Genomic DNA, 57,671 nt, shown 5'->3' on the forward strand with positions numbered 1-57,671 from the left:
ACAAATTTTGAAGCGTAAAAATACAATTTATTATGGTTTATGAAAATGTTATTTGTTAACAATCTCTCAAAGTTTACAGTTATCAGTTTGCAGTTAACAGTTTGCAGTTAACAGTTTGGATTGTCTAAAAAAGAAAAAGGACGAAATTTTCGCCCTTTTTCTATAAACTGTTGACCGTAAACGGGCAACTATTATTTATTCCCTTTCGATTTGATCATCATTTCCAGCATATCCCATAATTCGGTAGGAACGGCTTCCAGCAAGTTGAACTGACCGGCACCCTGTAACCATTCACCGCCATCAATAGTAACTACTTCACCGTTGATATAAGCTGAGAAATCGGATACCAAATACGCGGCTAAATTCGCCAATTCCTGATGGTCGCCCACACGTTTTAACGGTACTTTTTTGGCTAAGTCGAATTTCTCTTTCAGGTCACCCGGCAATAAGCGGTCCCATGCGCCTTTTGTCGGGAAAGGTCCCGGTGCGATGGCATTCATGCGAATCCCGTATTTTGCCCATTCCACAGCCAAACTGCGTGTCATGGCCAAAACTCCGGCTTTCGCTGTGGCTGAAGGAACTACATAAGCGGAACCGGTCCAGGCATACGTAGTTACAATATTTAAAACATTGGTGTTTTGTTGCTTGGCAGCAATCCAGTGTTTGCCGAAAGCCAGCGTACAGTTTTTCGATCCTTTCAATACGATATCAATGATGGTGTCCCAAGCATTAGCCGATAAACGCTCGGTAGGTGAGATGAAGTTTCCGGCAGCGTTGTTTAATAAGACATCGACTTTCCCGTAAGCTTTTAAAACCTCGGCCAACATGGCTTCGACTTGATCGTAATGACGCACATCACATTGTATCGCCAAACATTTTCCACCGGTTTCGGTTTCCAGTTCTTTGGCTGTGGTTTGCAGTTTTTCCAGGTCTCGGGAAGTGATGGCCACTTTAGCGCCCAATTCCATAAAATATTTGGTCATCGCTTTCCCCAAGCCGCTTCCGCCGCCGGTTACCACGATTACTTTATCTTCGAGTGCGTTATCGCGGAGCATTTTTGCTGAAAAATTCATATTTGTAAAGTGTTTTTGATGGTTTTTAGAATCGTAAAGATAATTAAATTTTATATGCACGCATAATAGATAAATTAATTTTTGAGCAGGTAATCTTCCAATCGGTCAAAAGTACCTGTGAAACCGATTTCCATATTTTCGTGGTTTTCACCGAAAGTATTCACTTCCGCTTCGGAGGCATTGTAGGGTGAAATATGAAGCTGTATCGTGGTATTTCCGTTGGTTTCTTCGAAAGTCAGCTTATTGTACATTTCCAACGGCCAGGTTTCGCTGAAAGGCGCCCGAATGGTGTTCGCGTTTTCATCCGTAAAAGAATTCAGAAACACGATTTTGGTATTGGGTTCGATTGTTTTATACACAAATTTCCCCCACATTTTCAAATCGTCCGGCGATTGAATGCAGTAATGAAAAACGTCTTCCGGATGGAATTCCAAGTGCTCGACTAGTAACGAAAAACCTTTCGGACCCCACCATTGTTCCAGTCGTTCGGCTTCCGACCAGGCTTTAAAAACCAGATTTTTCGGCGCTTTAAAAGTTCGGGTGATAATGAGTTCCTGCTCTCTGAAAATGTTGTGTTGCGACATAGTGTTTTTTTGATGTTCTTAAAGGTAAGAAAAAAACATCAGGAAACGAATACTCAGAAAGTGCCGCTTGTCGAAAATTAAATACTATTCAACTTCTCCGCGGCCGCAATCAACGTTTCCTCTGTCTTGGCGAAGCAAAATCGCAGCATGTGCCTGTCGGTGGCATCGTTGTAAAATACCGAAATCGGAATCGCCGCCACCCCGTGTTTGGTAATCAGTTCCTTGGCAAAATCCACATCATTCTGTGTACTGATTTTATTGTAATTCACTACCTGAAAATACGTTCCGTCGCAAGGCAGTAATTCGAAGCGACTGTTTTGAATCAGACTTTGGAACAAATCCCGTTTCTGTCGGTACATTCTCGAAACGGCGTTAAAATCCACTACGTCCAAATACTCGGATATGGCGTGTTGTGAAAAACTGTTGACACTGAACACCAAAAACTGATGCACTTTTTTCATTTCCGCCATCAGCTTTTCCGGTGCGATGAGATAACCGACTTTCCAACCGGTAACGTGCAGTGATTTTCCGAAAGACGAAGCGATAATCGTTCTGTCAACCAACTTCGGACGCGTATGGAACGAAATGTGTGGGTGCGAAAATGAGATATATTCATAGACTTCATCTCCTAAAATCAGCACCTGCGGATGTTTTTCCAAGAGCAGTTCCAACGCTTCAAATTCGGCATCGGTCCAGATTCTTCCCGTCGGGTTGTGCGGATTGTTGATGACCATCATTTTGGTTTTTGAAGACAACGCCGCTTCAATACGGTTAAAGTTGGGCGAAAAATCGTCATTCAGCGAAATGCGCACCGGAACACCGCTTGCCACCAAAACCGAAGGCTCGTAACTGTCATAACTCGGATCCAGAATAAGCACCTCGTCGCCTTTATTCACAAACGTATTGATTGCCGTAAAAACGCCCTGAGTTGCTCCGGCCGTAACCAGTATTTCAGTTGCGGTATTTACTTTTCGCTGATACTGTTTTAAGGTCAACCCCGCAATTTTCTCCAACAACGAAGGCAATCCCGCCATCGGGGTATATTGGTGAATGTTCTCGCGAAGCAGGCGTTCCGAAATCTGTAAGAGGCGCTCATCCACAGGAAAATTCGGAAATCCCTGTGAGAGGTTAATCGCACCATATTCGTTGGCCAATTGCGACATCACGGAAAAAATACTGGTGGTTATATGGGGTAGTTTCGACATGCTTGTGTTTTTAAGGAGCGTAAATTTACGGATTTTTTTGGAGCACCACTTCTGGCGTTTTTTTAGCGTCGGTTCCTGCTGTCCGCTGTATCTGTCATTGCGAAGGAAGCAATCTAAAAAGAGATTGCCGCGCCCGTTAGCAATGACAGGATGCCGCTCCCATCAGGGCTGGAAGATAACTTTAGGAATTCTTTTGAATTTTATTTTGCTGATATTGAATGAAATATAGGATGGAAAGTCGTATTATTTTGTAACTTTAAGTAAGGGAATTTTTAAAAAGGAACGCCATGAAAATGTTAGTTACGATAATTTTACCGATTGAACCTTTCAATTCAATGGTACGAAACGGGAAAGCGGGAGATATTCTCATGCGCGTCATGGAAGATATCAAACCGGAAAGTATTTATTTCACCGATATCGAAGGATGTCGTGCCGCCATTATGATTGTAGAAGTTACCGATCCGTCTTCGATTCCGTCCATTGCAGAGCCCTGGTTTTTAAATTTTGAAGCCAGTTGTGAATTCAAGATGCTGATGGCTCCCGAAGATATAATGAAAGCGGATTTGGCCAAACTCGCTGCAAAATGGTATGATGTGCATTTGCTTTAGTTAAAAAAGCAGCATTAGTTTTCTTAAGAAAAATCAGAAAAGAATACGTGAATAATCATTAAATAAAAACAGTCAGTTATGAATCCAAATAAAGCACTGTGGGAAAAGGGAGATTTTACGCAACTGGCAGCAACTATGCGGGAAAGCGGAAAGAAATTGGTTAGTCAAATCGGTGTCAGCAGCGGAATGGATATTTTAGATTTGGGTTGTGGTGATGGAACCACTGCGATTCCGGCAGCACAATTGGGGGCGAATGTTTTGGGAGTGGATATTGCTTCAAACCTTGTGGCAGCTGGAAATAGTAGAGCTAAAGCGGCAGGACTTCCCAATTGCAAGTTTCAGGAGGGTGATGCCTGTGATTTACAGGATCTTAAAGAGAACAGCTTCGATCTCTCGTTAAGTGTGTTTGGCGCTATGTTTGCTCCCAAGCCTTTCGATGTCGCAAAAGAAATGGTAAGGGTAACCCGATTTGGTGGTAAAATAATCATGGGTAACTGGATACCGGGTGATCCCACTTTGGTAGCGCAAATTCTGAAAATCTGTTCTGCTTATACGCCGCCGCCGCCGGAAGGATTCATAAGTCCGATGTTATGGGGCGTGGAAGATCATGTTGTGGAACGATTTGGTGCTGCGGGTATTCCAAAAGAGAACATCTCCTTTACCCGAGATACCTTTTTATTCGAAGCGGCGTTTTCACCTTTACACTTTTTGGATAAATTCAGAAACTTCTACGGTCCGACCATGAATGCATACGAAGCAGCGGAAAAGGAACGTAAAAGCAATGCTTTGCAAGAAGAGTTGGAAATCCTTTTTAATGCCCAGAACCAAAGTCCGGATAAAAATAAAACGGAAATTCCGGCAACGTTTCTTAAGGTGACAGTTCAGTGTTGATTTTGAGTGGGTAGACAGATTTTTTGAAAAAAAACACCCGACAGAAAAAATCTCATCGGGTGTAGTATGTTTAGTCTTCCAGTAAAACCTTCAAAATCGTAATGGCCGCTTCGCTGATTTTAGTTCCGGGACCAAAAACCGCAACCGCTCCCGCATCAAACAAGTATTGATAATCCTGTGCCGGAATCACCCCGCCCACAATCACCATGATGTCTTCACGACCGTATTTTTTCAGTTCTTCAATTACCTGTGGAACCAATGTTTTGTGTCCTGCGGCAAGAGAGGAAACGCCTAAAATATGCACGTCGTTTTCCACCGCTTGTTTGGCTGCTTCGGCCGGAGTTTGGAAAAGCGGACCAATATCTACGTCAAATCCAACATCGGCATAACCGGTTGCGACTACTTTTGCGCCACGGTCATGTCCGTCCTGACCCATTTTTGCAATCATGATACGCGGACGACGGCCTTCTTTTTTGGCAAATTCGTCGGCCAATTGTTTTGCTTTTTCGAAACTTTCGTCGTTTTTAATTTCTTTGCTGTACACGCCGCTAAATGATCTGATTTGTGCTTTATATCTTCCGAAAACGGCTTCCAATGCATCACTGATTTCCCCTAAAGTGGCTCTGTGTCGTGCAGCATCTACCGCTAAATCCAATAAGTTACCTTCTTCACCTTTTGCACACGCGGTTAGTTTTGCCAAACATTCCTGTACTTTTTGGGTGTTTCGGGTTGCCTTTATGTGTTCCAGACGCTCAATCTGTTCTTTACGAACGGTTTGGTTGTCTACTTCCAATATGTGTAACGGGTCTTCTTTTTCCAGACGGAATTTGTTCACCCCTACAATAATATCCTGTCCGCTGTCAATACGCGCTTGTTTACGCGCTGCCGCTTCTTCAATTCTAAGTTTCGGGATTCCTTCTTCAATGGCTTTGGTCATACCGCCCAACGATTCCACTTCTTCGATTAACGCCCAGGCTTTATCCGCAATTTCTTTGGTTAAGCTTTCCACGTAATAACTTCCCGCCCAAGGATCTACGGTTTTACAGATTTTGGTTTCTTCCTGTAAAAAGATTTGGGTGTTACGGGCAATACGCGCGGAGAAATCAGTAGGTAAGGCAATCGCCTCGTCCAACGCGTTGGTGTGTAAGGATTGTGTGCCTCCGAAAGCCGCTGCAGCCGCTTCAATGGCGGTACGCGCCACGTTATTGAACGGATCCTGCTCGGTTAAACTCCACCCGGAAGTCTGACAGTGTGTTCTCAATGCCAATGATTTTTCGTCTTTCGGTTCGAATTGTTTCAGGAGTTTTGCCCAAAGCATACGACCGGCGCGCATTTTGGCAATTTCCATAAAATGATTCATTCCAATCGCCCAGAAAAACGATAAGCGCGGAGCAAATTCGTCGATTTTCATTCCGGCAGCCAATCCGGTTCGGATGTATTCCAATCCGTCGGCTAAAGTATAGGCCAATTCAATATCGGCGGTAGCTCCGGCTTCCTGCATGTGATACCCCGAGATGGAAATCGAGTTGAATTTCGGCATTTTTTTACTGGTGTAGTCAAAAATGTCGGCGATGATTTTCATCGATGGTGTAGGAGGGTAGATGTAGGTGTTACGCACCATGAACTCCTTTAAGATATCGTTTTGAATTGTGCCCGAAAGTAATTTGGCATCAACACCTTGTTCTTCGGCAGCTACGATATAGAACGCCATAATGGGCAATACCGCACCGTTCATGGTCATGGAAACCGACATTTCGCCTAACGGAATCTGGTCGAATAATATTTTCATATCTTCTACCGAGTCGATGGCTACTCCGGCTTTTCCAACGTCTCCCACAACACGTTCATGATCGGAGTCGTACCCGCGGTGAGTTGCCAAATCAAAGGCTACAGATAGTCCTTTTTGTCCGGCAGCTAAGTTACGACGATAGAAGGCGTTACTTTCGGTTGCGGTCGAGAATCCGGCGTATTGGCGCACGGTCCAAGGTCGGCGCACGTACATGGTGGCGTACGGTCCGCGTAAATTCGGCGCAAAACCCGCCCCGAAACCTAAATGTTCCAAGCCTTCCAAATCTGCTTCGGAATAGGTTGGTTTTACTTCGATGCCTTCAGCGGTTAGGAAGTTTTGCTCTTGTGACTGTGAACTTTTAACTTCAGAAGTTTCTAATTTGATATGTTGAATGTCTTTTCTCATTTGTTTCCGCTAAAGCGCAAAGATTAAAGTTTCTATTTTTTGAAAGGTTTTAATATTATTTCAATCAGAATATAATAAGGTAAATAATAACAGGTTATACTTATTACAAGGCTGGATAATGAAAGCAATATTTTTCTCCAATTTTTATATGTAATGCCGATGATAAAATATATAATTCCAAAAACAGCAAATCCAAAAGATAATACCCAAGAAATGAGGAATAAAATCTCCATTTGTAATTATTTCTCTGTTTCCAAACGTTCCTGTTCCAATTTCTCGGCCAATCGTTTTTCAATAATCGGAACAATCAATGTTTTTCGCGGATTGGTTTTTACAAACGGGAACAATTCCAGATCGTGGTGCATGCGGTCGTCTTTGTTCGGGTATTTGTTGGTACCCAATAAGATTTCCTTGCCGTTGTCGAACAATTCCTGTTCTTTTTCGGCGCTTTCCTTAATTTTTCGTTGGATGTTTCCTCCGATTAATTGTGTGATGAAACCGCCGTTTGCTTCAATATCTTTGAATAACAATAACGCTTTTTCGGCCAATTGTTCGGTTACCACTTCAATATAATAAGCACCATCTGCCGGATTGTTTACCTTGTCGAAATAACTCTCGTGTTTTAAAACCAACAATTGGTTACGCGAAATTCGGTCGCCAAACTCGTTGTCCTTATGATAGATGGCATCGTAAGCTAAATTTGAAACGGCATCGGCACCACCTAAAATGGCACTCATGCACTCGGTTGTCGTACGAAGCATATTTACGTTGTAATCGTATAAGGTTTTGTTGCGTTTGGTTGGCGTTGCAAGGATATGACAACTGATTTTGTCGCTGTATTCTTTTGCTAAGGTGTTGAATAATAAGCGCAAGGCTCTCAATTTGGCAATTTCAAAGAAATAATTCGTTCCTACAGCAACCTGAATCGTAACTTGTTGGTTGAAATTGGTAATACGGTTGAAATATTCGTTGGCATGGGCTAAAGTGTACGCCAATTGCTGTACCATGTTGGCACCCGCGTTTTGATACAAAGCCGCGTTGATACTTAAAAACTGAATGTTGGTACAACTTTTTGCCAGATGGTTTAAGGTGGCAAAATCGCCTTCCACGTTGGAAAACAGGTTGCCGTCTTTGGCAAATTGTCCGATCGGATCCACCAAAACGTGAATAACAGCCGAATGGTTGGAGGCAATTTCGTCAATCTTTTTTATGAACTCTTCCGATAGGAAATGCATCGAAATGTATATCGGAGTAGTGGCAAGCGGAAGGGAAGTCAGTAATTTAGTGATGTCAACCGATTCGTTTTCCAATGTGAATCGGATACTTTCTGCTCCTCGTGATAAAGTTTCCAACGCTCTTGCAATGGATTTGTCTAAATCGTGTACAAAAATATCCTGTACGATTTTAAAATTAGTCGCTTCGGTATTGGCCGGAAATGATTTCTTATCCTCATCAGCATGGTAAAACGGACGGACTTTAATGCCTTCCGGACTTTCCCAAACCAAGGTTTCGTTGTAATCGGCACCTTTCAGTTCGTATTGAATCTGGTTTTTCCATTGTTTGGAGGAAACGTCTTCAAATTCAGTAAACAGCTTCTCGCTCATAATGTGTTTTTTGAGTTATTCCGCGCCTTCATCAGGAGCTTCACCTTCAAATTCTATAATGTAAATGTCTTCGTTGTCGCGTTTCATGTAGTATTTCTCGCGAGCATATTTTTCTACCTGTCCCGGATTTTTCAGTTTTTTGATGTTCTCGTTATCTTTTCTGATTTCGTCCTGATAGTATTTTTTATTGTCTTCGAGTTCGTCGATTTCTTTATTCAGAACCCGGTGTTCCAAATAGGAGTAATTGTCCAGAAAAAGCATCCACACGGTAAAAAAAAGCAACACCAATACGTATCGGCTTCCGAAGATTTTCAGAAACGGGTATCGGGTTACTAAATTTTGAAATGCTTTTCTCATCAGCTATAAATGTACTGAAAAATTTATGAAATACGTTGGTTGATTACCGCACGAACCACGTCAATGGCTACCGTGTTGTATTTGTCGTTCGGGATGATGATGTCGGCAAACCCTTTGGTTGGTTCGATGAATTGCTGGTGCATTGGTTTTAAGGTATTCTGATAACGGTTCAGAACTTCTTCCATATCACGGCCACGTTCGGCAATATCACGTTTTAAACGACGGATTAAACGTTCGTCGGAATCCGCATGCACGAAAATCTTAACGTCAAACATATCGCGTAATTCGGGATTGGCAAGGATAAGAATACCTTCCACAATCATTACTTTTCTCGGGTGGGTAACGATGGTGTCGTCCGTTCGGTTGTGTGTAACAAAAGAATAAACCGGTTGTTCGATGGTTTTTCCTTCTTTTAATTCTTTCAGATGGGTTACCAGTAATTCGAAGTCAATTGCTCTCGGATGGTCGAAATTAATCAGCGCACGTTCGTCGAAACTTAAATTGTGAGTGGCTTTGTAGTAAGAGTCCTGAGAAATGATTCCCACTTCGGTTTCCGGCAGTTCATTCATGATTTGATGCACTACAGTTGTTTTTCCGCTTCCTGTGCCACCGGCAATTCCTATAATCAGCATAAAATGTTGTGTTAATTTGTATTGGCAAAAATAGGAATTTATCAATTGAAAAAACGATAATCGGGAAGGAAAGCAAACAAAAAATCCCTTCCGAAACGGAAAGGATTTGAATGCTTTGAATTTAATAGTTTAAACTTTACAACATCCGTCCAGTTTTTCATAACCTTCAGGACTCGCTTTGACGTCATCGGCATCATAGCCCAAACTGCTAATGGCGTTTTTAATTGCGGTAAGATCTGTTTTTTTGGAATTGAAAATCACTTCGATAGTCATTGCTTCCGCATTCAGAGTGACCATTTGTATGCCTTTTTCGCGAAGCAGTGTTTTTTCAAATAATTGTCCGCAGGTTTCGCACTCCTTACAATGATCGCAGGTAATGGTGGTTTTGATTACCGCTTTTTGCGTTTTCTTTTCCTGTGCGAAGGATGTAGTGGAAGCTGATAATAATAAAAAAAGTACCGTTATGAATTTGAAAATTGGTTTCATGATTTTAAATTGATTGGTTTCAAAAATAGTAAAATTATGGACTCACGGAGAAAAGGCAGTAATTTTTAAAATAATATTTTGGGCGTTCCCACAAGGGTCGGGCTTTCCGTTACAATCTTTTTTGAAGCAAAAAGAGCTTCAAAAAAGGATTTCCACTACAATCCCTAACGCAAGTGTTGTTGTTGTTGTTGTTGTTGTTGTTGTTGTTGTTGTTGTTGTTGTTGTTGTTGTTGACTTTGGCTATTATTAGATTGCAGGATTACTCTGTGATTCTTTTTTGGGTTTGATGTTTAAATTTTCTGCGAAACTTTGGTTTTTTCTCTTGAATGAATTTAAAAGAAATATTTAAGTAATTCATGGCAGGATTACTCTGTGATTCTTTTTTGGGTTTGATGCTAAACAAATCCTTTTAAAGTTTCTGCGAAACTTTCGGTCTTTTTTGTTTTCAATAAAATATCAAGCGAGCTTGAATTTTCCTGAAAACAAAAAAATCCCTTCAGCAAAACTGAAAGGATTTGTTTGTCGGGGTGGCAGGATTCGAACCTGCGACCTCCTGGTCCCAAACCAGGCGCGATGACCGGGCTACGCTACACCCCGTGTAATTGTGGGTGCAAATATAGGACTAAAATTCTATTTCCAAAATATTTTTACAGATAAATCTAATTTATTTTTGAATAGTTAATTCTGATATCTTTTTTGAGAAACTTTTTTAATTAAAACTTACATTTGTGAACTTGAAAATAAAAAATACAATACGATTATGTCTGATACGATAGAAAGAATTAAATGCCTTATTATAGGTTCTGGTCCAGCAGGTTATACTGCTGCAATTTATGCAGCCAGAGCGAATATGTATCCGGTTTTATACCAAGGAACGCAGCCGGGTGGTCAATTAACCACAACTAATGAAGTAGAAAATTTTCCGGGGTATCCCGACGGCGTAACCGGACCTGAAATGATGGTTCAGTTGCAGGAACAGGCAAAACGCTTCGGAACCGACATACGTGACGGTTGGGCAACCAAAGTCGATTTTTCGGGAGAGGTTCATAAAGTATGGATCAACGATACCAAAGAAATTCACTGTGATACCGTTATTATTTCAACCGGAGCTTCTGCAAAATATTTGGGATTGCCTTCAGAACAACATTATTTGAAACTGGGAGGCGGAGTTTCTGCCTGTGCGGTTTGCGACGGGTTTTTCTACAGAAATCAGGAGGTAGTGATTGTTGGCGCGGGAGACAGTGCCTGTGAAGAAGCGCATTATCTGTCCAAATTGTGTAAAAAAGTAACGATGTTGGTGCGTAGCGAAAAATTCCGTGCTTCCCGAATTATGGAAGACCGTGTCCGTAAAACCGAAAACATTGAAATTTTGTTACATACTGAAACCGAAGAAGTTTTAGGGGACGGGCAAGTGGTAACCGGCGTATTGGCGAAAAACAAAGCGACCGGAGAAATTACAGAAATTCCGGCTACCGGATTTTTCGTGGCTATCGGTCACAAACCGAATACTGATATTTTCAAAGACTATCTTACGTTGGATGAAACGGGTTATATCATTAACGAACCGGGTACTTCCAAAACAAATGTTCCGGGAGTGTTTGTGGGTGGTGATGCTGCCGATCATGTGTACCGTCAGGCGGTAACTGCCGCAGGAACCGGTTGTATGGCGGCTTTGGATGCGGAACGTTATTTGGCGGCAAGAGAATAATTAAAAAAGACAATATGGGATTAATTAAAGTGTTTTCGGGGAGTGAGATTTTAGCATTGGCATTACAGGCTAAAATTGAGGAAGCAGGAGTGGAGACACTTTTGAAAAATAATATCCAATCGGCAAAACTGGCTGGATTTGGAACTTCGGGTTCGGCAGTGGAACTGTTTATTCAGGAAACGGATTTTCATAAGGCAAATCCTGTCATTGAGGAATTCCGGATGAGTATTTAAATTCTAAAAACTGTATAAAAAAAGCTTCAACATTGTTGAAGCTTTTTTGTTTACTTTTTATAACGGTTGTATTTTTTCAGAATCGTCTGTAAAGCATCATGCGGTAACCCAAATATTTTGTTGTTGTTAATGCCTTCCATGTCTTCGGCAGCGACCAAGGTATTGATGATTGCTTCCTCTGTAGCCTGTACCGTAGCTTTGAAGATCGGATTCAAATGTTCTTTCGGAATCACATTCCAGGTTTGCATTGTTTCTTTTTCATTATTCACCGGTTCGGCAGTCGAGAGCGCTAAAAAGATTTCACCCGAACCGTCACTGGTAAATGTTCCGGTTCTGGCAATGCCATGTGTAACCCTTTTGGCTATCAATTTAAGTTGGCTGGGTAATAGCGGTGCGTCGGTAGCCACAATAACAATGGCGGAACCGTCTTTTCGTTTCGGATCGTTGAAAATGGGTTTGTAGTCTTTGATTTCTTTTCCGACAGGCACTCCGGAAATCATCAGCTCGTTTCTGCCTCCAAAATTCGCCTGAATGAATACGCCTAATGTATAGGTTTTTCCATCAATCGTAAAGGTTCGTGATGCTGTTCCGCTTCCGCCCTTGAAATGATAAAGCGCCATTCCGGTGCCACCTCCAACATTCCCTTCCTGTACCTGACCGGTTTTGGCATTGTCTAAAGCATCCCAAACGTGTTCTTTTTTAACGTGAAAACCGTTAATGTCGTTCAGTAAGCCGTCCCAGGTTTCTGCTGCAATCGGCAGTCCGAAGGAGAAATCGATGAAATCGCCCTCCGAAAATTTCTTATAGCTCCATTCTCCGATAGCATCCCTCACGGTACCTACGCTGTTGGTGTTTGTAATTCCAATCGGACCATAACCTAATCCATAATCCTCAATATTAGCCAGTCCGGTCATTTCACCATCTCCGTTTAGGCTGTACCAGGCGGCGGGGTAGTTTTTGGCTGTTTTTCCCTTTGGAAGAATTACCGTAACACCCGTGCGTACCGGACCTTTTCCGGGTTCCAGTTTTCCGTTACCTTCAATAATGGTTTTATATCCCACTTCAATTCCGGGCACATCCGTAATAGCGTTGTATTTTCCGGGTGTTCCTTCAAACGGAACCCCTAAATCTCTGGCTCGTGGTTTTGTTTGGGCTGCCACTGTGATTACGGCAAATAATACAGCTGTTGTTATGATATTTTTTCTCATTTCTTAATTGTTTGATATGTCAAACAATATTATTGAAAATTCTGAAATGAAATTGCTAAAAGTTTGTTAATATTAAATCGGAAATCTTGTTTGGGAAAGTAACCCAAATCAAAAAAGCTCCAACATTACGTTGAAGCTTTTTAGTAGTTGTGTAAAGGACGGGGCTAGTTTTTCACGATTTTAAAAGTGCTTTGTTTTTTATCGGATTCCACCGAAATAAAGTAAATACCGGTTTTCAAACCTGAAAAGTCCAATTGCACTTCATTGTTATTGTAATTTCTCTCAAGAACCATCTGTCCTAATTGATTAAAAGCTGTCACCTTATTGATAATTTGATTGTTTTTGATGTTCAAAATATCGGTTACCGGATTTGGACTTAAAAGGAAGTCTTGCGAATTGAAACTGTTAGCGCTTAAATTTGGGCTTACATTCACTGTAACATAAATTGGAGCTCCGGTGCAACCATTTACATTAGGTGTTATAATGTAATCAACGGTTCCTGATTGGGTAGTATTCATCAGTGAAATCTGTTGATTAATAATGTTTCCAACCCCGGAAGTTGCTCCCACTGCATTTGATTGAAATACCGTCCAAGTAAATGTTGTGCCTGATACATTGCTTGTAAGTACAATATTGGTTGTGTCTCCTGAATTTATGGTATCGCCAGGGGGACTCGGTGTTACTATTGGTGATGGATTGACATTTATTGTAACCGTTGTAGGGGTTCCTACACAACCATTTGCCGTAGGGGTAATGTTGTATACTACTTGTCCAGTGTAATTCCCAATTGCAGTTAGTACATGATTAATGGAATTTCCAGAACCTGCGGACGCACCTATCACTCCTGCCTGAACAACGTTCCATTGAAAAGTTGTGCCGGGAATATTACTGGTTAGTGTAATATTTGTCGATTCTCCGGAACATATTGAAGGGGAACCTGATGAAACAGACATGGTAGGATTCGGCATTACAGTAATTACTGCAGATCCTGAAGTTGGGCTTGAACAGCCTGTAGCCGATGAAGTACTTTCCAAGTTATAAACGGTATTTGATGTTAAGGGAGGGGTAGATAATGTTGCAAACCCTGAAGAATTTAATACAATGTTCTGGATTGCTCCACCATTTATAGTATAGGAAACGGTTGCATTTGCTGTTCCTGTGAAAGAAATCATTGCGGTATTACCGGAGCAAATGGTTTGATTCGATCCTATAGTTGCTGTTGGAGAAGGTAATACTATAATAGTTCCGGAGTAATTTGCTGGAGGAAAGCAGTTTCCTCCGGTAGTATAAATGGTATAATTATATGCTCCCGGAACCGTTGGAACACCAAAAATAGTTATAGTGTTTGACGACCATGCTGAAGTTACACCCGGTGGCAGCCCCGTGGCTGAGGCTCCTGTTGCATAAGTAGTTGCTGCGGTAATGTTTATTATGGGCTGGTTTAGGCAAACCGTCTGATTCATAAAAGCCGAAGTTGGCGTAATTTGGTCATCGCCAAGTATTGTTACTGCTGCGGTTGCCATGAAATCTGGGCAGCTACCACCTGATGGAATTGTGTAAGTAACAGTATAAGATCCCGGAGTACTCAAACTAGGGGTTATCGCTCCGGTCATAGGGTCAAGTGCCAAACCAACGGGTACACTGCTGAAAACGCCACCTGTATAAGCATCAGTACCTGTTAAAGAAACATTTTGAGGTGTGCCTGTATTTGTACAAAATGGAGAACCACTATAACTTATTGTAGCCGTTGGGCAAGCAACGATTTTATCATCGTTTATTTTGGAAGTATTTGAAAAAAGTAATCCAAAGGATAAAACAAATAAAAGAGTAAAGATTTTCTTCATGAACTGAATTTTATATTTCAGTGCGAAAATAATCTTTTTATTACAATTTTAAGGTAATTAAATTGTTACATTTTTATGCTTCGTTATGCTTCCGCCAATTCTTTGACTTTGTTTAAGGCTATAGGAAATTTTTCATTGAAATAATCCTGATAGTCAGCGACAATATCCATTTCAACTGTAAGGGTTGTGACTCCGTTTGCTTCTTTTAAAGTGTAATTCTCAGTGGAACCCGACCAGCTTTCGGTTGTCGCATCCAAGGGCAATTCGACTCCGTTTTTGATATTACCGATGTGTTTGAAATTCATGATTTCATTATCCACACGTTTATCGATGGTGCTGTACATACCGTCATTGTTTTCGTTCAGAAAATGAATTCTACTGCCTTCCTTCCAATCGGAAACTGCTTTTGAACCTTCACTGAAAACCGAAGTCCACTTTTGGTAGGTGTCGTCATTCCAGAGGGTTTGCCAAACTTTTTCTTTCGGGGCATTGATACTGATGGAGAATTGCATTTTTTTCATGATTACTATTTTAGATAATCTAAAGTTACTGAATTATTCATTTCGGTAATCTAACATTCTAATTGTCCAATAATCTAATTAAACTATCTTTGCACCTTTAAAAATGGTTTGGACTCTTCTGATTTCTAACCTCTAAATTCTAAATTCAGAAATGATTACAGTAAACGATATCGCCGTAGAATTTGGCGGAACCACATTGTTCAGCGATGTGACTTTTGCCATTAATGAGAATGATAAAATTGCCCTTATGGGGAAAAACGGCGCAGGAAAGTCGACATTGTTAAAGATAGTTGCCGGAGAAAACAAACCAACGCGGGGTGGAATTTCGGCGCCGAGTGATGCTGTAATTGCCTATTTGCCACAGCATTTACTGACTTCCGATGATTGTACCGTTATAGAAGAAGCCTCCAAAGCATTCGCCGATGTGTTGAACATGAAGAAAGAAATCGACGAAATCAACGAGCAGTTAACCATCCGTACCGATTATGAAAGTGACGCATACATGAAACTGATTGAGCGTGTTTCCGAATTGAGTGAGAAATACTATTCGATTGAAGAGGTGAATTACGAAGCGGAAGTGGAAAAAGTACTAAAAGGGCTTGGTTTTGAAAGAGAAGATTTTACCCGTTCGACATCCGAGTTTTCCGGAGGTTGGAGAATGCGTATCGAATTGGCCAAAATCCTTTTAAAGAAACCCGATTTGATTTTGCTGGATGAGCCTACGAATCATATGGATATCGAAAGTATTCAGTGGTTGGAGGATTTCCTGATCAATTCGGCGAAAGCGGTAATGGTGATTTCCCACGATAAAACGTTTGTTGATAATATTACCAACAGAACCATTGAAGTTACGATGGGTAGAATTTACGATTACAAAGCCGTGTATTCCGAATATTTGGAATTGCGGAAAGACAGAAGAATTCATCAGCAGAAAGCGTACGACGAGCAACAGAAATTCATTGCCGAAAATCAGGCATTTATCGATCGTTTCAGAGGAACTTTTTCAAAAACAGAATCGGTGCAGTCGCGTGTGAAAATGTTGGAAAAAATTGTGCCGATTGAAGTGGATGAGGTTGATACTTCAGCTTTAAAACTGAAATTCCCGCCATCGCCACGTTCAGGACAATATCCTGTGGTAGTGGATGGTTTGTCAAAATCCTATGGTGACCATGTGGTGTTTAAAGACGCCAATCTGGTGATTGAACGCGGACAAAAAGTGGCTTTCGTAGGGAAAAATGGGGAAGGGAAATCGACCATGATTAAAGCCATCATGAAAGAAATCGATTATGACGGCGGAAAACTGGAAGTAGGACATAATGTTCAGATTGGATACTTTGCACAAAACCAGGCATCGTTGTTAGATGGTGAAATGACAATTTTTGAAACCATCGATCAGATTGCGGTGGGTGATGTGCGTACTAAAATCAAAGACTTGTTAGGCGCTTTCATGTTTAAAGGCGACGATATCCAAAAGAAAGTAAAAGTGCTTTCCGGAGGAGAAAAAACACGTTTGGCCATGATTAAATTATTGTTGGAACCGGTAAACGTATTGATTCTGGATGAGCCAACGAATCATTTGGACATGAAAACCAAAGACATCATCAAAGATGCGTTGAAAGATTTCGACGGAACTTTGATTTTAGTTTCCCACGATCGTGATTTCTTAGACGGTTTGGCGGAAAAGGTATTCGAATTCGGACACAAACGCGTGAAAGAACATTTCGAAGATATCAAAGGTTTCCTGGCTCACAAGAAAATGGAAAGTTTGAAGGAGATTGAGAAATAGATTTTATATTTAGGGCAATAAATAAAGGACATTAGATGAAAAAAATATTTGTTTTAATATTTGTGCTTGCTTTTTTAAATTCTTATGCACAATGTTGGCGGTCTGTTTCAGCAAAGGTATACCATAGTGTTGCTATCAAGACGGACGGAACATTATGGTCTTGGGGAATTAATAATGCAGGGCAAATTGGAGATGGAACATTGATTGACAAACACCAGCCGGTTCAAATAGGTACAGATACGGATTGGCAATATGTTGTAGCCGGAATGAATCATACTCTTGCACTAAAGACTAACGGAACTTTATGGGGCTGGGGTGAGAATTTTTATGGCCAGCTTGGAGATGGAACATATGTTAGAAAAACCTCTCCAATACAAATCGGAACAGATACGGATTGGCAATTTATTGACGCAGGTAACAGCCATTCTATTGCCCTTAAAACTAATGGGACATTATGGCTTTGGGGCGCTAATGTTCAGGGGCAGCTTGGTGATGGTACAACAGTGAAGAAGAACATTCCTGTTCAATTAGGGACTTTGAATACTTGGCAATCGATTTCTACTGGTTCAGCTAATTCAATGGCAATAAAAACGGATGGCACTTTATGGGCTTGGGGTTGGAATACCAGTGGGCAATTAGGAAACGGTACCAATACAAATTTGTATTTTCCTACTCAAATAGGAAACGACATAGACTGGCAAAAAGTTGATGCAAGCGTTACTCATACTGTTGCATTGAAAACTAATGGCACCTTATGGGCTTGGGGAGAAAATATTGATGGACAATTAGGTGATGGCACATACATTGAAAGGTTTAGTCCAGTACAAATGGGGGCAGAAACAAATTGGCAAAATGTTATTGCCGGGAGTTACCATACTTGTGCTTTTAAGACTGATGGCACTTTATGGGCTTGTGGAAGAAATGATTACGGTGAATTGGGAGATGGTAATGGTGGTTTAAATACTAGAAGGAATTTTTTTCTTCAGATTGGGGTTGATACAAGTTGGCGGAGTATTTCTGCTGGTACTCAGAATCTTGCGGTTAAAAACGACAATACCTTGTTTTCATGGGGGTATAACCTTTACGGACAATTAGGAGATGGTTCAACTACAAATAAATACACACCAAATCAGGTAAGTTGTGTCACATTAGGAGAGGAAAATTTAATTTTTGATAAAAAATCTATGAGTATTTACCCTAATCCAACTTCAAAAGGATTTACAATTGATTTAAAAGAAGAACATTCGGAGATTTCTCTGGAAATTTACGATGTGTATGGAAAAGTGGTTAAAAAGGAAACTTACTATAATACAAAAGAAATTGTTTCCGGTATGGATAATAATACTTTCGGTATCTACTTTGTTAAAGTGAAGTATAACGAAAATACACAATGGTTGAAATTAATTAAAAATTAATCCCTGGTGAATCCAACACTTTTAAAGTAAATAAAAGGGAGAAGTTAAAAGACTTCTCCCTTTTATTTTGTCTAAGTTTTATTTTTTTATCCCTAACTTAAAAATACCCGCATTCAACTCCTCGGTATCATTGTCCTCACAAAGTAAAAAGGTGATTTCCTTTTCGGTTTCCTGAAACAACGTCAAACCTTCAAATTTTTGGGTGTCGGTGATTTTTTTCGTGAAATCGATTTTCATTTTTGACAGGTCGATGCAACCAATAATGCTTCCCAACACTTCGCCATCATTGTAAGTCGAATCGGTGTTTTCCGCCGTTGCGAGAAAGTACATTTTATTACCCACCGTAACGGCATCGGTAAAACTGGAGCGGATTCCCTTTAGTTTCGGGAGTTTGAATTCGGTGGCAATGATGTTGAATTCTTCGGTAAGGTTTTTGCCCTGAACCGTAAAAACAATATTTTTTCCTTTAACCCCATTGCCGCGATTGAAGAAAAACCACTCCGTTCCGTTAAAAGCGGCGCCTTCGATGTTGAGATCGTCTTGCGGTAATTCGGCAAACGATTGCATGGCCAGATACAAATCGCTGAGGTCCGTCGTCGCGATGATTTCCTTTGATTTTGCATCCAAAGTGACCATTTTGTTGCGTTTTTCGGTGGAACCGGAGCCGAAAACGTAGATTTTACCGTCAAATTCGGTTACCGCTTCAAAATCGGGTTTTTCTTTTTTGGGAATGTTTTCGGATGGGTTTTCCGTTAGCGGATGGCGTTTCAGTTCTTTATTATCGATACGGTATTCATACAAATAGCTGCTGTTGTCGCCAATGATGAACAACTGATTGTCTTTATAAATGAGTCCGGATGCCGAACCGATTCCGATAATCTGAAACAGGATTTCCAACGTGAATTTATGCATGATTGTGTTATTTGGTTTAGCCCTGATGGGAACGGCATCCTGTCATTGCGAGCTAGCGTGGCAATCTTTTTTGATTGCTTCATTTTTCGCAATGACAGATACAGTGGACAGCAGGAAAAAGCTTCAGATTGCTTCGAAAACTCGCAATGACAATCGGAAGAATTTTTTATATTTACAAATATAAACCAAAAAACTATGGCAGTATTTAATCCGGATAATTTTAAAATCACAAAGCCTTTTTACATCAACGATTTTCCAACGACTGTGCAAACCCATTTGGATGATGACGATAAAGAGGAGAAACTCGACAAGGTGCAGGCGAAACTGAGCGAGTTACAAGACGTGATGTATGCACACAACCGTTATGGTGTGTTAATTTGTTTGCAGGGAATGGATACGTCCGGAAAAGACAGTCTGATTCGGGAAGTTTTTAAAGAATTCAATCCGCGTGGCGTAGTGGTGCACAGTTTTAAAACTCCGAATTCCACTGAGTTGGAGCACGATTACTTATGGCGTCATTATTTGGCGTTGCCGGAAAAAGGGAAGTTTGCGGTTTTCAATCGTACGCATTATGAAAATGTGTTGGTTACGCGTGTGCATCCGGAATATATTTTAAATGAAAACCTTCCGGGAATTGAACAGGTGGATGACATTACGCCCGAATTCTGGGAAAACCGTTTTGAGCAAATCAACAATTTTGAGAAACACATCACGCAAAACGGAACAATCGTGTTGAAGTTCTATTTCCATATGAGTAAGGAAGAGCAACGCAAACGCCTGTTACGCCGATTGGAAGAGGAAGAACACCATTGGAAATTCTCACCCGGCGATTTGAAAGAGCGCGAGCGCTGGGACGATTACATGAAGTTTTATGAAGAGGCAATTAACAAAACCTCGAAACCTCATGCACCCTGGTATGTGATTCCGGCGGATGATAAGGACATGGCCCGCTATATGGTAGCCAAAATCATTTGGGAAGAAATGCAGCTTCGTGCGGATATTAAAGAACCGGAGCTGGACGAAAAAGTGAAAGCAAACTTCACGATGTATCGGGATCAGTTAAAGTAAGAGAAAAGGTTGTTCGGTAAAGAACAACCTTATTTTTTTTCGGCTTCAAATTTTAAAAGCGGTGCCATTCTTGCCCTGTTCAGTTGCAAGCTGTTTCCGTTTAGGTTGTAATTGTCAACCGTTTGCATCAGTTTCAGGAACTGGGTTTCCGTTTCCATATCGGCACAGGCCATCATGGTTCCCATCATTTTGGAAAAAGCAATCCGGTTTCCGTCTGTAAGTTCATAATTTCCACCAAACCCGTTACAACCACTGTGTCCGTTGATTCGGTCTTCGTTTGTGTCGAGATAAACATAAATGTCTTTTCCGTTTTGGGAAGAGGGGATGGGTTTTCCCATCATTTCAACTAAAATCCATTTTGTGCCTTTAAGCGGACTTTCGGTTGCAGATTGCTGATTTAGCTTGGTTTTACAACCTGAAAGTGTCAATAGTGTTAGAACAAGTAACGCGGTTATCTTTTTCATGGTAAGATGTTTTTTTGTTGTAATAAAGGTACCAAAAAATTACAACAGAAAACCATAGGCCAATCGGAGCGATATCTGTCCGGTATTGAAATCACTGTAATTTTCATAACGCAAACTAACATCGATATGTTTGGTGGCTACTCCAATTCCGGGTGCCCATAAAAAGGAGTTGCCCAATTCTTTTGTTGTTCCGAAGGCACCACCGGCTTCCCCTAACACGTAAAACTGATTGCCTAAAAAAGCCTTGAAACCCAATTTGGCAGGAAGGAATCCGCCATCATCACCAGGGCTGAACAAGTGGGTATATCCTGTAGTTACTGCCAGAGATGTTTTTCGGGTTAAATCGTATTGCAAACGGCCATCGGCACCCAAACTGAAATTGTAAGTATCGTTGGTGGGAATACCGCCGTTTAGTCCGTATCCGATACGCCAGTGGTGTAAGTATTCGGGTTGCGAGTTTGATTCCTGAGCTTTTACATTGGTCGTAAATAACAGTCCTGTTGTTAAAGTAAAAAGTACTAAAAGTCCGTTTACATTTTTCATATTAAAATAGATTTAAGGGTAATTATTGTGTAGTAAAACAAGGAATTCGGGGTTTTGTTTTGATGAAAATGATAAACTTCTGTTAAAAAGTCATAAAGAGTCTTAATGGATTTGTGTAATATGCTGGTTGTGAAATAATTGTAAAAACATCGAAAAACACTTAAATTTTCAATTTTCAATACAATTCCCCAAAATCTAGTGCTTACCTTTGCCCAAAATTTGCAAAAATGCGTTTGTCAGCCTATACCAAAGAGTTCTCTTATAATTTAAAACTGGCCTATCCGATCATTCTCGGGATGTTGGGACATACCTTAGTGGGTATAGTCGATAACATTATGGTGGGTAAATTGGGTCCGACCGAATTGGCAGCAGCGTCATTGGCAAACAGTTTCGTGTTCATTGCCATGTCCATCGGAATAGGATTTTCAACGGCCATTACGCCTTTGGTAGCGGAAGCTGATGGTGAAAAAAATGTGGATAAAGAGCGAACCATTTTCCATCACGGATTAATATTGTGTACCTTTTTGGGTGTTTTCCTTTTCCTGGCGATTTACTTTTCGAAACCCTTGATTGTGTATATGGGGCAACCCGAAGCTGTAGTGGAAATGGCAAAACCGTTTTTGGATATTGTGGCGTTCTCCTTAATTCCGCTCATTATTTTTCAGGGGTACAAGCAATTTGCCGACGGGAAATCGGAGACAAAAGTGGCGATGTGGGCGAACTTACTTTGCAACGTAGTACACATTTTGTTAAATATAGTGCTGATTTACGGTCTTTGGTTTTTTCCGAAATTAGGCATGTTGGGTGCGGCATACGGTACCGTGATTTCCCGTTTCGTAATGCTGATTTTTATTCATTTCTCCTTAAAACACAAGGAACGATTTCAGACGTATTTCGAGCAGTTTTCGTTTAAGGAATTGCAAAAAGATATCGTAAATAAAATTGTGAATCTTGGTTTGCCATCTTCGATGCAGATGTTTTTCGAAGTGGCGCTTTTCACCGGTGCCGTTTGGCTTTCCGGTGTTATTGGCACGACCAGTCAGGCAGCAAATCAGATAGCATTGAGCTTGGCTACGTTTACGTTTATGTTCGTATCCGGTTTCGGAGTGGCGGGAATGGTGCGTGTTGGGAATTTCAAAGGATCGCAGGATTTTATCGGTTTGCGTATTGTGGCCCGTTCCATATTCCTATTGGCCATTAGTATTCAGGTCGTTTTTGCCCTGATTTTCGTGGTTTTCCACCAATATTTACCCGAATTGTTCATGAATGCCGAAAATTTATCGCAATTAAAAGACAATACCGAAGTAATTTCAATCGCGTCCCAACTAATTATCATCGCCGCTATTTTCCAGATTTCCGATGGGGTGCAAGTGGTGGTTTTAGGCGCACTTCGCGGTTTGCAGGATGTGAAAATACCCATGTATATTACCTTCATTTCCTATTGGATTATCGGTTTCCCGATTTCAATTTACCTGGGATTGTATACCGATTTGAAAGCAGTCGGCATCTGGATCGGACTTTTAGCCGGATTAACGGCAGCCGCAATATTTTTGTATCTTCGTTTCAATCATTTGACACGCCAATTAATTTTAAATAATCATACCAATAAATAAAAGCATATGGAATTACCAAAATTTGTATTAGCAGACAACACCGATTTTCCGGAAGATATTTTCATCATTCACTTGGACTACCCAAGATTCATTATCAATTTAAAAGATGATGAAGTGGAATTTTTAGAAGAGCTGGATGAAGAAGAGGAAGAGGAAATCGAAGCCGAAATGGAAAAACTAATCAACCTGGCAGGTGAATTTTACGACAGGGAGATGAAACTTTACGAAGAGTAATCAGAGGGCAGGTTTCAGATAGCAGTTAGCAGACTTTTACTGAGAAATTGCATTCTGCGTTCTCCCAACACTATTTAAAATAGGCATTCAAAAGCAACTGAGCGGCGGCAAACGGTGAAATTTCATTGTTTTGCACCGCTTTTTTAGTTTCTTCCAACAGTTTCTGGATTTCCTGATGGTTGTAGAAATTCAGTTTCAACTGCTCGTTGATGGTTTCCAGCATCCAGTATTGGCTCTGTTCTTTTCGTTTTTTATCGAAATATCCGTTTTCTTTGGTTAGTGTGAAATAGTCGGTAATCGTTTCCCATACCTCTGAAATCCCTTCATTGGTCAAAGCACTGCAGGTAGTCGCTTTCGGAGACCAACCGGAATTCTTCAATGGGAACAAATGCAAAGCACGGTTGAAATCGACTTTCGCCAATCGGGCCCGTTTGATGTTATCGCCATCGGCTTTATTGATTACAATCGCATCCGCCATTTCCATGATACCGCGTTTGATGCCCTGTAATTCATCTCCGGCTCCGGCTAAATTCAGCAGTAAAAAGAAATCGACCATACTGTGAACGGCCGTTTCACTCTGACCCACACCCACGGTTTCAATCAGAATTGTATCAAATCCACAAGCTTCACATAAAATAATCGCTTCTCGGGTTTTTCGCGCCACACCACCCAAACTTTCCCCGGAGGCACTCGGACGGATATAGGCATTTTCATCTTTTACCAATTCTTCCATACGGGTTTTATCACCCAAAATACTGCCGTGGGAAATCGAACTGCTCGGATCTACCGCCAAAACAGCCACTTTCTTTCCGATGGACGTCAGGTATTTTCCAAAGGCTTCAATAAACGTACTTTTTCCAACCCCGGGAACTCCTGTAATCCCAATCCGCAACGAATTATTCGCGTAAGGCAAACACCCTTTGATGACTTCATTCGCTTTTTCCAGATGGGTGGCACTGGTGCTTTCCACCAAAGTAATGGCACGACTCAATGCTACTTTGTCGCCTTTCAGAATGTTGGAAATCAATTCCTCGGCGGAAGGTTGTTTTCTCCGGAACTGCTGAATGTGTTCCACAGACGTAGCGCTAATGCTGTCCGGTTGTTCAATACCGTCATTTTCTTTTAAGGCTGATGGATGTGATTTTTTCTGTGCCACAGGAATGAATTAGTGCAGTAAAAATAAGGAAAAAGTGCACAATGTTCAAGGATATTCAAACATTGTGCACTTTCGATATGTGAATTGCTGTGCTTTTTGTCATTATCTAGTATAGATTTTAAATCCGTGAAAATCCGCGTTGCTTGCATCCGTGTCATCCGCGTTCCAAAAAAACAATAGTCTTAATCAAATGCTAAAGTTGAATAAAATCGGGGCTTAAAAATGAAATAGTAGTAATTTTGTCTCGCTTTAAACCACTATGGAAAACATTTTACTTATTTTCGTCTGCATGCTTTTGGGTTTTCTGCTCAAAAAAAGCGCTGCCTTTCCTCCATTAAGCTATAAAACGCTCAATCAGTTTGCGATTTACATATCACTTCCCGCCGTTGCGTTGTATTATATCCCGAAATTGGAAATCAGTTCGAAATTGTTATTCCCGTTGGGAATTGCCTGGTTGGGTTTTGCGCTTTCCTACATTTTTTTCGCAGGTTTCGGAAAACTATTCGGCTGGTCCAAAAAGCTTACAGGCTGTTTAATCATCACAGCCGGATTGGGAAATACCTCTTTTGTCGGTTTCCCGATAATCGAAGCGGTGTATGGAAAAAAGGGACTGGAAACTGCCGTTATTGTCGATCAGCCCGGTTCGTTTGTGGTGCTTTCCACGGTAGCGGTTTTGGTGGCAACCGTCTATTCCAGAGGAACAACCAGCTCGAGTGTGATTTTCAAAAAAATACTGTTCTTTCCACCCTTCATAGCTTTTGCTTTTTCATGCTTTTTGAACGTTTTGCAATTGGATTTCCCAGAAATGTTCCAATCGGTTTTTCAACGTTTGGGCAGTACGGTAACTCCGATAGCACTCGTAGCGGTGGGAATGCAACTGGAATTCGACAGTAAAAGCAAGCATTGGAAATTCCTGACTTTAGGATTGTTTTTCAAACTGTTCCTAACGCCGGCGTTTTTCTATTTGTTCTATGTGACACTTTTAGGTGGTAGCGGGTTGGAAGTTCAGGTTTCCATACTGGAAGCTGCCATGGCACCCATGATAACCGGAACCATAATAGCATCCACTTATGGATTGAAACCCAAACTAAGCAACATGATGATTGGTTTCGGTATTCCGATTTCGTTCCTCACCCTAATTTTCTGGTACTTTATTTTACAGCATATTTGATGAAAACTGAAACTGCAACCCTCGATACTAAGAATTTAGCGCAAACCACGGTATATTCCATCCTGTTTTCCATCTGTTTCGCGCATTTGCTGAACGATTTGTTGCAAGCGGTCATTCCGGCCATGTATCCGGTTTTGAAAGCGAAATATGCGCTTACGTTCACGCAGGTCGGATTAATTACGTTTACCTATCAGGTTACCGCATCGTTGCTGCAGCCTTTCGTCGGAATTTATACGGATAAACATCCCAAACCGTATTCGTTGGCGTTTGGAATGTTGTTTTCGTTAGGCGGCATCATCATGTTGTCACAGGCTTCCAGTTTCCCGTTGATATTGGCTTCGGTGGCTTTCGTGGGAATCGGTTCGTCCATCTTTCATCCGGAAGCTTCCCGTGTGGCGTTCCTGGGTTCGGGCGGGAAACGCGGACTGGCACAATCGATTTTCCAATTAGGCGGCAATACCGGAACGGCAATCGGACCGTTATTGGTCGCTTTAATCGTAATTCCGCGCGGACAATCGTATATTCTTTGGTTCGTATTGGTCGCCATCGTTGGGATTATCGTGTTAAGTAGAATCGCCATTTGGTACAAACAAAAATTAATCTCCATTCAGAGGAAGAAAAAAAGTGGCGAACGTTTGCACAATCTTTCCCCGATGAAAGTTAAAATGTCGGTCATTTTATTGCTGATTCTGATCTTTTCGAAATCGTTTTACACCACTTCGATGTCGAGTTACTTCACGTTTTATCTCATCGAAAAATTCCATATTTCCGTATTACAGGCGCAATATCATTTGTTTGCCTTTTTAGGGGCTGTAGCTGTCGGAACCTTAATTGGCGGACCATTAGGCGATAAATTCGGACGAAAATACATCATCTGGTTTTCCATTTTAGGAGCCGCGCCGTTCACTTTACTGCTTCCGTTTGCCGATTTGTTCTGGACCGGAATTCTCTCCGTGATTATCGGAATCGTCATCGCTTCGGCTTTCTCGGCAATTTTGGTGTACGCACAGGAATTAATGCCTGAAAGAGTCGGAATGATTTCCGGATTGTTCTTCGGTTTCGCCTTTGGAATCGGTGGTTTGGGTTCCGCCGTTTTGGGCTATCTGGCGGATAAAACGTCCATCGAATTCGTCTATGCTATCTGTTCGTTTCTGCCATTAATCGGTATATTTGCTTACTTCTTGCCGAATTTAAAGAAGAAATAGGAGCGAATGGTTCGGGATTTATCAGTGGTCCATTTTCCCGCTTTCCGTTGCAATTACCTTTGTCAAAGTTTTAAACTTTGACAAAGGTAATTTACACTGCAATCGGGGCTAGTTAGGATTTGTCTTTTGTGCAAAATCGTTTTTAAATCAAATCTTTGCGAACTTTGCGCTAACCTTAGCGTTCCCTGCGGTTAAGTTTATTTGTAATCTATAAGCCTTAAATTTTGACGGTCTTTTTAAATGTTTAATGCTAATAATGGATATAAATTCTTTGCGAACTTTGCGATAACCTTTGCGCTCCTTGCAGTTAAGTTTATTAAATTTGTTTTAAAATTAGTTCAGCAATGCAAATCACACCCGAAATACTTCAAAAACTACAAAATATAGTAGGTACATCCTTTGTATTCACCGACGATGAAACCCGCAACCACTATGGCCACGACGAAACCGAAGATTATGTTTTTCCGCCAAGCGTAGTGGTAAAACCGGCTTCGGCTCAGGAAATATCCGAAATAGTGAAAGTGGCGAACGAATACAAAATTCCAGTGGTTCCCATTGGAGGAAGAACGGGTTTGAGCGGCGGGGCATTGAGTATTCATCACGGCATCGGTTTGTCTACGGACCGACTGAATAAAATCATCGAAATCGACGAAAAAAACCTTCAGGTTATCACTGAACCGGCTGTTATCACTCAGGTTTTACAGGATACGGTTTTGGAAAAAAGCCTGTTCTACCCGGTAGATCCAAGCAGCCGTGGCAGTTGTTTCATTGGTGGTAACGTAGCCGAAAATGCCGGTGGTGCAAGAGCCGTGAAATACGGAGTCACCAAAGATTACGTGCTGAATCTCGAAGTGGTTTTGCCCACAGGAGAAATCATCTGGACGGGGGCGAATACCTTAAAAAATTCGACAGGATATAACTTAACACAATTGATGGTGGGTAGCGAAGGAACGTTGGGGATCATTACCAAAATCGTTTTAAAACTCTTGCCTAAAAATTCCCATAACGTATTGATGTTGGTACCATTTTACAAAGCGGAACAAGCGTGTGAAGCGGTTTCAGCGATTTTCAGAGCGGGCATTGTGCCGAGCGCGTTGGAATTCATGGAGCGTGATGCCATCGATTGGGCTATCAGGTTTGTTGACGGCGTGAATGTCGATATCAAACCGGAAATCGAGGCGCATTTGTTGATTGAAGTCGACGGAAATTATCCCGAAATCCTGATGCTCGAAGCCGAAAAAATAATGACGGTTGTGGAAGGTTTCCAAATCGATGAAATCCTTTTCGCCGATACCGAAGATCAAAAAAATGCTTTATGGCGTATGCGTCGCGGTGTGGCGGAAGCGGTTAAATCCAATTCGGTGTACAAGGAAGAAGACACCGTTGTGCCACGATATGAATTGCCAACATTGTTAAAAGGCATCAAGGAAATCGGAAACAAATACGGTTTTAAATCGGTTTGTTACGGACATGCGGGCGACGGAAACCTCCACGTGAACATCATCAAAGCAGACATGACCGACGAAAACTGGAAAACCGAAGTCCCGAAAGGCATTCGCGAAATTTTCGAATTAACCGTTGCGTTAAAAGGAACCTTGTCCGGCGAACACGGCATCGGTTACGTTCAGAAAAATTTTATGGACATTGCGTTCAGTACGTCGCAGTTACAGCTAATGAAAAATATCAAACTGGTTTTTGATCCGAACAATATCCTGAATCCGGGAAAAATTTTCCCTGATACACATTAATATACCCTAGTTTTAAAAAAAGACGTCGCAGAACGTGGTTGACCACGTCTTGAAGTCCGTTTACCACGTTACCGGACGTGGTACACCACGTTATGAACCCCATTCACCACGTTGTTTGACGTGTTCAACCACGTTATGAACCCCATTTACCACGTTGTAGGACGTGGTTAGCCACGTTTGTAACGCCAATTACCACGTTAGGTAACGTGGTCAACGCACTTCCGAACGTCATTAACCACGTGGTAGGACGTGGTAAATGACGGTATTGGATTGTTTTTAGTTATTGATTTCGAAACTCGGATAAAACAGCATCCGGATTTTTAAAGGTTGGCGGTTGCTCGGTAATGTTGGCAATGCGTTTTTTGTTTAATTTCATGGTAACATCGGCTTCCGTAGTAAACAACAACACCCACATGAACGGATTGTTGATGTAAGGGACTAATTCCGCTTCCATGGCATCCATTTCGATGATTTTTTCAATCTCCTGTAAACCTTCGTTATAAATCTTATGCGTAACGGATAATTTTAAAACACCATTTTCTACTGCCGTTCTTACATAAATGTTCTGTAACTCGGGTTGCCCAATGGTTTTCGTCAGCGTTAATTTGGCAAAAGTGCCGTTGGCAATACTTGATTTTACGGTATCGAAAAAAGTGGTATAGGTTGGAGTATTCGGCATTTTATATCTTCTGAAATGAATGACTGATTTGAAATTGTTTTGCAAAAGTAGCTTTTTGACTTTGATGGAAGCGCATTTGCTCTTCTTTTTTTGAAATGGAGCAGGGTGGAAATTTTTTGGAAATCTGATAAAAATCAGGTTTGTCATAAAAAAAAGGAAGTACCTTTGAGGTATGAAAAATGCAATTGTAATCATAGTATTCCTTTTCGTGATGAAACCGATTCTTCCGGTTTTGGAATATGTATTGAATTACGATTACATTGTAAAAGAACTTTGTGAGAACAAAGCCAAACCCGAAACGAATTGTAACGGAAAATGTCATTTGATGAAAGAATTGGCAAAAGCTTCCGAAAATAACACTCCTGTTTCTTCTGAAAAAAAAGTTTCTCATTCGGAATTCGAAGTCTTATTCATTCAAAAACTTGCTTCACTTGAAGTGGTAACCTTGAATTTCCCAATTCAAAAAGCAATCAATACAAAGTATTCCGATGGCTATTTTTACGAAAATAGCACCACAACTTTCCATCCGCCTACGGTTTAATCCTTGTTTACTGTTTTAGTTCTGTTGTTTTTTCAGCAGGATTCATTCTTTCTTCGGTTTAACCGGGAAAGAGCATTATGCAATCATTATACTTACCGAGATGAAAAGAATATTCCTTGCCTTATTGGTTTTAGGGCAACTGTCATATGGACAGGCTTCAAAGGATACGATGAATGTCAAACAACTTGAAAATGTAGTTGTAACAGCCAGTCGTAGTGTAACCTTAAAAAGAGAGGTTCCTGTAGCCATTTCAAAAATTACACAAAAAACAATCAACGAGACCAAAGCAACGGCGGTTTACGAAATTATAAACAAAACCCCAGGCGTTTTAATGGTCAATTTGGGGAACGAACAACATTCGATGGCCATTCGCCAACCCATGACCACCAATTCCTATTATTTATACCTCGAAGACGGTTTACCTATCCGTCCGATGGGCGTTTTCAATCACAATGCATTATTGGAAATCAATCAGTTCAACCTGCAGAGTATCGAAGTGGTCAAAGGACCGGTTTCATCACTGTACGGACCAGAAGCCGTGGGTGGCGCCGTCAATCTGATTTCCTTAAAACCTTCTTTACAACCCGAGTTCAAATTCGGAATTCAGGCCGACCAATGGGGGTACAAACGGTTTCAGGCAGCCGGAGGGACCACGATTGGAAAAATCGGTTTCTATATTGCCGGATTATCAAGCGCACAACGCGATTCCTGGATGACCTATTCCGATTATAACAAAGACAACATCAACGCCAGAATCGATTACAACATCAACACAAAAACCCGATTGATCGGAACCCTTTTTTACGGAAAATACAATTCCAACATGAGTGGAAGCATCAACGAAAATGATTTTTACAACCGAACCTACAAAAGCACAACCGATTTTGCCTATAGAAAATCCGATGCGTTGCGAAGCAAAATAGCTTTGGAAAGAGATTGGAATGATAATTCGCATTCTTCCGTAACGGCTTTTACCAGAGATAATAAACTAGGTCAGAATCCGGCTTACGGCATTCGTTGGACACAAGGGCAAACGACTGCAAAAGGCGAAATCAATTCCAATGATTTTAAAAGTTATGGTGTGGTGGCGCAACACAATCAGAAATTTAAATTTCTTACTACGACATTGGTTGCCGGAGGATTGTTTGATTATTCTCCCGTAACTTACAATGCGTATCAAATCGATTTGAAAGCGAATCTGAATCCGGGCGGACAAACGGTGAGCAGTTATGAAATTACAGCCGAACGTCCCGACATTCGTTTAGCGGATTACGATGCCAAAATATACAATAAAGCTATCTTTTCACAGTTGAGTTTTAAACCGATAAATAAAGTTTTGGTTACGGTGGGCGGTCGTTATGATAACATGAGTCTGGATTATACCAACAATATTGATACCTTCAGCGGAAGCAAAACCTACGATCAGTTTACGTTTAAATCGGGGGTGAATTACAATCCGTTTGATTTTGCAGGTTTTTACGGGAATTATGCACAAGGCTTTGCACCTCCGGGGCTGACTTCCATTTTCAGGGCAAAACCGGGAACAGGAGGAGCTACAGGTGTTCCGGCAGCGTTTTACTATAATTTGGAGTCGGCCGAATTTGACAATTACGAAGTGGGCGGATGGTTGAGTTTCTTCGGAAAAAAATTAAATATAGAATACTCTCTTTATTATATGGAAGGGAAAAATGAATTGTTGAATATTCGCCAACCGGACAATTCCACGGATTACCAATCGGCCGGAAGAACGCGTCACAAAGGAATTGAATTTGCGGTAAATTACTCTCCGAATGAACAATTCCGATTCAGAGCAGGCGGTACTACCGCACAACACACTTTCATCGATTTTAAAGTTTCGGACAAACCTTCCGATCCGGTTAAAGAGTTGAACGGTTTTGAAATGCCGTCGGCTCCGAAATGGACCGGAAATTCGGAAGTGAGTTATTATCCGAAGTGGTTGCCAAATTTCAGGACGTCAGTAGAATGGCAATTCGTTTCCAGTTGGTATCAGGATCAGATCAATACGGTGAAATATGACGGGTACAATGTTTTTAATGCCCGAGTAGGGTACCGATGGAAAGGGGTTGAATTGTATGTGAATGCCATGAATCTAACCGATAAATTATACGCCTATAATGTGACCAGAGGGAATACGGCATCGGCGGCGCCCAGTTACACGGCAGCTGCACCGAGAACTTTCGTTTTTGGTTTACAGTACCAATTGCAACTTAATAAAAAACAAACGAATGAAAAATAAGCTTCTTTTAGTTTTCGCAATGCTGTTATTTTCATTGCAAAACGGTAATTCCCAAATAACGGAAACGGAGACAAAATCGATTTATTCGGAAGGGGAGGCAACCACCGTTTGTCCGTTTTTCACTTCAGATACTAAAGGACGAATGATGCTGAGTTTCGGTAAAGAGACCAAAGGTAAAGAAGCGGTTCTTTGCTATTCGTTTTTCAATTCCACAGAAAAAAAGTTTGAAATCCCTGTTGAAGTCCCGTCGAGTAGAGGAGTGGAACTTCATGGGGAAAATGTGCCTAAAATGATTGTCAAACCCAACGGGGAAATGATAGCGGTTTGGGGAATCGATAATCCGACACCAAAGAAAAAATACGGTGGATTGGTTCAATATTCCCAATCGTTTGATGCCGGGAAAAGCTGGACACCGGCTACCCAATTGGTGAAAGACACCACCGGAATCGACCAACGTTATTTTGATATTGACCTGCTGCCAAACGGTGAAGTAGCGATTATCTGGCTGGACAACAGAAGTAAAACCGATTTGGATGGCTCTACGTTGTATTATGCCGAAACCAAAGGAAAAAGTGGTTTTCAAAATGAAAAACCCATAGGAGAAACGACATGCCAATGTTGCCGTACCGATTTGTATGTAGGCAAAAACGGCGTGATTTATGCGGCTTACAGGGACATTATCAACGAAGAAATTCGCGATATGGTACTGACTTATTCCTTGGATAACGGAAAGACATTTTCTGTGCCGAAACGTATCAGTCCGGATGATTGGAAAATCAACGGCTGTCCTCATACCGGACCTACAATGACACAAAACACCAGCGGACTGCATTTTGCCTGGTTTACCATGGGTGGCGGAGCAGGGGTTTTTTATGCTAATTCTTCCGATAACGGAATTCGTTTTTCTCAGAGAGAAAGCGTTAGTGACAACCCATCGGCGAAGCATCCGCAAATTGCTACTTTAACTAATGATGTTTTAATTGTGTGGGATGAAACGACGGAAGTTGACGGTAATTATTTCAATAGAATTGGCTTACAACTCAGAAGTCAAAACGGAAAAGTTTTGGATACAAAATTTGTCACATCGACTGAAGGTTCGGCCACATTTCCAATAGTGAAAGCCTTAAATGAAAAGGAGGTGCTGGTTGCTTGGAGTCAGGGTGGTAAAGAAGAAAAGGTGTGTTATAAGGTGGTTCGGATTGAATCGGATGGAAAAAACAACAGTCCGAAATTTTAACCGGAGCCGATTTGAATCCGACATAAAAAATCCCCAATTACAGCGTAGTTGGGGATTTGTATTTAATCTCTTTTCGGATTGTTTTTCTTGTCTCTCTTTTCTTCTTTCTTTTCTTTAGCGGTCTTAAGAGGTTCTTTTTTTACCGTTTTCTTTGCGTCTTGACTTTTTGCCATGATAGTTGTTTTTAATGATAGCGTATCCTTTGCTATTAAAGTAAAGATAGCGAATAAGACGGACAATTCGTTATGAATACTCAAATAGATGAATGGAGTACAAATTATAAACCTAACTGTGTTCTTATTTTCTCGGTAATCACAGCATCAAGCAATTCTTTGTAGTTAGGGTCAAAACTGATGAATTTCCACTTGCCTTCCGTAAAATCGTCTGCAATGGCAACCAGTTTGTCGTTTTTAACGATGTAAAAGGCGTTGCGATCCTTTTCAAAAGTTACGATGGAATTTGGGAAATTCTTATGGATGGATTCCTTTATTTTTTGTTGTGTGGCTTCCGAATTTATTGGTTTTTCATAAGTCATCCTAATGGCATTTTCATAACTCACCACACAATAGAGTCCGTTTTCCAAGGCTTTGATGTCGGAAAAGTCAAAATGAGGAGTACTGTAAACGTAACGGATACTGTAGTTATCGTTTTGAAAAGCGCTGTCCATGGCGCCATACATATCGGCGCGTTGCATGAATTTAAACACCAAGGGATGTGTGAAATTCAGGATGTCGTCAAAGGCCATGTTGTATGTGGCCTCATAGAGCGATTTGGTATCACGCTTTAAGTCATCAACCGATTGCGCAGAATGCACCACGGATACGAGTAACATTAAAAAGGTGATTTTGAAGCGCATCGAAACTAAATTTTTATAAATATAGCAAAACCAATTTACCAGGACAACTGCTCAATGATTTATTATGTTTCTTATAAACCCAACTCGGTTTTTATTTTTTCATTAAAAAGCATATTGAAAAGCTGTCCGCTTTTGTCGTTGTTTAAGAATTTCCATTTGTTTTTGGTCTGTTCATCGGCAATGGCAATCATAGTAGAGCGCATTTTAATGGAAAAAGTATTGGATGCTTTGTCATAGGTAACTTCATCCGCCTTCATGGAAGCCTTAAAGGTCGCTATTAGATCTTCCGCACCTTCCATTGGTGTATTAAATTTCATAGTCATGGCATTATCGTGTTCCACAACACAGAAAAGCTTATTTTCAATTTTTTTGATGTTCCCAAACTTGAAATTGGGTGCTACTGGAATCAGTTTGATTGTAAATTGGTCATTAGCCATCATCTGGTCGAACATTTCTTTCATCTGTTCTTTGGAAACGATTTCGAAAACTTTCGGATAGGTGTGTTCAAAAATGGCATCGAAATTCAAATTAGCAGAGGCTTCATATGTTTTTTGCGCTTCCGTTTTCAGCGAAGTCAAGTCCTGCGCGTGAATGTTCGAAGCAAATGATGCGATAAGCACTAAAAGAAGAAATAGTCTGTTTTTCATGATTTGATTTTTTCAAATATAAAAAATCCCCAACCTAAGTTGAGGATTTTGAGGATTTATTTTTTAAAAACGTTATTCGTTTACCACAATCCATTCGCCGGAAGCCAACATGGGTTCCGCTTTTTTGAATTTCATGGTTTCGGTTTTTCCGCTCATAACGTGTTTGATTGTAACGTTATCGTTACGGTTAATTTTCGGCTGATCACGAACGATGGTTTCAGTTACATGGTGTTGTTGCTGCTGCTGTTGCATTTGCCCAGCTTCACGGTTTCTCGCCGCCAATTCATCCGTATTTAAAACTTCTTCTTTAGAAATCGTATAATCTTCCTGAACCGGTACTTCCTGCGCTTCCTGAATGTTATTCGGGTTTTGCGACGGTAAATCACCTTTGAACAAGAATGAAATCACTTCTTTATTGACACCGTCCAACATGTTTTTGAACAAGTTAAACGCTTCGAATTTATAAATCAACAATGGATCTTTTTGCTCATGAACGGCCAACTGAACCGATTGTTTCAATTCGTCCATCTTGCGTAAGTGTTTCTTCCATGCTTCGTCAACGATGGCTAAGGTGATGTTCTTTTCGAAATCGGCCAACAATGTTTTTCCTTCGGTTAGGTAGGCTTTTTCCAAATCGGTAACCACGTTAAGCGTTTTGATACCGTCAGTAAACGGAACCACGATACGCTCAAACTGACCGTTGTTGTTTTCGTATACGTTTTTAATTACCGGGAAGGCTTCTTTGGCGTTGCGTTCCTGTTTCTCATCGTAATGCGCTAATGCCGCTTTGTAAACTTTTCCGGCGATTTCCATTTCCGAAAGTTTGTTGAAATCACTTTCTGAAACCGGCGACTCGATAGCGAAGTAACGGATCAATTCGAATTCGAAATTTTTGAAATCTTTGGTAACTTTATTGTTTTCCACAAGTAGTTCTGCCAAATCATACATCATGTTGGCCAAATCCACTTTCAGACGTTCTCCGTGTAATGCGTGACGACGACGTTTGTATACTACTTCACGTTGCGCGTTCATAACGTCATCATATTCTAACAAACGTTTACGCGTTCCGAAGTTGTTTTCTTCTACTTTTTTCTGTGCTCTTTCAATCGACTTGGTCATCATCGAGTGCTGAATTACTTCACCTTCTTTGATTCCCATTCTGTCCATTACTTTCGCTACTCTTTCCGAACCGAACAAACGCATCAGGTTATCTTCCAAAGACACATAGAACTGTGAACTTCCCGGATCTCCCTGACGTCCTGCACGACCTCTTAACTGACGGTCTACACGACGTGAATCGTGACGTTCCGTTCCGATAATCGCTAAACCACCAGCGGCTTTCACTTCGGGCGATAATTTAATATCGGTTCCACGACCTGCCATGTTAGTTGCAATCGTCACTACGCCCGGATTACCGGCTTCGGCAACAATCTGTGCTTCCTGTTTGTGTAATTTCGCATTCAATACGTTGTGTGGAACACCGCGCATTTTCAGCATTCGGCTTAATAATTCCGAAATCTCAACCGAAGTGGTACCGATCAGTACCGGTCTTCCTGAAGCTGCAATTTGTTGAACGTCTTCCGCCACCGCGTTGAATTTCTCACGAACGGTACGGTAAATTAAGTCTTCTTTATCTTTACGGGCAATTCCTCTGTTAGTTGGAATTTCCACTACGTCTAATTTGTAAATTTCCCAGAATTCCCCTGCTTCTGTAACAGCAGTACCGGTCATACCCGCTAATTTGCTGTACATACGGAAGTAATTCTGTAATGTGATCGTTGCGAAAGTTTGTGTAGCCGCTTCAATTTTTACGTTTTCTTTGGCTTCAATCGCCTGGTGCAATCCATCAGAATAACGACGACCGTCCATGATACGACCCGTTTGCTCATCGACAATCATGATTTTGTTGTCCATGATAACGTATTCCGTATCTTTTTCGAATAACGTATAGGCTTTTAAAAGTTGCGTTAACGTGTGAATACGCTCGCTTTTTACTCCGAAATCCTGGAACAGTTGTTCTTTGGCTTCTGCTTCTTCTTCTTTGGCCAGTTTTTGTTTTTCGATGTTGGCAATTTCAGTTCCGATATCCGGAAGGATGAAGAAATCATCGGAAGTATCCTGAGAAAGGAATTTGATTCCGTTATCCGTTAATTCTACCTGATTGTTTTTTTCTTCGATTACGAAATACAAGGCTTCATCAACAATCGGCATTTTACGGTTGTTGTCCTGCATGTATTCGTTTTCGGTTTTCTGAAGCAATTGTTTAACGCCTTCTTCCGATAAGAATTTGATTAATGCTTTATTTTTTGGCAAAGCACGGTAAGCTCTTAAAGTCTGGAAACCGGCCTCTTTTGTATTTCCTTCTTTCATTAAGCGTTTTGCTTCGGTAAGGAAGCCATTCGCTAATTGACGCTGAAGGTTATATAAGTTTTCGATTTTCGGTTTTAATTCGTTGAATTCGTGACGGTCACCCTGAGGAACCGGACCGGAAATAATCAACGGTGTACGCGCATCATCAATCAATACGGAATCCACCTCATCGACAATCGCGTAGTTGTGTTTTCTTTGTACCAATTCACCCGGTGTATGTGCCATGTTATCTCTTAGGTAATCGAAACCGAATTCGTTATTGGTTCCGTAAGTGATATCGGCGTTATAGGCACGACGTCTGGCATCAGTATTCGGCTGGTGGTTGTCGATACAATCTACTGTCAAACCGTGGAATTCGAATAAAGGTGCTTTCCACGTGCTGTCACGTTTGGCAAGGTAATCATTCACGGTTACCAGGTGTACTCCGTTTCCGGTTAAGGCATTTAAGTACATTGGTAAAGTCGCAACCAAAGTTTTACCTTCACCCGTTTGCATCTCGGCAATTTTACCCTGATGTAAAACGGTACCACCAATTAACTGAACATCGTAGTGAATCATGTCCCAAGTGATGGCTTTTCCTGCCGCATCCCATGAGTTCGCCCAAACCGAGTTGTCACCTTCAATAGTGATATACGATTTAGTTGCGGATAATTCGCGGTCTTTTGGTGTAGCCGTTACCGTAATTTGTGTGTTTTCTTTGAAACGACGTGCGGTTTCTTTTACTACAGCAAAGGCTTCCGGAAGGATGTCGCTCAATACTTTTTCAGAGATTTCATAAGCTTCTTTTTCAATTCCATCAATAACGGCATAGATATCTTCTTTTTTGTCAATATCTGCGGTAGCTTCAACTTCCTGTTTTAAAGCTTCGATTTTAGCATCTTGTTCCGCACGGGCAGCTTTGATCTGTTCTTTGAAATACGTTGTTTTTGCTCTCAGTTCGTCATTCGATAAGGCTGCTAAAGCACCTTCGAAAGACTTTATTTTGGCAATAATCGGTTGAATTGCTTTTACGTCTTTTTGGGATTTGTCACCCACAAAAGCTTTTAATATGCTGTTTATGAAACTCATAATCTGGTTTGGTTTATATTCAAATAAATGTGTGCAAATTTACACAAAAAAAAAGCCTCGTGAGAGACTTTTTCGCTGTGCGTTTATTTTTTAATACTCATCCTCGTTCCAAAGGTAATCTTCGTCGGTTGGATAGTCTGGCCATATCTCTTCCATTGATTCGTAGATTTCCCCTTCGTCTTCTATCGATTGCAGGTTTTCCACTACTTCTAATGGCGCTCCGGTTCTGATAGCATAGTCGATAAGTTCATCTTTTGTGGCTGGCCACGGGGCATCACTTAAATAAGACGCCAATTCTAATGTCCAATACATCTTTGATTGATTTATAGTTTTATGCAAAAATAAATTTTATACTGAAAAAATCAAGTAAAATTTCTTTTATTTTAAAAAAAGTTAAGAACGTCTTGTTCAGACTGCAGCATTTAGACATCAGACTGCAGTTTTGTTTCAATGAAATACTGCTTTCTGCTACCTGCAATCTGACTGCTGCTTACTGTTTACGCGGAATCCATTTCACTTCGTCAGCGTGCAGGTCATGGGACAACTTTCGTGCCAAGACGAAAAGGTAGTCAGAAAGTCGGTTCAGGTAGGTTAAAACCATCTCGTCGATGACTTCAATTTCGTGTAATTGCGTGGCTAAACGCTCGGCGCGACGGCATACACAGCGGGCTATATGACAATATGACACAGTGGTGTGACCGCCCGGCAATACAAAATGCGTCATTGGCGGTAAAGCCTGATCCATGGTGTCAATTTCGTTTTCCAAGAAGGTAACATCTTCATCGGAAATCCGGTTGATGTTTAGCCGTTGTTGACCATTTTTTAGAATTTCTTTTTCGGGTGGCGTGGCCAAAATAGCGCCTACAGTAAACAAGCGGTCCTGAATTTCGATTAACACGTTTTTATACAACGGATTGATGTCCTGATCGCGGATTAATCCGATATAGGAGTTCAATTCGTCTACGGTGCCGTAGCTTTCTATGCGGATGTGGTGTTTGGGTACGCGGGTTCCGCCGAATAGGGCCGTGGTTCCTTTATCGCCGGTTTTGGTATATACTTTCATCTCATTAGACTTTATTTGTTATTGGTATTCGATGCAACTCGCCAAAAGCTCGTGTCATTTTTATGAGTTGCTAAGTGTCAAAGTTGCTAAGTTACTGAGTTTTTTGAGGAGTAACCAAAAATAAAAGACAAATCCTGACTAGCCCCGACAGCAGCGGCATCGTGTAGAGCGGATGGCGGGAATAGGGATAGCCAATATATCCCGAACCATTCGCTTCAAAAGAAACATAATTAAAAGTTTGAATTTAGTTAGCAATTAACCAAATCCACCAATAACCAAATTTGCTACCTATTAGGACTGTCGCTTTCAATCACGCCGTCTCTTAACCGAATGATGCGGTGGGCATGTTTCGCGATGTCTTCCTCGTGGGTTACCAAAATAACGGTGTTTCCGTTGGCGTGGATTTCGTCGAAAAGATTCATGATTTCCACTGAGGTTTTACTGTCTAAGTTTCCGGTGGGTTCATCAGCAAGGATGATGGACGGATGGTTAACCAAAGCTCTTGCGACGGCCACACGCTGGCGTTGTCCACCCGAAAGCTGATTGGGTTGATGATCCATACGATCGGACAATCCTACTTGCGTGAGTACTTCGGTGGAGCGATGATTTCTTTCCTGTTTTGAGTATCCGGCATACACCATGGGTAAAGCCACATTGTCCAAAGCTGTGGTTCTTGGTAAAAGGTTGAAGGTTTGGAATACGAATCCGATTTCCTTGTTACGGATTTCGGCCAGTTCGTCGTCTTCCATTTTGCTTACGTCTTTCCCGTTTAAAATATAGGAGCCGGCAGTTGGGGTGTCCAGACAGCCTAAAATGTTCATTAAGGTCGATTTTCCGGATCCCGAAGGCCCCATCAAGGCAACATATTCTCCTTTGTTGATGTGTAAATCGATACCCTTTAAAACGTAGACGGTTTCGTTTCCAAGAGGGAAATCTCTTGTGATTCCTTTTATTTCTATGATGGTTTTTGACATTTTGGCTTATTTTCAGTTTTTAAAAGTACAAAAACGAATTTTTATACAGTTATAAGTAGAAAATTTTCACTTTTTGTTACAGGGAAATAAAAAAGCTCCCCGTTGATAAGACGGGAAGCCTAAAAAAAGTATTTGCTGTAATCATCTGCAGATGCGACTTAAAGCAATTTAAAGTTATTGATTTTCAGTAAATTATATTCATTGAAAGATGTTATATCTTTGTTAAAATAGTGTGTCTGTCGGGTTAGGTTCTGATGGTAAAATGTTCTTTCTCCTGCTCGTATCTAAAGAAAACCAAGCCCCATTGAAAAGTATCTATCGTAACGGTCACTTTAGGATGGTTTTTGATGATTTCCCAGGCGGCTTCCATGTCGGCCGACCAATGAATGTCGTCGAAAATCCACACCGTTTCGTTGGTAATTGTGGGTAAAAGAAGTTCAAAATAGTCTAAAGTGGCCTTTTTGGAATGATTACCGTCGAAATAGATCAGTTGGTAGTGTTCCGTCCCGATAGCTATCGGTATCAGTTGCCTGTTTTTGAAGTATTCGGTAAATTCAGTTACAACGGATTCAACATTATTAAAATTAAACTTTTGAAACTGCAATTGTGCCTGACCTGCCGTTTGCGGACAACCTTCCAACGTGATGATTTTTGCTTTCGGATTTCCCAAGGAAAGGGCAGCAGTGGCCAGTCCTAAAGAGGTTCCGATTTCCAGTATGTTATCCGGTTGGAAATAATTGACGATTCGGTACAACAGTTCTGCCCGTTTCGAAGTGATTCCGGCGGTTTGTGCGATTTTGGAAATCTGACGCGTATTGGACTTGAAAACGCGTGATCCGGCTCCAAAATCGGTAACTTCAATTGTGTTTTTATTGCGGAGTAATTCGTTTCGATAGGCTTTCAGAATTTTATATTGCTTCGCCAGTTCGCTCTCGCTCGGGTCCGGTTTCGATTTTCGGTCATAAAAACATTTCGTTACCAAACTATACACGAAGGGTGAATGCACTCCGTGTTGATTTTTGGAATTCCAAAGGAAATTAAAGTAAGCTTTGATTTGAAATAGCATAGTTATAACAATGTTTCACAAAAACGGGGCGAAGATACGAAGCCATTTCAGAAACATTGAATCGTTTACAGTAAAAAGTTGAAACCAGATTTAAAAACTATATTTGCAGCCTTGGCCGTTTTGCCAGGATTGATACTTGTTTTTTATGATGAAGAAGGATGAAACCGAAAATTTGAAGGCCATAACTTCGGAGGAAATTGACAAATGCATTGCGCTATTGACGCAATTAACTACCGATACCGACCAGATATTTGATATTCCGAAAGAGCAGCGAACCGCATTGATTAAAGCCGCAGGACAATTCTCCAGACCGGATCGCGATGAGCTTTCCCGCAGAAAAAAGGACGGAAGACTAGTCGCCAAACGTAAAAAGGAAAACGCAGACAAAACCGCTCGTAAAGAAACCGGAATCCGTCATGCGCGTGAAGCGAGTATCTTTATTGCTCCGAAATTACTGGCGCCAACAGATCTTGCCAATAAAGAACAATTGGAGTTAGAAACGCCCAGAAATTGTTATGTCTGCAAGACCTCTTTCACTAAACTACACCATTTTTACGATACCATGTGTACCGATTGCGGCGATTTTAATTATGCCAAACGTTTTCAGACGGCAAATGTCAAAGGACAAATTGCAGTTATTACCGGTTCCCGTTTAAAAATCGGATACCACATTACACTGATGCTTTTACGCGGCGGGGCAACCGTTATCGCGACTACCCGTTTTCCGGTAGATTCTGCCATACGTTTTGCCAAGGAAGCGGATTTTATGGAATGGGGACATCGGTTAAAAATTCACGGACTGGATTTACGTCATATTCCCAGCGTAGAGATTTTCTGCAATTTTATTGAACAGAAATACGGGCGATTGGATATTCTTATCAATAATGCAGCGCAAACCGTACGACGCCCAGCCGGATTTTATACGCATTTAATGGAGAATGAAGAACGACCGGTTGCATCGTTGTCAAAACAAGTCCAAGACCTGTTAGTGGATCATACCGATTGTTTACAGGAGTTAAAAGTACTGACCTCCGGAGCTTCTTCCAATCAGAATATGCCGGTAACCTGGCACGGACCGGAGCCGGGAATCGGGTTGCGGGCTTCGGCTAAATTGTCTCAAATTCCATATTCTTTCGATAACGCGTTAGTGGCGAATGAAGTTTTTCCGGAAGGACAATTGGATGCCGATTTACAACAAGTCGATTTAAGAAAAACCAACAGCTGGCGTTTAAAACTGGGTGAAATAGAAACGACTGAAATGATAGAGGTGCAGCTTGTGAATGCTGTAGCACCTTTTGTGTTGTGTAATCGCCTTGCGGAAGTGATGAAGAAGGACAACACGGGACAAAAGCACATTATCAATGTTTCGGCGATGGAAGGCAAGTTTTATCATGGCTATAAAGATGCCCGTCATCCACACACCAATATGGCTAAAGCGGCCCTGAATATGTTAACCCACACGGCTGCAGGTGAATTGGCAAAACAGGGCATTTTTATGAATGCGGTAGATACCGGTTGGGTTACCGATGAAGATCCGGCCGAAATGGCAAAAAGAAAACAGGAAGAAGAAGATTTTCAGCCGCCGTTAGACATTGTGGATGGTGCTGCAAGAGTGATGGATCCTTTGTTCGATGGAATCAATACGGGAAAACACTGGAGCGGGAAATTTTTGAAAGATTACGTGCCGATAGCTTGGTAATACGCTGTTACCAAATAAAAAACCACAATGAAATTTGATTCTATTGTGGTTTTTGCTTTATCTATCAGCTTTAGTTTTTACTTTGCTAACTGCTAACTGCTAACTGCTAACTGCTAACTGCTAACTGCTAACTGAACACTGATTTACCCTTCAATCTTAGCGGAAAGTTCAAACCAGCGCTCTTCTTTCTCTTCCATCTTCTTAATCACATTCTGCAATTCGTTCGCTTTCTTCTCAATATCCGCATCGGCCACTTTCCCGTCCGAAAACAATTGCTCGATTTCTTTTTTCTTCAGCTCCAACTCTTTGATTTCGCGTTCGATTTTTTGAAATTCCTTCTGTTCGTTAAACGATAAACCCGAAGTATTATTTTGCTGTTTCCAGTCTTTCTTTTCAGCTTTGTTTTCCTCTTTCTGTGCTACATCGGCACTGTCTTCATACGCTCTGAAATCGGAGTAATTTCCAGGGAAGTTTTCAATCTCACCCTGACCTCGGAATACGAATAAATGATCCACGATTTTGTCCATGAAATAACGGTCGTGACTTACAACCAACAAGCACCCCGGATAATCCAAAAGGAAACTTTCCAATACGTTTAGTGTTACGATATCCAAATCGTTTGTCGGCTCATCCAGAATCAGGAAGTTCGGATTCTGAATCAAAACCGTACACAAATACAAACGTTTCAATTCACCACCGCTTAGTTTTTCTACGAAATCGTATTGCTTTTTTGAATCAAAAAGAAAACGCTCCAACAATTGCGAAGCCGAAATAATGCGTCCTTTCGCCAGCGGAATGTATTCACCGTATTCTTTAATAATGTCAATTACACGTTGTCCCGGTTTCGGATTGATACCGCTTTGCGTATAATAACCGATTTTAATCGTGTCTCCAACCACCACTTTTCCTCCGTCAAGCGGAATGGTTCCGGTTAACAGGTTTAAGAACGTCGATTTTCCGGTTCCGTTTTTCCCGATGATGCCAATTCGTGCACCACGTTGAAAGTCAAAACTAAAATTGTCCAGAATCACATGGTCGCCAAACTTCTTTGAAATCTTGTGAAGCTCGATAATCTTGCTACCCATACGCTCCATGTTAATTTCCAACTCGACCACATTCTCTTTTCTACGGCTTTCCGCTTTTTCCTTGATTACGTAGAAATCATCCTGACGCGATTTCGATTTGGTCGTACGCGCTTTCGGCTGACGACGCATCCAAGCCAATTCCTTGACGAAAAGATTCTGTGCCTTATCGATACTCGCATTTTCCGAAGTGATGCGTTCTTCTTTTTTCTCTAAATAGTAAGAGTAATTTCCTTTGTATTGGTATAATTTTCCGTTGTCCAATTCGATGATTTCGTTACAAACACGCTCCAAAAAGAAACGGTCGTGCGTTACCATGAACAACGTAATATTTTCTTTGGCAAAATAACTTTCCAACCATTCGATCATTTCCAAATCCAAGTGATTCGTAGGCTCATCCAAAATCAATAAGTCGGGGCGACTGATAAGAATAATCGCCAGCGACAGACGTTTTTTCTGTCCACCCGAAAGGTTTTTTACCTTCAGTTTAAAGTCTTCCAACTTCAATTTGAACAAAATCTGTTTGAATTGCGTTTCAAAATCCCACGCATTGTGACGGTCCATGTTGTCGAAAGCTTTTTGATATGCTTCTTCGTCTTCCGGATGTTCCAACGCTTTTTCGTATTGCTCGATTACTTTCAGAATTTCATTGTCCGAAGCGAAAATACTTTCCTCAATCGTCAGTTCGTCCTGCAAATTATGGTCCTGCGACAAAAACGCCATTTTGATGTCCTTGCGCACTACCACTTGTCCTGTATCGGGTTCGTCCTCGCCGTTTATGATTTTCATAATACAGGTTTTTCCCGAACCGTTTTTGGCAATAAAAGCGATTTTCTGGTCTTTGTTAATCCCGAACGAAATGTCTTTGAACAAGGTTCTTTCGCCAAACGATTTTGATATGTTTTCTACTGAAAGGTAATTCACAATGCTAAATTTTCTGCAAAAGTACGCTATTATATTGCGAATTAAAAATGGTGAGGTTTTGAAGCGAATGGCTTGGTATGTTTTTGGAAACCGTTTTCCCGCTGTCCGCTTTATCCGCTAAGGCGGGATACCGCTCCCATCGGGGCTATTCGGGAAATGTCTTTTGTGTTTTTTACCGAAACAATTTTCCTTCTGTCGGATTTCAAACAACCCGCAATCAATTATTAAGTACCTTTGTATGGTTAAAACAATGGAGGAAACGGAATGAAAAAAATACTTTTATTGCTGGTTTTCAGTCATGTTATTGGGTTGGCCCAAAAAGGATATCCCATTCCTCCGGATGCGGACGAACGTTTGTTTTACATTCAGCACAGTGACAATCATAATACTTTTGTATACGATGTTAATTTTTCCGAAAACAACAAGGTTAACGATATTGAGCCTATCAGAATTTACAGGATTGCCTATACAAAGGGTGGGGTAAAGGAAGAGTTGAGCAGTATGCAGCGAAAGTTTGCTTACGGAATTACGTTTAAAAAAATAAAAGAAAGTCACTACGAGTTTACGCTGGTTGCCTATCCCGAAAAGAAACTGTATCTCGAATTGGATTCAAAAGGGAAACCACAGGTAAAAACCATCGTTAACGGAAAGAAAATGATTGTCAGACGGATGTTTATCACTAAATCGGCCACCAAATCGGTCAAACCCAAAATAGATTTTATTGATTTCTACGGAAACAACGAGATTGGGAACGGCGAAATGAAAGAACGCTTCTATCTGTAAAAAATAAGCAAGCCCATTTCTTCTGTAGCCGTAATTTTTAGAATTGACAAATTTTCCTGTTATATTTGCTTCATGCAGTTATCAGTAATCATCCTTAATTACAATGTCCGTTATTTTCTCGAACAGTGCGTTTTGAGCGTACAGAAAGCGCTGGAACACATTGAAGGCGAAATCATTGTTGTGGATAACTTATCGTCGGATGAGAGTTGTGCCATGATGAAACAGCGTTTTCCCAACGTAACACTCATCGAAAACAATGCCAATCTCGGTTTTCCGAAAGGCAATAATATAGGAGTGGCAGCAGCCAAAGGCGAATACCTCTGCATACTAAATCCCGATACCGTCGTTGCTGAAGATACCTTTGAAAAAGTCCTAGCTTTCGCAAAATCAAAGCAGGATTTGGGAATCGTAGGCTGCAAACTCATCGACGGCACCGGAAATTTTCTGCCGGAATGCAAACGTGGCATACCAACACCTTGGGTCGCTTTCACCAAAATCTTTAGCTTGTATAAACTGTTTCCCAATTCCAATCTTTTTAATAAGTATTACGCGCAGCATCTATCGGAAAACCAAACCGGTAAAACGGATATTTTGGTAGGGGCTTTTATGGTGATGCGACGCGATTTGTATCTCGAAGTGGGTGGATTTGACGAAAACTGTTTCATGTATTCGGACGATATCGATCTGAGTTATATGGTGTTGAAATCGGATAAATCGAATTACTATTTCCACGAAACATCGGTGATTCATTATAAAGGAGAAAGTACGGTGCGCGACGAAACCTATATGAAGCGTTTTCGGGAAGCGATGCAGTTTTTCTACAAAAAGCATTTTGGAGGCTCGTTTGTGTTTGATGTTTTAATGCGTGTGGGCGCTTTTGCGTTTGCTTTATTTAAGAAAAATCAAGCTAAGAAAATCAACCGAACTGTTGATGAATATTGGTTGTTTTCCCAAGATGAAATGTTGAGAGAATCATTGGAAAACCATTTGCGAATACCGGTAGTTTTGATGTCAGATGTGAACAGCGCATTGCCGGAAGCCACAGGAAGAAAAGTAGAAATCGTACTGGATAATTCCGCTTTTTCCTTTTCAGCAATCATTAAATTTATCGGATGGAATAAGAACAAAGGATTTACATTTAAAATACGTCCGCAACGTACTGACTTTCTGATTGGTAGTAATCACAGTGATGATCGGGGCGAAATAATTGTATTGAACAAATAAAAATTACTGTATTCGTGGTATGCAGAATGAAAATTTGTTAATTTTGCAAACCAAAGACGAAAACACAACTTTAGTTTAAAGATATGGCAAAGTTTGAATTGAAATTACCCAAAATGGGGGAAAGTGTTGCTGAAGCAACGGTAACCAACTGGTTGAAGAAAGTTGGAGATAAAATTGAAATGGACGAAGCAGTACTTGAAATTGCTACTGATAAGGTAGACAGTGAAGTGCCTTCCGAAGTGGCAGGAACACTTGTTGAAATTCTTTTCAATACGGACGATGTGGTGCAGGTGGGACAAACTATCGCCATCATTGAAACGGAAGGTGGTGCAGTGGAAGCTCCAAAGGCTGAAGCAGTGGCGGCTCCGGTTGCTGAAGTAGCCAAAACAGTGGAAGCGGCAAAAGAAACAGCAGCTCCGGCAGATTTCTCGGATTCGGACAAATTCTTCTCGCCATTGGTGAAAAACATCGCTAAAGAAGAAGGAATTTCATTGGCTGAATTGGAATCCATTCAGGGTTCCGGAAAAGACGGCCGTGTAAACAAAGAAGACATCTTAAATTACGTTAAAAATAGAGGAAGTCAACCGGCAGCGGTTGCAACTCCGGTAACTCCGGCACCAAAAGCAGCAGCAGAAGCGCCAACCCGAGGCTCTGCCGAACTGAGCGCAGCTAAAGCAGCTCCGGTTTCTGTAAACGGTGGCGACGAAATCGTGGAAATGGACAGAATGCGTAAGCTGATTTCCGGATACATGGTGGCGTCGGTACAAACTTCGGCTCACGTACAGTCGTTCATTGAAGTGGATGTAACCAACATCGTGAAATGGAGAGACAAAGTGAAAAACGCTTTCGAAAAGAGAGAAGGGGAGAAATTAACGTTCACGCCAATCTTCATGGAGGCGGTGGCAAAAGCCTTGAAAGATTTCCCGGGAATGAACATTTCGGTGGACGGTGATTTTATCATCAAACGTAAAAACATCAACTTGGGAATGGCAGCAGCTTTGCCAAACGGAAACCTTATTGTTCCTGTAATCAAAAATGCAGACCAATTGAACCTGGTGGGTATGGCAAAAGCAGTAAACGATTTAGGAAACCGTGCAAAAGCAGGGAAACTGAAACCGGACGATACTCAGGGTGGAACCTATACGGTGACGAATGTGGGAACTTTCGGTTCTGTTTTCGGAACACCGATTATCAACCAGCCGCAAGTGGGAATCTTAGCGTTGGGTGCGATTCGCAAAGTGCCTGCAGTTATTGAAACGCCGGAAGGGGATTTTATCGGAATCCGTCAGAAAATGTTCTTATCGCATTCGTATGATCACCGAGTGGTGGATGGAGCCTTAGGAGGAAGTTTCGTAAAACGCGTTGCCGATTATTTAGAAGCATTTGATGTAAACAGAGATTTCTAAAATAGATTATTGAATATATTGTAAAAAAACGGTTAGATATTTCTAATCGTTTTTTATTTCTTTTTCTAGTGAATCTGTATAGAAATCGAAAATTGTCGGGATAGACAAGGCCTGTTAGTGGGTTATTATAGTGCAAAAGTTTAAAAAATAAAAAGGATATCAAGAGAGTATACTCCTAAACTGTAAAAATAAGTATGAAAAATTTTAAAGTGTTTTTTTCGTTATTCTATGCCTTAGTTGTACTGGTGTCTTGTAGTAAAGATGAAGAAACAGTAGTTGATGGACCGTCTGGTTTTAATGCTCTAACAATTGTAACGAAGCAGGCAGTTTTTGTAGCTGATAATTTAAGTTTTACTTCCGGTGGAAAAGCATCAATGGACGTTTCAGATACTAATGAATATCAGGTTGGTATTTGTTATAGTAGTACCATCAATCCGACGGTTTTCAATAATATTGATTATTCTTATCAGATAAATGAAGAAAATTTCAATAATGTCATTCCTAATTTTATTGTTGGACAGACTTATTATATAAAAGCGTTTGTCAGAAAAATATCTACCAATGAGGTTAAATATGGAAATCAAGTTTCTTTTCAAATTCCTGTTTCATTAACGACCAATTGGGCGAAAAATATCTCTGTTACAGGTTTTCAGGTTGATGCGAACGTTGGAAGTATTTTTTCATCAAATACAGAAAGAGGTGTTTGTTACGGTACCAATCACGATCCAACGATTGCCGATAGGATTATTGTCGACTCAAATACCGGTTCGGGTAATTTTACGATTTCGGTCGAGGGAAATGATATGTTTCCGTTTTATTATGTTAATTCCAATACTATTTATTATTTAAGAAGTTATGTAAAGCTTAATGGAGTCTATTATTATGGCAATGAAACATCTTTTAGGACAGCTGGATATATTAATGGTTCTGGAGGGTATGTGTTTTTCGATATGGGGACCGTTTTAGGAATGGGAAGTAATGCATGGCGATATTTAGAAGCGGCGCCTGCAAAACTTACGGCTGCTAATAATAATCATTTTAGTTGGAGCAATTCAGCATGTGGTTATAGTTTCTATCCGGCAATTAAAAACGGAATTGGAGACGGACGGTATAATTCACATTTAATCAGTTACTCTTGTAATTATCCAAATGTTGCAGCAACGGCGTGCCAGACAACCCTTTTAAACGGGAAAAACGATTGGTTTTTACCTTCGATTGATGAATTGAAAGAAATGTATAAATTAAAATATACCGGGCAATTGGATTTTGGCTCAGATGTCTTGTTAAGTTCTTCGCATTTTTCAAGTTCATTATGTTTTGCAATTGACGGTAGTAATGGTAGAACTATGACTGTCGATAAAATGTCTTTACAGGTTGCTTGGCAAGTAAGGATGTTTTTATAAGCAAGTTAAAATTATTTGTAAAGACCTCATTTTTTGAGGTCTTTTTTTATTTGCAGAAATGAGGTTTTTATGTTTTTTAAATTCGTAAATTAGTGGTTATCAAATATTTATGGTTATGAAAAAAATTACTATGCTCTTCGTAACTGCTCTATCTCTTTTTTTTACTGCTTTATTTGCACAACAGGAATACCTGGATGATACTTTCGGAAGTAACGGAATTATTTTTCAGAATTATACCGATACCCTTACGGGAGCGAATTTTGAGTCTGAATTCAAAACAATTGTTTTTCAGCCCGATGGTAAGTTTATTACGGGTTCGAATTTCCACCAGCACGGACCCAATCAAAGATATATTATTAACCAATACAACTCAGACGGGACTTTGAATCCAGCATTTGGAACAAATGGATTTATTGAAAGTAATGTCGATAATAGTATAGGAGCCGTTCAACTTCAGTCCGATGGGAAAATTATAGCCAGTTCCGTTGAGGGTAATTATGATTCATCGTTTAGTTATTTAATCCGTTATAATGCAGATGGCTCTGTTGACAACTCTTTTGGAGTAAATGGAACCGTAATGGATACGGTAAATACTATAAAATCATTTTCAATTCGGTTAAATGATAAAATTGTGGTCGCTAAAATGCCTGATTATGTTGGGTTTTCCCCCAATTTTAAAATTGAGAGATACAGCGCAGACGGTCAGTTGGATGTTGGTTTTGGAACTAATGGGACAGTTGAGTTTTCATTGGTTCAATCAAAAATTTCAGTACAACATCTTGTGATTCAGGATGATGGTAAAATGATGATCTGTGGTTTAGTCAGAAGCGATGACGTTGATGATTACAGTAGTAACATCATACTGTTGCGGTTTGATGATGACGGTAGTTTAGATTCAACTTTCGGAGATGCAGGAATTAAGGTTTTTGATTACAGTTATAACGATTATTTCTACGACCTCTTAATTCAGCCCGATGGGAAATTGATTTTTTCAAGTTCAAGTCATGCAGTGGAATCCATAAACAGAATAATGCGATTAAATGTGGATGGCAGTTTAGACAGAACTTTCGGTAATGGTGGGATTACAACAATAGACTATCCGATTCTTAGAGTGTTCTCAATAAAACAATTGCCAAACGGTAAGCTGATCGTTGCCGGAATTTATGAAACGAGTGTTAATCCTTCTCCCAGCGACAACCCAACACCTACAGCGGTTATGATTGGCTGTTATGATACTAATGGATACCTGGATTTGGATTTTGGTCAAAACGGATATATTATCACAGCCATTGAAAACCATCGTGTTTTAGATGATAAATTGGCCATTCAATCCGATGGTAAAATTCTTGTCGGAGCGACTTTTAGTAATGCTTGGTTTTCTACCCATCCCCGCGCTGCAGTTTTGCGATATAATCCGGATCAGAATTTATCCATTCCTCAATTTAACAACAAGTCTACTTTCTTGCTTTACCCTAATCCTGTCGGGGAAACTGTGACGATTGATTTTACGCTCAAGCAATCCGAAGAATTATCCATTGACTTGTATGGTAATGATGGTAGAAAAATAGTGAATTTATTGAAGAATCAAGAATTTCAATCCGGATTCAATTCCCGAAAATTAGAAATGCCTGACAATTTATCGCGAGGTATTTATTTTTTAACAATCTCCAACGGAACGAATACTGTCAATATTAAAATTGTTAAGTAAAATAATTGTAAATAAATAAGAACCTGTCAGTCTCCGGCGGGTTTTTGTTTTGAAATGATTCCGATTCAACTATATTTGTAGTACATAATAAAGTATAATGGAATTAAAACTTAACAGACCTATTTGTTTCTTTGATCTTGAAACGACCGGAATTGATGTGGCCAAAGACCGAATAGTGGAAATCGCAATTGTAAAAATATACCCAAACGGAAATAAAGAAAGCAAAACCTGGCTGGTAAACCCAACCATTCCCATTCCGCCACAAGCCACTGCCATTCATGGAATCAGCAACGAGAAAGTGGCCAATGAGCCCACTTTTAAGGAATTGGCCTCGCAAATTCACAACATGATTAAGGATTCCGACTTGGCCGGATTCAATTCGGACCGATTCGATATTCCATTATTGGCAGAAGAGTTATTGCGCGCCGAGGTGGATTTCGACATGAAAAACCGTGTTTCGGTAGATGTGCAGACAATTTTCCATAAAATGGAAGAAAGAACCCTGAGTGCCGCCTATAAATTCTATTGCGGACAAAGTCTGGAGAACGCCCACAGTGCCGAAGCGGATACCTTGGCGACCTACGAGATACTAAAAGCGCAATTGGAACGTTATCCTGAGTTGGAAAACGACATGAAAACGTTGTCGGAATTCACCACCCGTAAAAAATCGGTGGATTTTGCCGGATTTATTGCGCTCAATGCGGAAGGTCAGGAAATTTTCACGTTCGGGAAACACAAAGGGGCCTTAGTGGATGAAGTCCTTGATAAAGAACCGGGCTATTTCGGCTGGATTCAAAATGCGGATTTCCCATTATATACCAAAAAGGTGTTAACGGCAATCAAGCTCCGAAAACTGAATACAAAACAGTAATAAATGAGTTTTCAGTCGCAGTTTCAGTTGGGAACTCAATGCCAAACTTAGCGACTCAGTAACTTAGTAACTAAAACGAATGAAAATAATCTGCATCGGTCGGAATTACGCCGACCATATTTCCGAACTCCAAAACGAACGCCCGAGCGAACCGGTCATTTTCATGAAACCGGACACCGCCATTTTGCCGAAACAAACCCCTTTTGTGATTCCCGAGTTTAGTAACGACGTACATCACGAAGTGGAAATTTTGGTAAAAATCAATAAGGTGGGAAAGTACATCGATCCGAAATTCGCACACAAATACTATGATGAAATCGGATTGGGAATCGATTTTACGGCTCGTGATTTGCAATCCGAATTGAAAAGCAAAGGACTTCCGTGGGAAAAAGCCAAAGCATTTGACCATTCAGCGATAATAAGTGACTTTTTATCGAAAAAAAAATTCAGTTCGCTGGAAAATATTAACTTTGAGTTAACCAACAACGGAAAGACAGTTCAAAGCGGAAACACCAGTCATATGTTGTGGAAAATTGACGAATTGATTGCTTTTGTTTCGCAATATTTCACCTTAAAAACAGGCGACGTGATTTTCACAGGAACCCCGGCTGGAGTGGCTAAAGTGCAACCGAATGACGTTTTGGAAGGTTTTATTGAAGGACAACAACTTTTTAGAATACAGGTAAAGTAGATGGCATTACATTATAACTTATCAAAAGTCTATGAAATCTCGGATAACGATACCGAGTTTGCACAGCAAATTATTAATCTTTTCGTTGAAGAAGTACCTCAGGAGTTAAAATCCATGAAAGAAGGTATAGACGAGAAAGATTATCCAAAAACATACGCCTCTTCCCATAAAATCAAACCTACCCTGGATTTGTTGGGAATGGATTCTGCCTATGAAGAAAACCTTCAGATAATGGAGTGGACAAAATCCGAAGGCAAGAAAAAAGAGATTAAAGAAGTTTTTAAAAGCTTAAAAGAACACATTGACAACGCCCTGAAAGAAGTAAAAAAAGATTACAACATTTAACTTTCAGATACAATGCCTAAAGACATCAGAGTAAAATTCAGGGATCATTTTAAAGTAGATGTCCGTACAAAAGACGTTAACTTGTTTGAAGAGGAATTAAACCGAAAAGGAGTAAGTTATTATGTGGACGCTGTCCCTGATGTTTTTTCCGGTTCCTTAGTACAATACTATCTGTTGAATAAAGACAAGGAAATTCTTGAAACTTTTTCCGAGGGTAATGAAATTATTGTGCTTTCTGAATGTCTGGAATATCCCGTGTTTAATGAGGAGCAAAAATTCATGCATCTTTATTTGAAATTGGTGGGTGTTTTTATACTGCTTCTGGTGGCGCTTAAAATCATCGACGAAGTATTGCGTCCCTAGTATTTTTTTTATCTTTTCATTTGGCGCTTAAAATCATCGACGAAGTATTGCGTCCCTAGTATTTTTTTATCTTTTCATTTTCATTTTTCAGCGTTTACATTTTGAATCCGGGAGTGCTTGCTATTTTCTTTGATTCTTTAAATTAAGGGTAGTATCTTTGGGCTTTATCACTTCAGAAAAATGAAAGCAACCATTGTTACTATTGGCGATGAAATACTCATCGGACAAATCATTGACACCAATTCGGGGTTTATAGCCAAATCATTGGATAAAATAGGGATTGGCGTACATGAAATGTTGTCGATTACTGATGACAAACTCCATATTTTAGAAACCTTTGCAAAACTTCAAAACCATTCGGATGTGGTTATTATTACCGGTGGTTTGGGGCCAACCAAAGACGACATCACCAAAAAAACATTCTGCGATTACTTTAAGGACGAATTGGTTACTGACGCTAAAGTATTGGCACATGTAACCGAGTTGATTGAGAATTACTTCAAGCGACCTATCACGCAACTCAATAAAGATCAGGCTTTAGTGCCTTCAAAGGCAACGGTGTTGTTTAATGCCGTGGGAACCGCTCCGGGTATGTGGATGGAAAAAGAGAATACCGTTTTTGTTTCCTTACCTGGTGTGCCTTTCGAAATGAAGCACCTTGTTGAAAATGAAGTCATTCCCAGACTGGTAGCGAAATTTGACCGGCCGTATATTGTGCACAAGACCATTCGCACTTACGGTATCGGGGAAAGTGCCTTGGCCGAAAAAATCGAATCTTGGGAAGACAATTTACCCGAATTCATAAAACTGGCCTATTTGCCCAATGCCGGTCAGGTGCGTTTGAGACTTTCCGCTCGCGGAACCGACGAAGCGCTTTTACATCAGGCAATTGCCGAACAAGTTGCGAAGTTGGATGCAGTCATTCACGAAGCCATTATCGGTTATGATGACGGGGAAAGTATCGAAGTGGTTTTAGGGAAATTATTTACCGAAAAAGGACTTACGATTTCGACGGCAGAAAGCTGTACCGGAGGAAAAATAGCGGCCACGTTAACCTCGGTGGCAGGATCATCGGCTTATTTTAAAGGCAGTATTGTGAGTTACGCTACCGAAACAAAAGTGAATGTTCTAGGGGTTTCGCAGCAAACAATTGATGCGCATTCGGTGGTTAGTATGGAAGTGGCCGAAGCCATGGCGCTGAATATTAAAAAAATAATGAAAACCGATTACGCGATTGCCACCACCGGAAATGCCGGTCCGAACAAAGGCGATTCCGATGCCGAAGTGGGTACGGTTATCGTTGCTATTGTGACTCCCAAAGGTGTGGAAACTGAAGAATTTAACTTCGGACAACCGCGGGAAAAAGTGATAGACAGGGCAGTCAACAAAGCGTTGGAGAAAATTTATAAAGAAATTTTAAAAAACTAATTAAAATAGTTTGTGTAATAGGTTTCTTTTTTGTTTCTTTGCACCCTGATTTTGAATAACGAATATAAAGATAAGTACAATGTCAAGAGTTTGTGAACTTACAGGTAAGAGAGCAATGGTAGGAAACAATGTTTCTCACGCTATGAATAAAACTAAAAGAAAATTTAGTGTAAACTTAGTTAAGAAACGTTTCTACATTCCTGAAGAAGACAGATGGATAACTTTAAAAATATCTACATCTGCTTTAAAAACGATTAATAAGAATGGTATCGCTGCGGTTTTGAAAGAAGCTAAAGCTAACGGATTTGTTAAATAATTCCGTAACCTTAAATAATATATCACAATGGCAAAGAAAGGTAATAGAATTCAGGTAATTTTAGAATGTACTGAGCACAAAACGTCTGGTGTTCCAGGAACGTCTCGTTACATTACGACTAAAAACAAAAAGAATACTCCGGACAGATTAGAGATTAAAAAATTTAATCCAATCTTGAAGAAAGTAACTATTCATAAAGAAATTAAATAATAGTACGTCATGGCAAAGAAAACCGTAGCAACATTACAGACAGCTTCAAAAAGATTGACTAAAGCTATCAAGATGGTGAAATCACCAAAAACCGGTGCTTATACTTTCGTTGAGTCAGTAATGTCTCCAGAAGAAGTGGATGCTTTCTTAAGCAAGAAATAATTCCATAATACAATATATAGAAAAGCTACTTTCATACGGAAGTAGCTTTTTTATTTTTTATATTTGTTGAAATTTTGGAGCCTCCCGATAGTTATCGGGACGCGTGGGCTTTCTTTAATGGTAATTCCTGCTGTCCGCTTTATCTCTCCACTGCGTTGCGAGGATACCGCTCCCATCAGGGCTATGGAAGACTATCGGTTTTAAGACTTAATTTATAACTCATAATTCATAATTTTAAAAAAATGAATTTCTTTAAAAAAATATTCTCCTCCGAAAAAAAGGAAACCTTAGACAAAGGGCTTGAAAAGTCAAAAGCTTCTTTTTTCTCCAAACTGACCAAAGCGGTTGCCGGGAAATCAAAAGTAGACGATGAGGTTCTGGATAATTTGGAGGAAATCCTTGTCGCTTCCGATGTAGGGGTAAACACCACCCTGAAAATCATCGAGCGCATCGAAGAACGCGTTTCCAAAGACAAATACTTAGGAACCGACGAACTGAACGAAATCCTTCGCGAGGAAATCGCCGGTTTGTTGTCGGAAACCAATTCCGGTGAAGCCACCGAATTCGAAATCCCTGCCAACAAGAAGCCTTATGTTATCATGGTGGTTGGTGTGAACGGAGTGGGTAAAACCACAACTATAGGTAAATTGGCCTATCAATTCAAAAAAGCAGGTCATAGCGTAGTGCTTGGTGCAGCCGATACCTTCCGTGCTGCAGCAATCGATCAGTTACAGATTTGGGCGGATCGGGTAGGCGTGCCTATCGTTCGTCAGCAAATGGGAAGCGATCCAGCTTCCGTTGCTTTTGATACGTTGCAATCTGCTGTAGCGCAAAATGCCGATGTGGTAATCATTGACACCGCAGGACGTTTGCATAATAAAGTGGGATTAATGGCCGAGTTAACCAAAGTGAAACGCGTAATGCAAAAGGTAATTGATGATGCCCCACACGATGTGTTATTGGTGCTGGATGGTTCTACCGGACAAAACGCGTTTGAACAGGCAAAACAATTCACAGCCGCAACCGAAGTTTCGTGTTTGGCAGTAACAAAATTAGATGGCACCGCAAAAGGCGGCGTGGTTATCGGGATTTCCGATCAGTTCCAGATTCCGGTAAAATACATCGGAGTGGGAGAAGGTATCGAAGATTTGCAGGTGTTCAACAAATACGAGTTTGTGGATTCTTTCTTCAAATAAAATATTTATGGAGAAGGTTATACGGTTTTTCAAATCGAAATCACCCATAGCTTTTATAGTTATTGGTGTGCTGTTGATTGCGCTATCGTATTTTTTGGAAAAAAAGATGCCCGGTATTTTTATGGGAATGCGACTGCTGGCATTTATCGTTATTTTATACGGACTGATACAATTCTTCAGTAAAAAATAAAAACAAAGGCGTTATTCATATAGCGCCTTTATTTTTTGCCATACTACTTCGTCAAAATCCGAGAGTGCCATATTGGAACTGTCCGCTGCATCTCCCATTCGGATTACCACCATTTTTTTACTCGGGATGACATAGATCTTCTGATCGTTTTTCCCTAAAGCCATAAACATATCATTCGGTCCGGAAGGAATAATACTTCCCGGAAATTGCAATTGACTTTGCGGTAAATGGAAACTCGCTTTTCCGTTCAGCCACCATAAATAACCATAGGCAAGATTGATATTTTGCGATGTGGTGGTAGCGTCATGAAAATAAGCTGAATTTACTATCTGCGTACCATTCCAGTTCCCGTTATTCAAAGCCAGTAGCCCGAATCGCGCCATGCTTCTTGTGGTACTCCAATAAACGCTTAAATCGCCGTTTGGAATCCAGACCCCATTCATTCCTAT

General features: G+C 40.7%; 57 protein-coding genes and 1 tRNA gene (1 of these 58 cut by a window edge). 32 read left to right on the forward strand and 26 right to left on the reverse strand.

Going from position 1 to position 57,671, the window contains the following annotated elements; genetic code table 11:
• Positions 1-191: 191 nt before the first annotated feature.
• From BLQ05_RS07650 to BLQ05_RS07660, 3 genes are all read right to left on the reverse strand, one after another.
• Positions 192-1,073, reverse strand: coding sequence for an SDR family oxidoreductase (locus tag BLQ05_RS07650; protein ID WP_023577124.1), 882 nt, complete (start codon positions 1,071-1,073; stop codon positions 192-194).
• A 74-nt stretch (positions 1,074-1,147) separates the two neighbouring features.
• Positions 1,148-1,657, reverse strand: a complete 510-nt coding sequence (locus tag BLQ05_RS07655) for an SRPBCC family protein (RefSeq protein WP_023577123.1) — start codon at positions 1,655-1,657, stop codon at positions 1,148-1,150.
• Positions 1,658-1,734: 77 nt separating this feature from the next.
• Positions 1,735-2,862: a methionine aminotransferase gene (locus tag BLQ05_RS07660; protein ID WP_023577122.1), complete on the reverse strand. Its 1,128-nt coding sequence runs from the start codon at positions 2,860-2,862 to the stop codon at positions 1,735-1,737.
• 287 nt (positions 2,863-3,149) lie between these two features.
• Between BLQ05_RS07660 and BLQ05_RS07665 the strand changes: the two genes are divergently transcribed.
• Both BLQ05_RS07665 and BLQ05_RS07670 read left to right on the forward strand, forming a co-directional pair.
• Positions 3,150-3,470: a hypothetical protein gene (locus tag BLQ05_RS07665; protein ID WP_023577121.1), complete on the forward strand. Its 321-nt coding sequence runs from the start codon at positions 3,150-3,152 to the stop codon at positions 3,468-3,470.
• Between the two features lie 78 nt (positions 3,471-3,548).
• Entirely contained in the window at positions 3,549-4,361 is an 813-nt protein-coding gene (locus tag BLQ05_RS07670; protein ID WP_023577120.1) for a class I SAM-dependent methyltransferase, read from the forward strand.
• A 70-nt stretch (positions 4,362-4,431) separates the two neighbouring features.
• Here BLQ05_RS07670 and scpA read toward each other — a convergent pair whose 3' ends face one another.
• The 5 genes from scpA to BLQ05_RS07700 all read right to left on the reverse strand — a co-directional run bounded on the left by scpA (position 4,432) and on the right by BLQ05_RS07700 (position 9,634).
• Positions 4,432-6,555 (reverse strand): methylmalonyl-CoA mutase, encoded by a 2,124-nt coding sequence (scpA, locus tag BLQ05_RS07675; RefSeq protein WP_023577119.1) that lies wholly within the window; start codon positions 6,553-6,555, stop codon positions 4,432-4,434.
• 239 nt (positions 6,556-6,794) lie between these two features.
• Entirely contained in the window at positions 6,795-8,159 is a 1,365-nt protein-coding gene (locus BLQ05_RS07685; protein WP_023577118.1) for a methylmalonyl-CoA mutase subunit beta, read from the reverse strand.
• Between the two features lie 15 nt (positions 8,160-8,174).
• Entirely contained in the window at positions 8,175-8,516 is a 342-nt protein-coding gene (locus tag BLQ05_RS07690; protein ID WP_023577117.1) for an FtsB family cell division protein, read from the reverse strand.
• 23 nt (positions 8,517-8,539) lie between these two features.
• Complete coding sequence (udk, locus tag BLQ05_RS07695) at positions 8,540-9,148, reverse strand: uridine kinase (protein WP_023577116.1); 609 nt, start codon at positions 9,146-9,148, stop codon at positions 8,540-8,542.
• 129 nt (positions 9,149-9,277) lie between these two features.
• The gene (locus tag BLQ05_RS07700; protein ID WP_023577115.1) at positions 9,278-9,634 is read right to left on the reverse strand and encodes a heavy-metal-associated domain-containing protein; all 357 of its coding nucleotides are present in this window, start codon (positions 9,632-9,634) and stop codon (positions 9,278-9,280) included.
• Between the two features lie 13 nt (positions 9,635-9,647).
• On the opposite strand from BLQ05_RS07700, the gene BLQ05_RS07705 reads away from it, so the two are divergent.
• A complete protein-coding gene (locus BLQ05_RS07705) occupies positions 9,648-9,884 on the forward strand; it encodes a hypothetical protein (protein ID WP_074460104.1) in 237 nt (78 codons plus the stop codon).
• 272 nt (positions 9,885-10,156) lie between these two features.
• Here BLQ05_RS07705 and BLQ05_RS07710 read toward each other — a convergent pair.
• Positions 10,157-10,231 (reverse strand) — tRNA-Pro (locus BLQ05_RS07710).
• Between the two features lie 163 nt (positions 10,232-10,394).
• On the opposite strand from BLQ05_RS07710, the gene trxB reads away from it, so the two are divergent.
• A complete protein-coding gene (gene trxB, locus BLQ05_RS07715) occupies positions 10,395-11,342 on the forward strand; it encodes a thioredoxin-disulfide reductase (RefSeq protein WP_023577113.1) in 948 nt (315 codons plus the stop codon).
• Positions 11,343-11,356: 14 nt separating this feature from the next.
• On the forward strand, positions 11,357-11,575 hold the full coding sequence (locus BLQ05_RS07720) for a putative signal transducing protein (protein ID WP_023577112.1): 219 nt from the start codon (positions 11,357-11,359) through the stop codon (positions 11,573-11,575).
• 50 nt (positions 11,576-11,625) lie between these two features.
• On the opposite strand, the gene BLQ05_RS07725 is transcribed toward BLQ05_RS07720, so the two are convergent.
• The 3 genes from BLQ05_RS07725 to BLQ05_RS07735 all read right to left on the reverse strand — a co-directional run bounded on the left by BLQ05_RS07725 (position 11,626) and on the right by BLQ05_RS07735 (position 15,148).
• Positions 11,626-12,783: a DmpA family aminopeptidase gene (locus tag BLQ05_RS07725; protein ID WP_023577111.1), complete on the reverse strand. Its 1,158-nt coding sequence runs from the start codon at positions 12,781-12,783 to the stop codon at positions 11,626-11,628.
• 164 nt (positions 12,784-12,947) lie between these two features.
• Positions 12,948-14,627, reverse strand: coding sequence for a PKD-like domain-containing protein (locus tag BLQ05_RS07730; RefSeq protein ID WP_023577110.1), 1,680 nt, complete (start codon positions 14,625-14,627; stop codon positions 12,948-12,950).
• 83 nt (positions 14,628-14,710) lie between these two features.
• Positions 14,711-15,148: an SRPBCC family protein gene (locus tag BLQ05_RS07735; protein ID WP_023577109.1), complete on the reverse strand. Its 438-nt coding sequence runs from the start codon at positions 15,146-15,148 to the stop codon at positions 14,711-14,713.
• A gap of 151 nt (positions 15,149-15,299) precedes the next feature.
• Here BLQ05_RS07735 and BLQ05_RS07740 point away from each other — a divergent pair, with 151 nt between their 5' ends.
• Positions 15,300-16,934 carry an ABC-F family ATP-binding cassette domain-containing protein gene (locus tag BLQ05_RS07740; protein WP_023577108.1) on the forward strand — a complete coding sequence of 545 codons (1,635 nt, stop codon included), beginning with the start codon at positions 15,300-15,302 and terminating at the stop codon, positions 16,932-16,934.
• A 35-nt stretch (positions 16,935-16,969) separates the two neighbouring features.
• Positions 16,970-18,349, forward strand: a complete 1,380-nt coding sequence (locus BLQ05_RS07745; RefSeq protein WP_023577107.1) for an RCC1 domain-containing protein — start codon at positions 16,970-16,972, stop codon at positions 18,347-18,349.
• Positions 18,350-18,427: 78 nt separating this feature from the next.
• Here BLQ05_RS07745 and BLQ05_RS07750 read toward each other — a convergent pair whose 3' ends face one another.
• Positions 18,428-19,261 carry a DUF6929 family protein gene (locus tag BLQ05_RS07750; protein ID WP_023577106.1) on the reverse strand — a complete coding sequence of 278 codons (834 nt, stop codon included), beginning with the start codon at positions 19,259-19,261 and terminating at the stop codon, positions 18,428-18,430.
• A 195-nt stretch (positions 19,262-19,456) separates the two neighbouring features.
• On the opposite strand from BLQ05_RS07750, the gene BLQ05_RS07760 reads away from it, so the two are divergent.
• Positions 19,457-20,329, forward strand: a complete 873-nt coding sequence (locus tag BLQ05_RS07760) for a PPK2 family polyphosphate kinase (RefSeq protein ID WP_023577105.1) — start codon at positions 19,457-19,459, stop codon at positions 20,327-20,329.
• A 29-nt stretch (positions 20,330-20,358) separates the two neighbouring features.
• Here the strand turns inward: BLQ05_RS07760 and BLQ05_RS07765 are convergent, their stop codons facing one another.
• Together BLQ05_RS07765 and BLQ05_RS07770 are read right to left on the reverse strand one after the other, a co-directional pair.
• The gene (locus BLQ05_RS07765; RefSeq protein WP_023577104.1) at positions 20,359-20,793 is read right to left on the reverse strand and encodes an META domain-containing protein; all 435 of its coding nucleotides are present in this window, start codon (positions 20,791-20,793) and stop codon (positions 20,359-20,361) included.
• Positions 20,794-20,832: 39 nt separating this feature from the next.
• Positions 20,833-21,336, reverse strand: coding sequence for a hypothetical protein (locus BLQ05_RS07770; protein WP_023577103.1), 504 nt, complete (start codon positions 21,334-21,336; stop codon positions 20,833-20,835).
• Positions 21,337-21,563: 227 nt separating this feature from the next.
• Here BLQ05_RS07770 and BLQ05_RS07775 point away from each other — a divergent pair, with 227 nt between their 5' ends.
• Complete coding sequence (locus tag BLQ05_RS07775; protein ID WP_035654712.1) at positions 21,564-22,949, forward strand: MATE family efflux transporter; 1,386 nt, start codon at positions 21,564-21,566, stop codon at positions 22,947-22,949.
• A gap of 6 nt (positions 22,950-22,955) precedes the next feature.
• Positions 22,956-23,183: a hypothetical protein gene (locus BLQ05_RS07780; RefSeq protein WP_023577101.1), complete on the forward strand. Its 228-nt coding sequence runs from the start codon at positions 22,956-22,958 to the stop codon at positions 23,181-23,183.
• A 70-nt stretch (positions 23,184-23,253) separates the two neighbouring features.
• Here the strand turns inward: BLQ05_RS07780 and meaB are convergent, their stop codons facing one another.
• On the reverse strand, positions 23,254-24,339 hold the full coding sequence (gene meaB, locus BLQ05_RS07785; protein WP_023577100.1) for a methylmalonyl Co-A mutase-associated GTPase MeaB: 1,086 nt from the start codon (positions 24,337-24,339) through the stop codon (positions 23,254-23,256).
• A gap of 259 nt (positions 24,340-24,598) precedes the next feature.
• Here meaB and BLQ05_RS07790 point away from each other — a divergent pair, with 259 nt between their 5' ends.
• The 3 genes from BLQ05_RS07790 to BLQ05_RS07800 all read left to right on the forward strand — a co-directional run bounded on the left by BLQ05_RS07790 (position 24,599) and on the right by BLQ05_RS07800 (position 28,463).
• On the forward strand, positions 24,599-25,510 hold the full coding sequence (locus BLQ05_RS07790; protein ID WP_023577099.1) for an AEC family transporter: 912 nt from the start codon (positions 24,599-24,601) through the stop codon (positions 25,508-25,510).
• A complete protein-coding gene (locus tag BLQ05_RS07795; RefSeq protein WP_035654709.1) occupies positions 25,510-26,715 on the forward strand; it encodes an MFS transporter in 1,206 nt (401 codons plus the stop codon). Before BLQ05_RS07790 ends, BLQ05_RS07795 begins: the two co-directional genes overlap by 1 nt.
• 344 nt (positions 26,716-27,059) lie before the next feature.
• Entirely contained in the window at positions 27,060-28,463 is a 1,404-nt protein-coding gene (locus tag BLQ05_RS07800) for an FAD-binding oxidoreductase (protein WP_023577097.1), read from the forward strand.
• A gap of 280 nt (positions 28,464-28,743) precedes the next feature.
• Here BLQ05_RS07800 and BLQ05_RS07805 read toward each other — a convergent pair whose 3' ends face one another.
• Positions 28,744-29,187, reverse strand: a complete 444-nt coding sequence (locus tag BLQ05_RS07805; protein ID WP_023577096.1) for a hypothetical protein — start codon at positions 29,185-29,187, stop codon at positions 28,744-28,746.
• A gap of 127 nt (positions 29,188-29,314) precedes the next feature.
• Between BLQ05_RS07805 and BLQ05_RS07810 the strand changes: the two genes are divergently transcribed.
• From BLQ05_RS07810 to BLQ05_RS07820, 3 genes are all read left to right on the forward strand, one after another.
• Positions 29,315-29,683: a hypothetical protein gene (locus BLQ05_RS07810; protein ID WP_023577095.1), complete on the forward strand. Its 369-nt coding sequence runs from the start codon at positions 29,315-29,317 to the stop codon at positions 29,681-29,683.
• A gap of 100 nt (positions 29,684-29,783) precedes the next feature.
• Positions 29,784-31,940: a TonB-dependent receptor gene (locus BLQ05_RS07815; protein WP_035654708.1), complete on the forward strand. Its 2,157-nt coding sequence runs from the start codon at positions 29,784-29,786 to the stop codon at positions 31,938-31,940.
• Positions 31,930-33,177 (forward strand): sialidase family protein, encoded by a 1,248-nt coding sequence (locus tag BLQ05_RS07820; RefSeq protein WP_035654707.1) that lies wholly within the window; start codon positions 31,930-31,932, stop codon positions 33,175-33,177. Before BLQ05_RS07815 ends, BLQ05_RS07820 begins: the two co-directional genes overlap by 11 nt.
• A 277-nt stretch (positions 33,178-33,454) precedes the next feature.
• On the opposite strand, the gene BLQ05_RS07825 is transcribed toward BLQ05_RS07820, so the two are convergent.
• The 7 genes from BLQ05_RS07825 to BLQ05_RS07855 all read right to left on the reverse strand — a co-directional run bounded on the left by BLQ05_RS07825 (position 33,455) and on the right by BLQ05_RS07855 (position 41,221).
• A complete protein-coding gene (locus BLQ05_RS07825; protein WP_143000924.1) occupies positions 33,455-34,009 on the reverse strand; it encodes a hypothetical protein in 555 nt (184 codons plus the stop codon).
• A 95-nt stretch (positions 34,010-34,104) separates the two neighbouring features.
• A complete protein-coding gene (locus BLQ05_RS07830) occupies positions 34,105-34,680 on the reverse strand; it encodes a hypothetical protein (protein WP_023577091.1) in 576 nt (191 codons plus the stop codon).
• A 72-nt stretch (positions 34,681-34,752) separates the two neighbouring features.
• On the reverse strand, positions 34,753-38,118 hold the full coding sequence (gene secA, locus BLQ05_RS07835; protein WP_023577090.1) for a preprotein translocase subunit SecA: 3,366 nt from the start codon (positions 38,116-38,118) through the stop codon (positions 34,753-34,755).
• 90 nt (positions 38,119-38,208) lie between these two features.
• Positions 38,209-38,430, reverse strand: coding sequence for a DUF2795 domain-containing protein (locus tag BLQ05_RS07840; protein WP_002986941.1), 222 nt, complete (start codon positions 38,428-38,430; stop codon positions 38,209-38,211).
• A 178-nt stretch (positions 38,431-38,608) separates the two neighbouring features.
• Entirely contained in the window at positions 38,609-39,181 is a 573-nt protein-coding gene (locus tag BLQ05_RS07845) for a cob(I)yrinic acid a,c-diamide adenosyltransferase (protein ID WP_023577088.1), read from the reverse strand.
• Between the two features lie 284 nt (positions 39,182-39,465).
• A complete protein-coding gene (locus BLQ05_RS07850; protein ID WP_023577087.1) occupies positions 39,466-40,155 on the reverse strand; it encodes an ABC transporter ATP-binding protein in 690 nt (229 codons plus the stop codon).
• Between the two features lie 244 nt (positions 40,156-40,399).
• Entirely contained in the window at positions 40,400-41,221 is an 822-nt protein-coding gene (locus BLQ05_RS07855) for an O-methyltransferase (RefSeq protein ID WP_023577086.1), read from the reverse strand.
• A 148-nt stretch (positions 41,222-41,369) separates the two neighbouring features.
• Between BLQ05_RS07855 and BLQ05_RS07860 the strand changes: the two genes are divergently transcribed.
• Complete coding sequence (locus BLQ05_RS07860) at positions 41,370-42,920, forward strand: SDR family oxidoreductase (protein WP_035654733.1); 1,551 nt, start codon at positions 41,370-41,372, stop codon at positions 42,918-42,920.
• 143 nt (positions 42,921-43,063) lie between these two features.
• Here BLQ05_RS07860 and BLQ05_RS07865 read toward each other — a convergent pair whose 3' ends face one another.
• On the reverse strand, positions 43,064-44,926 hold the full coding sequence (locus BLQ05_RS07865; RefSeq protein ID WP_023577084.1) for an ABC-F family ATP-binding cassette domain-containing protein: 1,863 nt from the start codon (positions 44,924-44,926) through the stop codon (positions 43,064-43,066).
• Between the two features lie 264 nt (positions 44,927-45,190).
• On the opposite strand from BLQ05_RS07865, the gene BLQ05_RS07870 reads away from it, so the two are divergent.
• The 15 genes from BLQ05_RS07870 (at position 45,191) to BLQ05_RS07940 (ending at position 57,222) form a co-directional block, all read left to right on the forward strand.
• Positions 45,191-45,709, forward strand: a complete 519-nt coding sequence (locus BLQ05_RS07870; RefSeq protein WP_023577082.1) for a DUF4833 domain-containing protein — start codon at positions 45,191-45,193, stop codon at positions 45,707-45,709.
• Between the two features lie 72 nt (positions 45,710-45,781).
• Complete coding sequence (locus BLQ05_RS07875; RefSeq protein ID WP_023577081.1) at positions 45,782-46,933, forward strand: glycosyltransferase family 2 protein; 1,152 nt, start codon at positions 45,782-45,784, stop codon at positions 46,931-46,933.
• 83 nt (positions 46,934-47,016) lie between these two features.
• The gene (locus BLQ05_RS07880) at positions 47,017-48,339 is read left to right on the forward strand and encodes a dihydrolipoamide acetyltransferase family protein (protein ID WP_023577080.1); all 1,323 of its coding nucleotides are present in this window, start codon (positions 47,017-47,019) and stop codon (positions 48,337-48,339) included.
• 194 nt (positions 48,340-48,533) lie between these two features.
• Positions 48,534-49,742, forward strand: a complete 1,209-nt coding sequence (locus BLQ05_RS07885; RefSeq protein ID WP_023577079.1) for a hypothetical protein — start codon at positions 48,534-48,536, stop codon at positions 49,740-49,742.
• A 115-nt stretch (positions 49,743-49,857) separates the two neighbouring features.
• The gene (locus BLQ05_RS07890) at positions 49,858-51,450 is read left to right on the forward strand and encodes a T9SS type A sorting domain-containing protein (protein ID WP_162147785.1); all 1,593 of its coding nucleotides are present in this window, start codon (positions 49,858-49,860) and stop codon (positions 51,448-51,450) included.
• Positions 51,451-51,547: 97 nt separating this feature from the next.
• On the forward strand, positions 51,548-52,321 hold the full coding sequence (locus tag BLQ05_RS07895; RefSeq protein WP_023577077.1) for a 3'-5' exonuclease: 774 nt from the start codon (positions 51,548-51,550) through the stop codon (positions 52,319-52,321).
• A 79-nt stretch (positions 52,322-52,400) separates the two neighbouring features.
• A complete protein-coding gene (locus BLQ05_RS07900; protein WP_023577076.1) occupies positions 52,401-53,012 on the forward strand; it encodes a fumarylacetoacetate hydrolase family protein in 612 nt (203 codons plus the stop codon).
• Complete coding sequence (locus BLQ05_RS07905) at positions 53,013-53,357, forward strand: Hpt domain-containing protein (protein ID WP_023577075.1); 345 nt, start codon at positions 53,013-53,015, stop codon at positions 53,355-53,357. It begins immediately after the preceding gene.
• Between the two features lie 12 nt (positions 53,358-53,369).
• Positions 53,370-53,720, forward strand: a complete 351-nt coding sequence (locus BLQ05_RS07910) for a hypothetical protein (protein ID WP_023577074.1) — start codon at positions 53,370-53,372, stop codon at positions 53,718-53,720.
• Positions 53,721-53,900: 180 nt separating this feature from the next.
• A complete protein-coding gene (locus tag BLQ05_RS07915) occupies positions 53,901-55,148 on the forward strand; it encodes a competence/damage-inducible protein A (protein WP_023577073.1) in 1,248 nt (415 codons plus the stop codon).
• A 79-nt stretch (positions 55,149-55,227) separates the two neighbouring features.
• A complete protein-coding gene (rpmB, locus tag BLQ05_RS07920) occupies positions 55,228-55,464 on the forward strand; it encodes a 50S ribosomal protein L28 (RefSeq protein WP_023577072.1) in 237 nt (78 codons plus the stop codon).
• Between the two features lie 27 nt (positions 55,465-55,491).
• Positions 55,492-55,674: a 50S ribosomal protein L33 gene (gene rpmG, locus BLQ05_RS07925; RefSeq protein WP_035654704.1), complete on the forward strand. Its 183-nt coding sequence runs from the start codon at positions 55,492-55,494 to the stop codon at positions 55,672-55,674.
• A 9-nt stretch (positions 55,675-55,683) separates the two neighbouring features.
• The gene (locus BLQ05_RS07930) at positions 55,684-55,836 is read left to right on the forward strand and encodes a DUF4295 domain-containing protein (RefSeq protein ID WP_023570098.1); all 153 of its coding nucleotides are present in this window, start codon (positions 55,684-55,686) and stop codon (positions 55,834-55,836) included.
• Positions 55,837-56,078: 242 nt separating this feature from the next.
• Entirely contained in the window at positions 56,079-57,032 is a 954-nt protein-coding gene (ftsY, locus tag BLQ05_RS07935) for a signal recognition particle-docking protein FtsY (protein WP_023577071.1), read from the forward strand.
• A 7-nt stretch (positions 57,033-57,039) separates the two neighbouring features.
• Positions 57,040-57,222, forward strand: a complete 183-nt coding sequence (locus tag BLQ05_RS07940) for a hypothetical protein (RefSeq protein ID WP_023577070.1) — start codon at positions 57,040-57,042, stop codon at positions 57,220-57,222.
• Positions 57,223-57,233: 11 nt separating this feature from the next.
• Here the strand turns inward: BLQ05_RS07940 and BLQ05_RS07945 are convergent, their stop codons facing one another.
• Positions 57,234-57,671 carry the final stretch of a serine hydrolase domain-containing protein gene (locus BLQ05_RS07945; protein ID WP_023577069.1) on the reverse strand. It continues 639 nt past the right edge of the window, so only the last 438 of its 1,077 coding nucleotides appear in the window; its start codon lies off the right edge, out of view; the stop codon is at positions 57,234-57,236.

The organism is Flavobacterium saliperosum (genome assembly GCF_900100625.1).
Classification (GTDB): Bacteria; Bacteroidota; Bacteroidia; order Flavobacteriales; family Flavobacteriaceae; genus Flavobacterium; species Flavobacterium saliperosum.

Bases quoted from the DNA above. Each gene is read 5' to 3' on its own strand.
- BLQ05_RS07735 (WP_023577109.1), bottom strand. From the start codon at position 15,148: ATGAAAAAAATGCAATTCTCCATCAGTATCAATGCCCCGAAAGAAAAA.
- BLQ05_RS07930 (WP_023570098.1), top strand. From the start codon at position 55,684: ATGGCAAAGAAAACCGTAGCAACATTACAGACAGCTTCAAAAAGATTG.
- BLQ05_RS07830 (WP_023577091.1), bottom strand. From the start codon at position 34,680: ATGAAAAACAGACTATTTCTTCTTTTAGTGCTTATCGCATCATTTGCT.
- BLQ05_RS07820 (WP_035654707.1), top strand. From the start codon at position 31,930: ATGAAAAATAAGCTTCTTTTAGTTTTCGCAATGCTGTTATTTTCATTG.
- BLQ05_RS07840 (WP_002986941.1), bottom strand. From the start codon at position 38,430: ATGTATTGGACATTAGAATTGGCGTCTTATTTAAGTGATGCCCCGTGG.
- BLQ05_RS07725 (WP_023577111.1), bottom strand. From the start codon at position 12,783: ATGAGAAAAAATATCATAACAACAGCTGTATTATTTGCCGTAATCACA.
- BLQ05_RS07895 (WP_023577077.1), top strand. From the start codon at position 51,548: ATGGAATTAAAACTTAACAGACCTATTTGTTTCTTTGATCTTGAAACG.
- BLQ05_RS07775 (WP_035654712.1), top strand. From the start codon at position 21,564: ATGCGTTTGTCAGCCTATACCAAAGAGTTCTCTTATAATTTAAAACTG.
- BLQ05_RS07795 (WP_035654709.1), top strand. From the start codon at position 25,510: ATGAAAACTGAAACTGCAACCCTCGATACTAAGAATTTAGCGCAAACC.
- BLQ05_RS07770 (WP_023577103.1), bottom strand. From the start codon at position 21,336: ATGAAAAATGTAAACGGACTTTTAGTACTTTTTACTTTAACAACAGGA.
- BLQ05_RS07780 (WP_023577101.1), top strand. From the start codon at position 22,956: ATGGAATTACCAAAATTTGTATTAGCAGACAACACCGATTTTCCGGAA.
- scpA (WP_023577119.1), bottom strand. From the start codon at position 6,555: ATGAGAAAAGACATTCAACATATCAAATTAGAAACTTCTGAAGTTAAA.
- BLQ05_RS07875 (WP_023577081.1), top strand. From the start codon at position 45,782: ATGCAGTTATCAGTAATCATCCTTAATTACAATGTCCGTTATTTTCTC.
- BLQ05_RS07655 (WP_023577123.1), bottom strand. From the start codon at position 1,657: ATGTCGCAACACAACATTTTCAGAGAGCAGGAACTCATTATCACCCGA.
- BLQ05_RS07720 (WP_023577112.1), top strand. From the start codon at position 11,357: ATGGGATTAATTAAAGTGTTTTCGGGGAGTGAGATTTTAGCATTGGCA.
- BLQ05_RS07790 (WP_023577099.1), top strand. From the start codon at position 24,599: ATGGAAAACATTTTACTTATTTTCGTCTGCATGCTTTTGGGTTTTCTG.
- BLQ05_RS07910 (WP_023577074.1), top strand. From the start codon at position 53,370: ATGCCTAAAGACATCAGAGTAAAATTCAGGGATCATTTTAAAGTAGAT.
- BLQ05_RS07750 (WP_023577106.1), bottom strand. From the start codon at position 19,261: ATGCATAAATTCACGTTGGAAATCCTGTTTCAGATTATCGGAATCGGT.
- BLQ05_RS07890 (WP_162147785.1), top strand. From the start codon at position 49,858: ATGAAAAAAATTACTATGCTCTTCGTAACTGCTCTATCTCTTTTTTTT.
- BLQ05_RS07740 (WP_023577108.1), top strand. From the start codon at position 15,300: ATGATTACAGTAAACGATATCGCCGTAGAATTTGGCGGAACCACATTG.
- BLQ05_RS07860 (WP_035654733.1), top strand. From the start codon at position 41,370: ATGAAGAAGGATGAAACCGAAAATTTGAAGGCCATAACTTCGGAGGAA.
- BLQ05_RS07900 (WP_023577076.1), top strand. From the start codon at position 52,401: ATGAAAATAATCTGCATCGGTCGGAATTACGCCGACCATATTTCCGAA.
- BLQ05_RS07915 (WP_023577073.1), top strand. From the start codon at position 53,901: ATGAAAGCAACCATTGTTACTATTGGCGATGAAATACTCATCGGACAA.
- BLQ05_RS07690 (WP_023577117.1), bottom strand. From the start codon at position 8,516: ATGAGAAAAGCATTTCAAAATTTAGTAACCCGATACCCGTTTCTGAAA.
- BLQ05_RS07940 (WP_023577070.1), top strand. From the start codon at position 57,040: ATGGAGAAGGTTATACGGTTTTTCAAATCGAAATCACCCATAGCTTTT.
- rpmG (WP_035654704.1), top strand. From the start codon at position 55,492: ATGGCAAAGAAAGGTAATAGAATTCAGGTAATTTTAGAATGTACTGAG.
- BLQ05_RS07685 (WP_023577118.1), bottom strand. From the start codon at position 8,159: ATGAGCGAGAAGCTGTTTACTGAATTTGAAGACGTTTCCTCCAAACAA.
- BLQ05_RS07825 (WP_143000924.1), bottom strand. From the start codon at position 34,009: ATGTTACTCGTATCCGTGGTGCATTCTGCGCAATCGGTTGATGACTTA.
- BLQ05_RS07870 (WP_023577082.1), top strand. From the start codon at position 45,191: ATGAAAAAAATACTTTTATTGCTGGTTTTCAGTCATGTTATTGGGTTG.
- BLQ05_RS07765 (WP_023577104.1), bottom strand. From the start codon at position 20,793: ATGAAAAAGATAACCGCGTTACTTGTTCTAACACTATTGACACTTTCA.
- BLQ05_RS07810 (WP_023577095.1), top strand. From the start codon at position 29,315: ATGAAAAATGCAATTGTAATCATAGTATTCCTTTTCGTGATGAAACCG.
- ftsY (WP_023577071.1), top strand. From the start codon at position 56,079: ATGAATTTCTTTAAAAAAATATTCTCCTCCGAAAAAAAGGAAACCTTA.
- BLQ05_RS07905 (WP_023577075.1), top strand. From the start codon at position 53,013: ATGGCATTACATTATAACTTATCAAAAGTCTATGAAATCTCGGATAAC.
- BLQ05_RS07650 (WP_023577124.1), bottom strand. From the start codon at position 1,073: ATGAATTTTTCAGCAAAAATGCTCCGCGATAACGCACTCGAAGATAAA.
- BLQ05_RS07665 (WP_023577121.1), top strand. From the start codon at position 3,150: ATGAAAATGTTAGTTACGATAATTTTACCGATTGAACCTTTCAATTCA.
- trxB (WP_023577113.1), top strand. From the start codon at position 10,395: ATGTCTGATACGATAGAAAGAATTAAATGCCTTATTATAGGTTCTGGT.
- udk (WP_023577116.1), bottom strand. From the start codon at position 9,148: ATGCTGATTATAGGAATTGCCGGTGGCACAGGAAGCGGAAAAACAACT.
- BLQ05_RS07855 (WP_023577086.1), bottom strand. From the start codon at position 41,221: ATGCTATTTCAAATCAAAGCTTACTTTAATTTCCTTTGGAATTCCAAA.
- BLQ05_RS07700 (WP_023577115.1), bottom strand. From the start codon at position 9,634: ATGAAACCAATTTTCAAATTCATAACGGTACTTTTTTTATTATTATCA.
- BLQ05_RS07815 (WP_035654708.1), top strand. From the start codon at position 29,784: ATGAAAAGAATATTCCTTGCCTTATTGGTTTTAGGGCAACTGTCATAT.
- BLQ05_RS07660 (WP_023577122.1), bottom strand. From the start codon at position 2,862: ATGTCGAAACTACCCCATATAACCACCAGTATTTTTTCCGTGATGTCG.
- BLQ05_RS07880 (WP_023577080.1), top strand. From the start codon at position 47,017: ATGGCAAAGTTTGAATTGAAATTACCCAAAATGGGGGAAAGTGTTGCT.
- BLQ05_RS07730 (WP_023577110.1), bottom strand. From the start codon at position 14,627: ATGAAGAAAATCTTTACTCTTTTATTTGTTTTATCCTTTGGATTACTT.
- BLQ05_RS07800 (WP_023577097.1), top strand. From the start codon at position 27,060: ATGCAAATCACACCCGAAATACTTCAAAAACTACAAAATATAGTAGGT.
- BLQ05_RS07760 (WP_023577105.1), top strand. From the start codon at position 19,457: ATGGCAGTATTTAATCCGGATAATTTTAAAATCACAAAGCCTTTTTAC.
- BLQ05_RS07845 (WP_023577088.1), bottom strand. From the start codon at position 39,181: ATGAAAGTATATACCAAAACCGGCGATAAAGGAACCACGGCCCTATTC.
- BLQ05_RS07885 (WP_023577079.1), top strand. From the start codon at position 48,534: ATGAAAAATTTTAAAGTGTTTTTTTCGTTATTCTATGCCTTAGTTGTA.
- BLQ05_RS07670 (WP_023577120.1), top strand. From the start codon at position 3,549: ATGAATCCAAATAAAGCACTGTGGGAAAAGGGAGATTTTACGCAACTG.
- secA (WP_023577090.1), bottom strand. From the start codon at position 38,118: ATGAGTTTCATAAACAGCATATTAAAAGCTTTTGTGGGTGACAAATCC.
- BLQ05_RS07745 (WP_023577107.1), top strand. From the start codon at position 16,970: ATGAAAAAAATATTTGTTTTAATATTTGTGCTTGCTTTTTTAAATTCT.
- BLQ05_RS07850 (WP_023577087.1), bottom strand. From the start codon at position 40,155: ATGTCAAAAACCATCATAGAAATAAAAGGAATCACAAGAGATTTCCCT.
- rpmB (WP_023577072.1), top strand. From the start codon at position 55,228: ATGTCAAGAGTTTGTGAACTTACAGGTAAGAGAGCAATGGTAGGAAAC.